The sequence below is a fragment of the Nocardioides ureilyticus genome (assembly GCF_051280745.1).
Taxonomy (GTDB): Bacteria; Actinomycetota; Actinomycetes; order Propionibacteriales; family Nocardioidaceae; genus Nocardioides.
Map to the genome: position 1 here is coordinate 112,770 of NZ_JBNCOG010000003.1, position 54,274 is coordinate 167,043.

The 54,274-nt window shown below is 73.3% G+C and carries 56 protein-coding genes and 3 tRNA genes (2 of these 59 only partly in view); 37 read left to right on the forward strand and 22 right to left on the reverse strand.

The features are described 5' to 3' along the window. The 3 genes in view from ACSMHG_RS02840 to ACSMHG_RS02850 are tightly spaced (at most 31 nt apart) and all read right to left on the reverse strand, a layout consistent with a single transcriptional unit that may run on beyond the window. Window positions 1–1,104 carry the 5' portion of an arginine deiminase gene (locus ACSMHG_RS02840; RefSeq protein WP_435741863.1) on the reverse strand. 144 nt of this gene lie to the left of the window's left edge, so 1,104 of the gene's 1,248 nt are visible here — the first part of the coding sequence; its start codon is at window positions 1,102–1,104; its stop codon lies beyond the left edge, outside the window. Window positions 1,105–1,123: 19 nt separating this feature from the next. Then, a complete protein-coding gene (locus ACSMHG_RS02845; protein ID WP_435741864.1) occupies window positions 1,124–1,729 on the reverse strand; it encodes a TMEM165/GDT1 family protein in 606 nt (201 codons plus the stop codon). A gap of 31 nt (window positions 1,730–1,760) precedes the next feature. Further along, window positions 1,761–2,600: a prephenate dehydratase gene (locus tag ACSMHG_RS02850; protein WP_435741865.1), complete on the reverse strand. Its 840-nt coding sequence runs from the start codon at window positions 2,598–2,600 to the stop codon at window positions 1,761–1,763. A 22-nt stretch (window positions 2,601–2,622) separates the two neighbouring features. On the opposite strand from ACSMHG_RS02850, the gene ACSMHG_RS02855 reads away from it, so the two are divergent. Further along, entirely contained in the window at window positions 2,623–3,030 is a 408-nt protein-coding gene (locus tag ACSMHG_RS02855) for a DUF4446 family protein (protein ID WP_435741866.1), read from the forward strand. Window positions 3,031–3,097: 67 nt separating this feature from the next. Here ACSMHG_RS02855 and ACSMHG_RS02860 read toward each other — a convergent pair whose 3' ends face one another. Beyond that, window positions 3,098–4,675 (reverse strand): bifunctional phosphatase PAP2/diacylglycerol kinase family protein, encoded by a 1,578-nt coding sequence (locus ACSMHG_RS02860; RefSeq protein ID WP_435741867.1) that lies wholly within the window; start codon window positions 4,673–4,675, stop codon window positions 3,098–3,100. Window positions 4,676–4,747: 72 nt separating this feature from the next. Here ACSMHG_RS02860 and serS point away from each other — a divergent pair, with 72 nt between their 5' ends. Genes serS through ACSMHG_RS02885 form a run of 5 tightly spaced genes read left to right on the forward strand, consistent with a single transcriptional unit; the run spans window position 4,748 to window position 8,818 of the window. Beyond that, window positions 4,748–6,028, forward strand: coding sequence for a serine--tRNA ligase (serS, locus tag ACSMHG_RS02865; RefSeq protein ID WP_435741868.1), 1,281 nt, complete (start codon window positions 4,748–4,750; stop codon window positions 6,026–6,028). Beyond that, complete coding sequence (locus tag ACSMHG_RS02870; RefSeq protein WP_435741869.1) at window positions 6,025–6,921, forward strand: HAD family hydrolase; 897 nt, start codon at window positions 6,025–6,027, stop codon at window positions 6,919–6,921. The genes serS and ACSMHG_RS02870 overlap by 4 nt, the downstream gene beginning before the upstream one ends. 2 nt (window positions 6,922–6,923) lie before the next feature. Further along, a complete protein-coding gene (locus ACSMHG_RS02875) occupies window positions 6,924–7,415 on the forward strand; it encodes a GNAT family N-acetyltransferase (protein ID WP_435741870.1) in 492 nt (163 codons plus the stop codon). Further along, window positions 7,412–8,206, forward strand: coding sequence for a Cof-type HAD-IIB family hydrolase (locus tag ACSMHG_RS02880; RefSeq protein WP_435741871.1), 795 nt, complete (start codon window positions 7,412–7,414; stop codon window positions 8,204–8,206). The genes ACSMHG_RS02875 and ACSMHG_RS02880 overlap by 4 nt, the downstream gene beginning before the upstream one ends. An 18-nt stretch (window positions 8,207–8,224) precedes the next feature. Next, complete coding sequence (locus tag ACSMHG_RS02885) at window positions 8,225–8,818, forward strand: hypothetical protein (RefSeq protein WP_435741872.1); 594 nt, start codon at window positions 8,225–8,227, stop codon at window positions 8,816–8,818. A gap of 106 nt (window positions 8,819–8,924) precedes the next feature. On the opposite strand, the gene ACSMHG_RS02890 is transcribed toward ACSMHG_RS02885, so the two are convergent. The 4 genes from ACSMHG_RS02890 to mobA form a co-directional block, all read right to left on the reverse strand. Then, window positions 8,925–9,551 carry a bacterial proteasome activator family protein gene (locus ACSMHG_RS02890; protein WP_435741873.1) on the reverse strand — a complete coding sequence of 209 codons (627 nt, stop codon included), beginning with the start codon at window positions 9,549–9,551 and terminating at the stop codon, window positions 8,925–8,927. Between the two features lie 16 nt (window positions 9,552–9,567). Next, on the reverse strand, window positions 9,568–10,545 hold the full coding sequence (locus tag ACSMHG_RS02895) for an NAD(P)H-quinone oxidoreductase (protein WP_435741874.1): 978 nt from the start codon (window positions 10,543–10,545) through the stop codon (window positions 9,568–9,570). A 70-nt stretch (window positions 10,546–10,615) separates the two neighbouring features. Next, entirely contained in the window at window positions 10,616–10,936 is a 321-nt protein-coding gene (locus ACSMHG_RS02900) for a DUF6457 domain-containing protein (protein ID WP_435741875.1), read from the reverse strand. A 51-nt stretch (window positions 10,937–10,987) separates the two neighbouring features. Next, the gene (gene mobA, locus ACSMHG_RS02905; protein ID WP_435741876.1) at window positions 10,988–11,554 is read right to left on the reverse strand and encodes a molybdenum cofactor guanylyltransferase; all 567 of its coding nucleotides are present in this window, start codon (window positions 11,552–11,554) and stop codon (window positions 10,988–10,990) included. 45 nt (window positions 11,555–11,599) lie between these two features. Here mobA and ACSMHG_RS02910 point away from each other — a divergent pair, with 45 nt between their 5' ends. Both ACSMHG_RS02910 and ACSMHG_RS02915 read left to right on the forward strand, forming a co-directional pair. Further along, on the forward strand, window positions 11,600–12,367 hold the full coding sequence (locus tag ACSMHG_RS02910) for a carbon-nitrogen hydrolase family protein (protein WP_435741877.1): 768 nt from the start codon (window positions 11,600–11,602) through the stop codon (window positions 12,365–12,367). 11 nt (window positions 12,368–12,378) lie between these two features. Beyond that, the gene (locus ACSMHG_RS02915) at window positions 12,379–13,494 is read left to right on the forward strand and encodes a hypothetical protein (RefSeq protein WP_435741878.1); all 1,116 of its coding nucleotides are present in this window, start codon (window positions 12,379–12,381) and stop codon (window positions 13,492–13,494) included. 42 nt (window positions 13,495–13,536) lie between these two features. On the opposite strand, the gene ACSMHG_RS02920 is transcribed toward ACSMHG_RS02915, so the two are convergent. After that, a complete protein-coding gene (locus tag ACSMHG_RS02920) occupies window positions 13,537–13,767 on the reverse strand; it encodes a biotin/lipoyl-binding carrier protein (protein WP_435741879.1) in 231 nt (76 codons plus the stop codon). Between the two features lie 81 nt (window positions 13,768–13,848). Further along, window positions 13,849–13,936 (reverse strand) — tRNA-Ser (locus ACSMHG_RS02925). A 99-nt stretch (window positions 13,937–14,035) separates the two neighbouring features. Between ACSMHG_RS02925 and ACSMHG_RS02930 the strand changes: the two genes are divergently transcribed. The 3 genes from ACSMHG_RS02930 to ACSMHG_RS02940 all read left to right on the forward strand — a co-directional run bounded on the left by ACSMHG_RS02930 (window position 14,036) and on the right by ACSMHG_RS02940 (window position 15,012). Beyond that, window positions 14,036–14,497, forward strand: coding sequence for a hypothetical protein (locus tag ACSMHG_RS02930; RefSeq protein ID WP_435741881.1), 462 nt, complete (start codon window positions 14,036–14,038; stop codon window positions 14,495–14,497). An 83-nt stretch (window positions 14,498–14,580) separates the two neighbouring features. Continuing rightward, a tRNA-Ser gene (locus tag ACSMHG_RS02935) sits at window positions 14,581–14,674 on the forward strand. A 206-nt stretch (window positions 14,675–14,880) separates the two neighbouring features. Continuing rightward, window positions 14,881–15,012 carry a hypothetical protein gene (locus ACSMHG_RS02940; protein ID WP_435741882.1) on the forward strand — a complete coding sequence of 44 codons (132 nt, stop codon included), beginning with the start codon at window positions 14,881–14,883 and terminating at the stop codon, window positions 15,010–15,012. Between the two features lie 135 nt (window positions 15,013–15,147). Here the strand turns inward: ACSMHG_RS02940 and ACSMHG_RS02945 are convergent, their stop codons facing one another. Beyond that, window positions 15,148–16,152 carry a LuxR family transcriptional regulator gene (locus ACSMHG_RS02945; protein ID WP_435741883.1) on the reverse strand — a complete coding sequence of 335 codons (1,005 nt, stop codon included), beginning with the start codon at window positions 16,150–16,152 and terminating at the stop codon, window positions 15,148–15,150. Window positions 16,153–16,283: 131 nt separating this feature from the next. Continuing rightward, on the reverse strand, window positions 16,284–18,119 hold the full coding sequence (locus tag ACSMHG_RS02950; protein ID WP_435741884.1) for a phosphoenolpyruvate carboxykinase (GTP): 1,836 nt from the start codon (window positions 18,117–18,119) through the stop codon (window positions 16,284–16,286). A gap of 320 nt (window positions 18,120–18,439) precedes the next feature. Between ACSMHG_RS02950 and ACSMHG_RS02955 the strand changes: the two genes are divergently transcribed. The 4 genes from ACSMHG_RS02955 to arr all read left to right on the forward strand — a co-directional run bounded on the left by ACSMHG_RS02955 (window position 18,440) and on the right by arr (window position 21,549). Continuing rightward, the gene (locus ACSMHG_RS02955; protein ID WP_435741885.1) at window positions 18,440–19,699 is read left to right on the forward strand and encodes a cation:proton antiporter domain-containing protein; all 1,260 of its coding nucleotides are present in this window, start codon (window positions 18,440–18,442) and stop codon (window positions 19,697–19,699) included. Window positions 19,700–19,762: 63 nt separating this feature from the next. After that, window positions 19,763–19,835, forward strand: a tRNA-Arg gene (locus ACSMHG_RS02960). Between the two features lie 314 nt (window positions 19,836–20,149). After that, window positions 20,150–20,689, forward strand: coding sequence for a hypothetical protein (locus ACSMHG_RS02965; RefSeq protein ID WP_435741886.1), 540 nt, complete (start codon window positions 20,150–20,152; stop codon window positions 20,687–20,689). Between the two features lie 425 nt (window positions 20,690–21,114). Continuing rightward, window positions 21,115–21,549 (forward strand): NAD(+)--rifampin ADP-ribosyltransferase, encoded by a 435-nt coding sequence (gene arr / locus ACSMHG_RS02970; RefSeq protein ID WP_435741888.1) that lies wholly within the window; start codon window positions 21,115–21,117, stop codon window positions 21,547–21,549. Window positions 21,550–21,580: 31 nt separating this feature from the next. Here the strand turns inward: arr and ACSMHG_RS02975 are convergent, their stop codons facing one another. Next, window positions 21,581–21,847, reverse strand: a complete 267-nt coding sequence (locus ACSMHG_RS02975) for a hypothetical protein (protein ID WP_435741889.1) — start codon at window positions 21,845–21,847, stop codon at window positions 21,581–21,583. Window positions 21,848–21,907: 60 nt separating this feature from the next. Between ACSMHG_RS02975 and ACSMHG_RS02980 the strand changes: the two genes are divergently transcribed. Further along, on the forward strand, window positions 21,908–22,090 hold the full coding sequence (locus ACSMHG_RS02980; RefSeq protein WP_435741890.1) for a PspC domain-containing protein: 183 nt from the start codon (window positions 21,908–21,910) through the stop codon (window positions 22,088–22,090). Window positions 22,091–22,169: 79 nt separating this feature from the next. Here ACSMHG_RS02980 and ACSMHG_RS02985 read toward each other — a convergent pair whose 3' ends face one another. After that, a complete protein-coding gene (locus ACSMHG_RS02985; protein ID WP_435741892.1) occupies window positions 22,170–23,330 on the reverse strand; it encodes a hypothetical protein in 1,161 nt (386 codons plus the stop codon). Window positions 23,331–23,555: 225 nt separating this feature from the next. On the opposite strand from ACSMHG_RS02985, the gene ACSMHG_RS02990 reads away from it, so the two are divergent. Next, window positions 23,556–24,725, forward strand: a complete 1,170-nt coding sequence (locus ACSMHG_RS02990; protein WP_435741893.1) for an MFS transporter — start codon at window positions 23,556–23,558, stop codon at window positions 24,723–24,725. Between the two features lie 34 nt (window positions 24,726–24,759). Here the strand turns inward: ACSMHG_RS02990 and ACSMHG_RS02995 are convergent, their stop codons facing one another. After that, complete coding sequence (locus ACSMHG_RS02995) at window positions 24,760–26,124, reverse strand: MmgE/PrpD family protein (RefSeq protein WP_435741894.1); 1,365 nt, start codon at window positions 26,122–26,124, stop codon at window positions 24,760–24,762. A gap of 160 nt (window positions 26,125–26,284) precedes the next feature. Between ACSMHG_RS02995 and ACSMHG_RS03000 the strand changes: the two genes are divergently transcribed. Genes ACSMHG_RS03000 through ACSMHG_RS03015 form a run of 4 tightly spaced genes read left to right on the forward strand, consistent with a single transcriptional unit; the run spans window position 26,285 to window position 31,201 of the window. Further along, window positions 26,285–27,469: a CaiB/BaiF CoA transferase family protein gene (locus ACSMHG_RS03000; RefSeq protein WP_435741895.1), complete on the forward strand. Its 1,185-nt coding sequence runs from the start codon at window positions 26,285–26,287 to the stop codon at window positions 27,467–27,469. Then, a complete protein-coding gene (locus ACSMHG_RS03005) occupies window positions 27,466–28,278 on the forward strand; it encodes a cyclase family protein (RefSeq protein ID WP_435741896.1) in 813 nt (270 codons plus the stop codon). Before ACSMHG_RS03000 ends, ACSMHG_RS03005 begins: the two co-directional genes overlap by 4 nt. Next, window positions 28,275–29,690, forward strand: a complete 1,416-nt coding sequence (locus ACSMHG_RS03010) for an MmgE/PrpD family protein (protein ID WP_435741897.1) — start codon at window positions 28,275–28,277, stop codon at window positions 29,688–29,690. The genes ACSMHG_RS03005 and ACSMHG_RS03010 overlap by 4 nt, the downstream gene beginning before the upstream one ends. Window positions 29,691–29,734: 44 nt before the next feature. Then, a complete protein-coding gene (locus ACSMHG_RS03015; protein WP_435741898.1) occupies window positions 29,735–31,201 on the forward strand; it encodes a dihydroorotase in 1,467 nt (488 codons plus the stop codon). A 28-nt stretch (window positions 31,202–31,229) separates the two neighbouring features. On the opposite strand, the gene ACSMHG_RS03020 is transcribed toward ACSMHG_RS03015, so the two are convergent. Both ACSMHG_RS03020 and ACSMHG_RS03025 read right to left on the reverse strand, forming a co-directional pair. After that, window positions 31,230–32,123: an HpcH/HpaI aldolase/citrate lyase family protein gene (locus ACSMHG_RS03020; RefSeq protein WP_435741899.1), complete on the reverse strand. Its 894-nt coding sequence runs from the start codon at window positions 32,121–32,123 to the stop codon at window positions 31,230–31,232. Next, on the reverse strand, window positions 32,120–32,920 hold the full coding sequence (locus tag ACSMHG_RS03025) for an IclR family transcriptional regulator (RefSeq protein ID WP_435741900.1): 801 nt from the start codon (window positions 32,918–32,920) through the stop codon (window positions 32,120–32,122). The genes ACSMHG_RS03020 and ACSMHG_RS03025 overlap by 4 nt, the downstream gene beginning before the upstream one ends. Before the next feature lie 216 nt (window positions 32,921–33,136). On the opposite strand from ACSMHG_RS03025, the gene ACSMHG_RS03030 reads away from it, so the two are divergent. The 8 genes from ACSMHG_RS03030 to ACSMHG_RS03065 are packed head-to-tail and all read left to right on the forward strand — an operon-like array spanning window position 33,137 to window position 40,230. Next, a complete protein-coding gene (locus ACSMHG_RS03030; protein WP_435741901.1) occupies window positions 33,137–34,366 on the forward strand; it encodes an ABC transporter substrate-binding protein in 1,230 nt (409 codons plus the stop codon). A 17-nt stretch (window positions 34,367–34,383) separates the two neighbouring features. Then, on the forward strand, window positions 34,384–35,391 hold the full coding sequence (locus tag ACSMHG_RS03035; protein WP_435741902.1) for a branched-chain amino acid ABC transporter permease: 1,008 nt from the start codon (window positions 34,384–34,386) through the stop codon (window positions 35,389–35,391). After that, window positions 35,388–36,434, forward strand: coding sequence for a branched-chain amino acid ABC transporter permease (locus ACSMHG_RS03040; protein WP_435741904.1), 1,047 nt, complete (start codon window positions 35,388–35,390; stop codon window positions 36,432–36,434). Before ACSMHG_RS03035 ends, ACSMHG_RS03040 begins: the two co-directional genes overlap by 4 nt. After that, a complete protein-coding gene (locus tag ACSMHG_RS03045; RefSeq protein WP_435741905.1) occupies window positions 36,431–37,150 on the forward strand; it encodes an ABC transporter ATP-binding protein in 720 nt (239 codons plus the stop codon). Before ACSMHG_RS03040 ends, ACSMHG_RS03045 begins: the two co-directional genes overlap by 4 nt. Then, complete coding sequence (locus ACSMHG_RS03050; RefSeq protein ID WP_435741906.1) at window positions 37,147–37,851, forward strand: ABC transporter ATP-binding protein; 705 nt, start codon at window positions 37,147–37,149, stop codon at window positions 37,849–37,851. The genes ACSMHG_RS03045 and ACSMHG_RS03050 overlap by 4 nt, the downstream gene beginning before the upstream one ends. 10 nt (window positions 37,852–37,861) lie before the next feature. Further along, window positions 37,862–38,164 carry a muconolactone Delta-isomerase gene (locus ACSMHG_RS03055; protein WP_435741907.1) on the forward strand — a complete coding sequence of 101 codons (303 nt, stop codon included), beginning with the start codon at window positions 37,862–37,864 and terminating at the stop codon, window positions 38,162–38,164. A gap of 30 nt (window positions 38,165–38,194) precedes the next feature. Then, window positions 38,195–38,857 (forward strand): aspartate/glutamate racemase family protein, encoded by a 663-nt coding sequence (locus ACSMHG_RS03060; protein ID WP_435741908.1) that lies wholly within the window; start codon window positions 38,195–38,197, stop codon window positions 38,855–38,857. Next, window positions 38,854–40,230: an FAD-dependent oxidoreductase gene (locus ACSMHG_RS03065; RefSeq protein ID WP_435741909.1), complete on the forward strand. Its 1,377-nt coding sequence runs from the start codon at window positions 38,854–38,856 to the stop codon at window positions 40,228–40,230. Before ACSMHG_RS03060 ends, ACSMHG_RS03065 begins: the two co-directional genes overlap by 4 nt. A 23-nt stretch (window positions 40,231–40,253) precedes the next feature. Here the strand turns inward: ACSMHG_RS03065 and ACSMHG_RS03070 are convergent, their stop codons facing one another. Further along, window positions 40,254–40,811, reverse strand: a complete 558-nt coding sequence (locus tag ACSMHG_RS03070; protein WP_435741930.1) for a vitamin K epoxide reductase family protein — start codon at window positions 40,809–40,811, stop codon at window positions 40,254–40,256. 101 nt (window positions 40,812–40,912) lie between these two features. Beyond that, window positions 40,913–41,725, reverse strand: a complete 813-nt coding sequence (locus tag ACSMHG_RS03075; RefSeq protein WP_435741910.1) for a DsbA family protein — start codon at window positions 41,723–41,725, stop codon at window positions 40,913–40,915. Window positions 41,726–41,932: 207 nt separating this feature from the next. Here ACSMHG_RS03075 and ACSMHG_RS03080 point away from each other — a divergent pair, with 207 nt between their 5' ends. Beyond that, window positions 41,933–43,069, forward strand: coding sequence for an acyltransferase family protein (locus ACSMHG_RS03080; protein WP_435741911.1), 1,137 nt, complete (start codon window positions 41,933–41,935; stop codon window positions 43,067–43,069). Here the strand turns inward: ACSMHG_RS03080 and ACSMHG_RS03085 are convergent. Further along, window positions 43,066–44,349, reverse strand: coding sequence for a cation:proton antiporter (locus ACSMHG_RS03085; RefSeq protein ID WP_435741912.1), 1,284 nt, complete (start codon window positions 44,347–44,349; stop codon window positions 43,066–43,068). The genes ACSMHG_RS03080 and ACSMHG_RS03085 overlap by 4 nt on opposite strands. Before the next feature lie 124 nt (window positions 44,350–44,473). On the opposite strand from ACSMHG_RS03085, the gene ilvA reads away from it, so the two are divergent. After that, the gene (ilvA, locus tag ACSMHG_RS03090) at window positions 44,474–45,721 is read left to right on the forward strand and encodes a threonine ammonia-lyase IlvA (protein WP_435741913.1); all 1,248 of its coding nucleotides are present in this window, start codon (window positions 44,474–44,476) and stop codon (window positions 45,719–45,721) included. Between the two features lie 11 nt (window positions 45,722–45,732). On the opposite strand, the gene ACSMHG_RS03095 is transcribed toward ilvA, so the two are convergent. Beyond that, window positions 45,733–46,620: a mechanosensitive ion channel family protein gene (locus ACSMHG_RS03095; RefSeq protein WP_435741914.1), complete on the reverse strand. Its 888-nt coding sequence runs from the start codon at window positions 46,618–46,620 to the stop codon at window positions 45,733–45,735. Between the two features lie 67 nt (window positions 46,621–46,687). Between ACSMHG_RS03095 and ACSMHG_RS03100 the strand changes: the two genes are divergently transcribed. From ACSMHG_RS03100 to ACSMHG_RS03120, 5 genes are all read left to right on the forward strand, one after another. After that, window positions 46,688–48,199: an alpha/beta hydrolase family protein gene (locus tag ACSMHG_RS03100; protein WP_435741915.1), complete on the forward strand. Its 1,512-nt coding sequence runs from the start codon at window positions 46,688–46,690 to the stop codon at window positions 48,197–48,199. Window positions 48,200–48,432: 233 nt separating this feature from the next. Beyond that, window positions 48,433–49,692 (forward strand): quaternary amine ABC transporter ATP-binding protein, encoded by a 1,260-nt coding sequence (locus ACSMHG_RS03105; protein ID WP_435741916.1) that lies wholly within the window; start codon window positions 48,433–48,435, stop codon window positions 49,690–49,692. Between the two features lie 20 nt (window positions 49,693–49,712). Beyond that, window positions 49,713–50,708: an ABC transporter permease gene (locus ACSMHG_RS03110; RefSeq protein WP_435741917.1), complete on the forward strand. Its 996-nt coding sequence runs from the start codon at window positions 49,713–49,715 to the stop codon at window positions 50,706–50,708. Between the two features lie 98 nt (window positions 50,709–50,806). Further along, the gene (locus ACSMHG_RS03115) at window positions 50,807–51,736 is read left to right on the forward strand and encodes a glycine betaine ABC transporter substrate-binding protein (protein WP_435741918.1); all 930 of its coding nucleotides are present in this window, start codon (window positions 50,807–50,809) and stop codon (window positions 51,734–51,736) included. A 119-nt stretch (window positions 51,737–51,855) separates the two neighbouring features. Next, a complete protein-coding gene (locus ACSMHG_RS03120) occupies window positions 51,856–52,470 on the forward strand; it encodes a TetR family transcriptional regulator (protein WP_435741919.1) in 615 nt (204 codons plus the stop codon). Between the two features lie 21 nt (window positions 52,471–52,491). On the opposite strand, the gene ACSMHG_RS03125 is transcribed toward ACSMHG_RS03120, so the two are convergent. Beyond that, the gene (locus tag ACSMHG_RS03125; RefSeq protein ID WP_435741920.1) at window positions 52,492–53,844 is read right to left on the reverse strand and encodes a cytochrome P450; all 1,353 of its coding nucleotides are present in this window, start codon (window positions 53,842–53,844) and stop codon (window positions 52,492–52,494) included. Between the two features lie 60 nt (window positions 53,845–53,904). On the opposite strand from ACSMHG_RS03125, the gene ACSMHG_RS03130 reads away from it, so the two are divergent. Further along, a protein-coding gene (locus ACSMHG_RS03130; protein ID WP_435741921.1) for a TetR/AcrR family transcriptional regulator crosses the window boundary here: on the forward strand, window positions 53,905–54,274 show its 5' portion. Its footprint extends 296 nt past the window's final position; only the first 370 of its 666 coding nucleotides appear in the window; its start codon is at window positions 53,905–53,907; its stop codon lies beyond the right edge, outside the window.

Genomic DNA, 54,274 nt, shown 5'->3' on the forward strand with positions numbered 1-54,274 from the left:
GGCGACCGCCACGCGGGGGGCGAGGGCGAGGGTGTTGTTCCCGTCGTCCCACTGCTCCCGCTCGGCGGTGACCGGGTCGAGGCCGGTGTCGATCTGGTGCAGCGCGTCGATCCCCATCGCCTTGGCCGCCGCGACCAGGAAGGGCTCCGCCTCGGCCACCTGCAGCCGCATCTCGCCGGGGTCGGCGTGCGCCTCGGCCGGGTCGGCCAGCGTGACGGCATGTGCCCGCAGGGAGTCCGCGACGTTCGGGTACATGATGATCTTGTCGACGTCGACCATCGTGCAGACCGTGTCGAGGTGCATGGTCGCCCGCTCCTGGGTGATCGGCACCGCCAGGACCGTGTGGGCGAGTCCGGCGTGGAAGACCTGGCGGGCCAGCCGCTCGACGCCCGCCGGCGTGGTCCGCTCGCCGACCCCGACGGCCAGCACGCCCGGCGCCAGGAGCAGGACGTCGCCGCCCTCGACGTACTCGTGGTGCCACCCGTGGATCTTCATGGTGCCGCGGAAGCGCGGGTGCTCGCTGTAGACGAGATCGGTCAGCTGGGTCTCCCGCTTGCGGGCGGGCATCGCGAGGGCGGTGACGGCGACCCGGTCGCGCACCCAGACGCTGGAGTCGCGGGTGAAGAGCAGGTTGGGCAGCGGGTCGACGAGGAAGTCGTCACTGGCCAGCAGCGAGGTGACCAGACCGAAGCCGCCGCGGACCTCGTCGTTGCGGATGCCGGCCGTGAGGTAGCCGGTCAGCTCCTCGGGCGAGGCGTCGGCCAGGAAGCGGCCGAGGTAGGAGCGCATGGTGTCGCCGAGGTGCAGCCCGGAGAGCGCCGAGGTGATCGCGTGGTTGCGCGCCACCTCGCTCTCCAGCGCCTCGGTGAGCAGCTCGGTCAGGTAGAGGACCTCGACGTCGCGCTCGCGCAGCGCCTCGGCGAAGGCATCGTGCTCCTCCTGCGCCCGGGCCACCCACGGGATGCCGTCGAAGAGCAGCTTGTCGTTGTTGCGGGGGGTGAGCCGCTTCAGCTCGGGCCCGGGGCGGTGGAGCACCACGGTCCGCAGCCGGCCGACCTCGCTGTCCGCACCGTGCGGTCTCCCGGCGGTCGTGGTGGACGTCATGGGGCCGACTCTAGGCGGGTCAGCGCAGCAGCTCCCAGAGCACCAGCGCCTCCAGGACCAGGCAGACCGCGGCGCCGGCGTAGAAGAGGACGTGCAGGGGGACGTAGCGCATCAGCGTCCGGCCCACGATCACCGCGAGCCCGCTCACCGCGAGCAGCGCGGCCAGCGCACCCGCGAAGACCGCGAGCGGCTCCTCGTACCGCGCGACCAGCGAGATCGTCAGCAGCTGGCTGAGGTCGCCCCACTCCGCGGCGAGGAGGACCAGGAACGACGCGAGCACCGCGCGCCAGCCGGTGGCCGGCTTGGCGCGGGCGGCGAGGTCCTCGGTCTCCACCTCGGCGTCGCGGTCCTTCTGGTGCGCCCGGGCCTCGCGCAGCAGCAGGACCGCGCCGACCATGAAGAGCGCCGCGGCCGCGACCTTGACGACCTCCTGCGGCAGGAACGACGCGGCGTGGCCGAGGAGCACCGCGATCGTCGTCTGCACCGCGAAGGCCAGGCCGACGCCCAGCCACACCAGCACCGGGCGGTAGCGGGTGGAGAGCACGAGCGTGGCCAGGAAGGTCTTGTCCGGCAGCTCGACGACGAAGATGGTGCCGAAGGCGATCGCCGCGACGGCGAGGTCCATGGGGTTCGCTTCCGTGGTGGGGGCGGGCGAGTCAGGCGCGGAACGGGTCGGCGGGGTAGACGCCGAGCACCTTGACGTCGGTCGTGAAGAAGGCCAGCTCCTCGAGCGCACGGGCGAGCCCCGGGTCGTCGGGGTGGCCGTCGACCTCCGCGAGGAACTGGGTGGCCGTGAACTCGCCGCCGACCATGTAGCTCTCCAGCTTGGTCATGTTCACGCCGTTCGTCGCGAAGCCGCCGAGCGCCTTGTAGAGCGCGGCCGGGAGGTTGCGGACGTTGAAGATGAAGCTGGTCATCACCGGGCCGCTGCCGCGCTCGGCCTCGACGAAGTCGCGGGAGAGCACCACGAACCGGGTGGTGTTGTGGTCCTCGTCCTCGACGTCCTCGGCGAGCACCTCGAGGCCGTAGATCTCCGCGGCCAGCGGCGGTGAGATCGCGGCCTGGGTGGGGTCGGCCGCCTCCGCCACCTCGCGGGCCGCGCCGGCGGTGTCACCGGAGATGACCGCGGTCAGCCCGTGCTCGCGGATCACCTTGCGGCACTGGCCGAGCGCGTGCACGTGGCTGTGCACCGTGCGGATGGTGGCCAGCGAGGAGCCCGGCACGCCCATCAGGTGGAACCGGATCCGCAGGAAGTGCTCGCCGATGATGTGCAGGCCCGAGCCGGGCAGGAAGTGGTGGATGTCGGCGACCCGGCCGGCGATGGAGTTGTCGATGGGGATCATCGCCAGGTCGGCCTCGCCCGACTCGACCGCGGCGAAGACGTCCTCGAAGGACGCGCACGGGACGGCCTCCCAGTCCGGGTAGTGCTGCACGCAGACGATGTGGGAGTTGGCACCGGGTTCGCCCTGGTAGGCGATGCGTCGGGCTTCGGGCACCCGCGCAGTCTAGGGTCGGCGGGTGGTCGCGCTGACGGTGCTCTCCCTGCTGGTCGCGGTCGTCGCCGTCGCGGCGGCGGTCCTGGCGGTCGTCGCCCTGCGACGCACCGCCCCCGCCCGCCGTACGCCGCCGGCCGACGCGCTCCCCGAGGACGTCCAGGGCCTGCGGCAGGAGGTGGCGGCGCTCCGGGCCGAGACCCAGGACAGCCTGCGCCACCTGGCGCTGGTGCGCTACGACGCCTTCGGCGACATGGGCGGGCACCTCTCGTGGTCGCTCGCGCTGCTCGACGACGCCGGCCACGGCATCGTGCTGACCTCCATCCACGGCCGCAGCGACTCCCGCACCTACGCCAAGAGCGTCAGCGCCTGGACGAGCGAGCAGCAGCTCTCCCCCGAAGAGGAGGAGGCGATCGCCTCCGCCCGGCCCTGACGCCGCGTGCTGCTGAGCGTGCGCCAGGGCGCACGGTGGACAGCACGAGGCGGGTACGGCGGCGGGCTCAGCGGGGCACGCGGACGAGCAGCCGCCCGTGGATGCACTCCATGCGCAGCTCGCAGCCCGGCCCGATCGAGTCGCCGTCCAGCTGCCGGGGCGTCTCCCGCTCGGCACGCACGACCACGGTGGAGCCCGTCTTGCGGTCGACGAGCTCGTCGGTGTGCGGCCGCTTGAGCATCACCCGCCAGGCCAGCGGCACCCAGGCGAGCACGTTGCGCGGGTGCAGGATCACCACGTCGAGCGTGCCGTCGTCGATCGCGGCGTCGGGCAGCAGCGGCATGCCGGCCTGCAGGAAGCCGACGTTGCCGACGACCACCGTGCGGGCCCGGTGCCGGGTGAACTCGCCGCCGTCGACGGAGATCTCGACCTTGACCGCCGGGAACATCAGCGACTTCAGGCCCGATGCGACGTAGGCGAGCCAGCCGACCCGCTTCTTCAGGTCCTCGTTGACGCCCTCCATGATCGCGGCGTCGAAGCCCATCCCGGCCATCACCATGAAGTGGGTGTCCGGCTCGATCCCGTCTCCCTCGACCTTGACGAGGTCGATGGCGCGGTCCTGCCCGTTCAGGCCGATGTCGATGGCCGAGCGGAGGTAGAGCGGGATGCCGAGGTTGCGGGCGAGCAGGTTGCCGGTGCCCGCGGGGATGATCCCGACCGGGATGCCGGTGCCGGCGAGCTCGGCACAGACCTCGCGCACGGTCCCGTCGCCGCCGCAGACGAGCACCAGGTCCGCGCCGTCCACGGAGGCCTGCTCGGCCATGCCCGCGCCGGGGTCCTCGACGGTCGTGTAGTGCCAGGCCGGCTCGGACCAGCCGCCCTCCACCGCCATCGTCCTGACGGTGGCGCGGAAGTCGTCGAGGTCCTCGACCTTGATCGGGTTGACCACGACGGCCAGGCGCTTGGCGGAGGTGTAGACCTCCGGCAGGGGCTCGCTGTGCACCGCGATGCTGCGGGGGAGCGGGTTGATGACGGCCAGTCCGAGCAGGACCAGCCCCGCACCGAGGAGCACCCCACCCACGACGTCCGAGGGGTAGTGCCGTCCCAGGAGCACCCGGTCGAGGAGGACCACGACCACGAAGAGCGCGATGCCGGCGTACAGCACGCGCCGCACGCTCGCGCGGCGGACCAGCATCGTGACCAGCACCACCGCCACGCCCCCCAGCGCGGTCGCCGAGGACGAGTGGCCGGAGGGGAACGACTTGGTGCTCAGCAGCGCCTCGGTGAGCTGCCACTCGGGCCGCTCGCGACCGATCCCGAGCTTCATGGCGGTCGTGGCCAGCGAGGCGGCGAGCATGACCGCGACCGTGAAGTACGCCGCTCGCCGGTGCTTCTTGAGGAACATCACCGCCGCGAGGAGGAGCGTCAGGACCGTCATGCCGAGCGTGGCGGTGAGCGTCTCGATCCACTGGAGCGCGTCGGTCAGCCACGGGCTCTCCACCGCCCAGGCCTGCGCGCGCCCGCCGCGGTCGTCGAAGGCCGTCAGGGGCCCCCAGCCCTGGACGACGCCGACCGCCAGGGCCGCGAGGGCAACGAAGCAGACGGCGGCCAGGCTCAGCTGGACGATGCGGGGACGGTCGAGCACGCGGGCCAGTATGACCGGCGCTCGGGTGGCGCCCGGAGCCCGTGCGGGGCGGACCCCGATAGCCTGCACGTCATGATCGACCCCCGGATCCTCCGCGACGACCCCGACCGCGTGCGTGCCGCCCAGGCCAAGCGGGGGCTCTCCGGCGACGTGGTCGACCGGGCCCTCGCCGCCGACGGCGCGCGCCGCTCGGCGATCAGCGCCTTCGAGTCCCGGCGCGCCGAGCAGAAGCAGCTGGGCAAGCAGGTCGCCCGCGCCCAGGGCGACGAGAGGGCCGAGCTGCTCGCGCGCACCAAGGCGCTGGCCGCGGAGGTCAAGGAGGCGGAGGCCGCCCAGGCCGCCGCCGAGGAGGAGTGGCAGGCGCTGCTCATGTCGCTGCCGAACCTCGCGGCCGAGGAGGCCCCCGAGGGCGGCGAGGACGACTTCATCGTGCTCGAGGAGATCGGTACGCCGCGCGACTTCGCCGCCGAGGGCTTCGAGCCCCGCGACCACGTCGAGCTCGGCCGGCTGCTCGGCGCGATCGACCTCGAGCGCGGCGCCAAGGTGTCCGGGTCGAGGTTCTACTTCCTCACCGGTGTCGGGGCGCAGCTGGAGCGCGCCCTCGTGGCGATGGCGATGGACCAGGCGGCCGAGGCGGGCTTCACCGAGGTGATCCCGCCGTCGCTGGTGCGGCCGCGGGCGATGGAGGGCACCGGCTTCCTCGGCCAGGCCGCCGACGACGTCTACCGGATCGAGGGCGAGGAGCTCTACCTGGTGGGCACCTCCGAGGTCCCGATGGCGGCGTACCACTCCGACGAGGTCCTCGACGCCGAGACGCTGCCGCTGCGCTACGCCGCGTTCAGCCCGTGCTTCCGCAAGGAGGCGGGCTCGCACGGCAAGGACACCAAGGGGATCATCCGGGTCCACTGGTTCGACAAGGTCGAGATGTTCGTCTACTCCACGCTCGAGGACGCCGACGCGGAGCACCAGCGCCTGCTGGGCTGGGAGAAGCAGTTCCTCGACAAGCTCGAGCTCGCCTACCGGGTCATCGACGTCGCGGCCGGCGACCTGGGACTGTCGGCGATCCGCAAGTTCGACTGCGAGGCGTGGATCCCGACGCAGGGCAAGTACCGCGAGCTCACCTCGACCTCCAACTGCACCGAGTTCCAGTCCCGCCGCCTCGACATCCGGGTCCGCCGCGACGGCCAGGTCCGGCCTGCGGCCACCCTCAACGGGACCCTCACCGCCATCCCGCGCGCGATCGTGGCGCTCCTCGAGACCCACCAGCAGGCCGACGGCTCGGTCCGGGTGCCGGCCGCGCTGCAGCCGTACCTCGGCGGGCGTGAGGTCCTGGAGCCGGTGACGCGCCCGTGAGCGCCGTCCCGCCCGGCACCGACGGGTGGCGCCCGGAGGTCGTCGCCCTCGACATCGACGGCACCCTGCTGAAGTGGGTGGAGGGCGCCGGCACCACCCACGAGGAGATCGCCCCGGCGGTCTACGACGCCGTGCAGCGCGCCCGTGCCGCCGGCGCCCACATCGTCCTCGCCTCCGGACGCTCGCCGCACGGCATGACCAGGGTCGCCGACCTGCTCGACCTGCACGACGGCCCGGAGGCCAGCGGCGGCGCCGAGCCGCTGTGGGTGGTGGCCTCCAACGGTGCGGTCGTCTTCCGCTACCCGCCGATGGAGGTGGTGCACGAGGAGACCTTCGACGCCGCGCCGGCGGTCCGGGCGGTCCTCGAGCGGCACCCGAACGCGCTGGTCGCCGTCGAGGAGCGCGGCGTCGGCTACCGGGTCAGCGCGCCGTTCCCCGACGGGGAGCTCAGCGGCGACCTCATCGTCACCGCCGTGGACGAGATCGTCTCCGGCCCGGTCAGCCGGGTCATCGTCCGAGACCCCGAGGCCACCGCGGACGACTTCGTCGCGCTGGCCGAGGAGCTGGGCCTGCACGGGACCAACTACATCGTCGGCTGGACGGCGTGGCTCGACATCGCCCCGGTGGGCGTCTCGAAGGCGTCCGGGCTGCAGCACGTGGTCGACCGGCTGGGCGTCGCGGCGCAGGACGTGCTCGCCATCGGCGACGGCCGCAACGACATCGAGATGCTGGCGTGGGCCGGCCGGGGCGTCGCGATGGGGCAGGCCGTCGAGGCGGTCCGCGCGGTGGCCGACGACGTCACGGCAGACGTCTACGAGGACGGAGCCGCCCAGGAGATCGCCCGCTGGTTCCGAGACGGGCGCAGCACGCCCTCCTCAACCCAAGGGTTCTAGGCGTGAGCGAGCAGGCGGCCCCGGCGCTGCCGGCGCTGCTCACCTCCGAGCGGCTGCGGCTGCCGCTGTGGACGGCCGCGGAGGTCGCCGACATCCGCGCCGGCCGCCGCCGGGCCGAGTGGCACCGCGACTTCCCCCGCCGCGAGGACGCCGACGCGGCGACCCTCTGGGTGGAGGGCGACCCGTGGGGGCCGCGCTCCATCGTCCGGGGGAGCACCGTGCTCGGCTCGATCGGCTTCTTCGGCCCGCCCAGCGGCGAACCGCTGGAGGTGGAGGTCGGCTACGGGCTGGTCGGCGAGGCGCACGGCTACGGCTTCGCGACCGAGGCCCTGCGCACCCTGCTCGCCGCGACCGACGCCGCTGGGGTCAAGGTCCGGGCGGCGGTCGCGCCCGACGACCGGGCCGGCATCCGGGTGCTCGCCGGAGCCGGCTTCACCGAGCTGCGCGGCTCCGACGAGGACGGCAACCTGGTCATGGCCCGCCCGGTCCCGTGACCCTCCCGCGGCTGGTCGCCACCGACCTCGACGGCACCCTGGTGCGCTCCGACGGCACGGTGTCGGACTACACCGCCGACGTCCTGGCCCGGGTCGAGGCCCTGGGCGTGCCCGTCGTCTTCGTCACCGGCCGCCCGCTGCGCTGGGCCGAGGACGTCTTCGAGCACGTCGGCGAGCACGGCCTGGCGATCATCTCCAACGGCGCCCTCGTGTGGGACGTCGCTCGGGAGCGGGTCCACCTCGAGCGGCCGATCCCCACCGACCTCGCGCTCGAGGTCTGCCGCGAGGTGCGCGCCGCGGTGCCGGGCACGGCGTACGCGGTGGAGCACCTCGACGGCATCGCGCTGGAGCCGGAGTTCGTCGAGCGGTACGCCGTGCCCGGCGGGGCCCGCCGGGCGCCGGTGGAGCAGCTGCTCGCCACCCCGCCGCTCAAGCTGCTGGTCCGCCACGAGGAGCTCGCGCCGCAGGAGTTCTGGGACGTCGTGGAACGCGTCAACGCGGGCCGGCTGGTGACGACCTGGTCCTCCGCCGGCACCCTGCTCGAGGTCAGCGGGCCGGGGGTGACCAAGGCCTCGACGCTGGAGCTGCTCTGCGACGACCTGGGAGTGGCGGCCGCGGACGTCATCGCGTTCGGCGACATGCCGAACGACCTGCCGATGCTGCGCTGGGCCGGTACGGCGTACGCCATGGCCGACGCGCACCCCACCGTGACCGCCGCCGCCACCCACGTCGCGCCCGGCCACGACGAGGACGGTGTGGCACGGGTGCTGGCTGGTGTCTTCGGGCTCTGATCTGTTTCGATGCTCCCCGTGCTGGCCCTCCGACGCTCCCTCGCCGCCGCGTTCCTCGCGGCCGCCGCGGGCGTCGCCGTGCCCGCGACACCGGCCGTGGCAGCGCCCGGCGACTGCGCCGTCGGCACCACGCAGAGCCACACGCGCGCCGCGCAGGCGGTCTTCAGCGGCACGGTGACCGACGTCGAGCGCGGGCCGTCCGTCGGCAGCGACGTGACCTACCGGCACACGGTCGAGGTCGAGCGGGTCTGGAAGGGCGGCATCAGCGTGGAGACCGCGCAGGTCACCACGGCCGGCGCCCGGGCGGAGTGCGGACTGGGGCGCCTGCCGGAGGGCAGCGAGGTGCTGTTCTTCGTCTCACGCGCCAACGGGACGTGGGCGGCCTCCGGCGACGGCGGCACCGCGCCGGCCTCGGACCGCCTCGTCGGTCAGGTGACCCGGCTGCTCGGCTCCGGCCGCTCACCCGTCCCGCCCGCGCCGCAGACCGCGCAGTTCACCCGCGTGGCCGACGGTGCGCCGGCCGCGTTCACCCGCACCGCGGCCCCGGGGGTCGCGATGGTGATCGTCGGGCTGCTCGGCCTGCTCCTCGTGCAGCGACTCGGCCGCCGCTGAGCCCAGGCGTGGCCGGCCGGCCGCTCGCGGCTCCGGGGTCACCCGAATCGCGCGGCTCTGGGGTCACCCGACTCGCGCAATCGAACGGTTCTGGTGGGCGCCCGCCTCAGAGGTACATGCCGCCGGAGTCGCCCGGCGTGGGCCCGGGCGCACCGGGCATGCCGGGCCCCTGGCCGGGACCGGCACCGGGCGCCTGACCGGGCGCCTGACCCTGGGGGAGCGCCCGCCGGATCTGCTCGAACTGGGCACGCGCCGCCATCTGCTGGGCGTAGATCGCGGTCTGGATGCCGTGGAAGAGCCCCTCCAGCCACCCGACCAGCTGCGCCTGCGCGATCCGCAGCTCTCCCTCCGACGGCGTCGACTCCTCGGTGAAGGGCAGTGCGAGCCGCCCGAGCTCCTCGACGAGCTCGGGCGCCAACCCGGCCTCGAGCTCCTTGATCGAGGAGGCGTGGATCTCCTTGAGCCGGTTCCGACTGGCCTCGTCGAGCGGCGCCGCCTTCACCTCCTCGAGCAGCTGGCGGATCATGCTGCCGATGCGCATCACCTTCGCCGGCTGCTCGACCAGCTCGGTGACCGAGCGCGGGTCGTCGCCGTCGCCGTCCCCGTCGCCCTCCCCGGCGCCCTGCTCCTGGCCCTGCGGCTGCAGCGCAGACGCGGGCACCGAGCCCATGGGCTGGCCATCGGGGCCGATGATGACGACGTGCTGCTCCTGCTCATCTGGCTGACCGGTCATGCCCAGAACCTAGCCGTCAGACGGTGAGCACGATCTTGCCGGTGTGCTCCCCGGACTCCATCAGCTCGTGGGCGCGGGCCACGTCCTCGAGCGGCATCGAGCCGTGGACCACCGGCTTCACCGACCCGTCGGCGAGCAGGGGCCACACGTGCTCGACGACCGAGGCGCAGATCGCCGCCTTGCCCTCGACCGGCCGTCCGCGCAGCGAGGTGGCGATGACCGCGCCCCGCTTGGCCAGCAGCGCGCCGAGGTCGAGCTCGGCCTTGGTCCCGCCCTGCATGCCGATGACGACCAGCCGGCCCTCCACCGCGAGCGCGTCGACGTTGCGCGCGAGGTACTTCGCGCCCATGTTGTCGAGGATGACGTCGGCGCCGGCCCCCTCGGTGTGCTCCTCGACCGCCGCCACGAAGTCCTCGTCGCGGTAGTTGATGGCGACGTCCGCGCCGAGCTCACGGCAGTACGCCAGCTTCTCGGCCGTGCCGCTGGTCGTCAGCACCCGCGCGCCCCTGGCGGCGGCGAGCTGGATGGCGAAGGTCCCGATGCCACCGGCGCCCCCGTGGACGAGCAGCGTCTCGCCCGGCTGCAGCCCGGCGACCATGTAGACGTTCGACCACACGGTGCACGCGACCTCCGGCACGGCGGCCGCCGTGACCAGGTCCAGCCCCTCCGGCACCGGCATCACCTGCCCGGCCGGTACGACCACCCGTGAGGCGTAGCCGCCCCCGGCGAGCAGCGCACACACCTCGTCGCCCACCGACCAGGCCTCGACGCCCTCGCCGACCGCGGCCACCGTGCCGCTGCACTCGAGGCCGATCACGTCCGACGCCCCGGGCGGCGGGGGGTAGAACCCGCGCCGCTGCAGCAGGTCGGCCCGGTTGACCGCGGTCGCGGCCACGGCGATGGCCACCTCGCCCGGGCCGGGCTCGACGTCGGGCAGGTCCTGGACGCTGAGGACGTCGGGGCCGCCGGCCCCGTCCGCGATCACGGCTCGCATGCCGCCCACCCTAGGGAGTGGCCGAGGGCCCCGCCTGCCGCGGTGCGGTCCAGGGTTCGGCCCCGGGCCTTCAGTCCAGGGCGTCGCCGGCGTGGTCGACGCCGCTGTCGTCGGGCACCGGGTCGTCGATGTCGTCGGGGTCCGGCGCGCCGGCGGGCCGGTCCCAGGCCTCCGCGAGCTGCTGCGCACGGGCGGCGAGCCTCTCCACCTGCTCCGGGTCGGCCCCGGACGCGCCCGCGGCGTAGCCCAGCAGGTACGCCGTCACGGGTGCCGCGGGGCGCTCGACCCGGTGGGCGGCGATCCGGGCGAGGTCGAGGACGAGCCCCTCGTCCATCTCCTGGTCCACGTCGAGCACGTCGCTGAGCTCGTCGATCCAGTCGTGGAGGTTCACGGATCCCACCCTGGCGAGGCCCGCCGGTGGCCGCAAGACCGGAAGGGATGGTCAGAGGTCGCGCAGGTCGGCCCAGGTGTCGAGGTCGCGGTGCTCGTGGCCGGTGGGGGCCACCTCGACGAGGTCCAGCGGCGCGAGCAGCCGGTGCAGGGGTGCGCCGTGCTGCTCCTCGTGCCCGGGTCGTACGGCGTCGAGCCGCGCCGTGTCGAGGACCAGCGCCAGCTGCCGCCGGCCGTCGGGGTCGACCAGCGCGGCCCCGTCCCGGCCCGCTGCAGCCTCGTGGAGCCGCCGCACGGTCGCAGCCGTCACGCGTGGCATGTCGACGGCGAGCACGGCCAGCCGCGGGGTGGGGTGCAGGAGGGCGTCGCGACCGGTCAGCAGGCCGGCGACCGGGCCGCCGTACCGGGGGCTCTCCCGGGTGAAGGTCACGGGCCGCTCGGTGGGCACCGGGTCGCCGACGACCACCACCTCGGCCGCGTCGACCAGCGCGTCGAGGGCGTGGGCGAGCAGGGTGCGGCCGTCGAGCTCGACCGACGCCTTGTCCACGCCGTCGAGCCGCGCCGCCCGCCCGCCGGCGAGCACGACGGCGGAGAAGCTCTCCAGCAGACCGGCACCCACGTCGCGATCCTCCCGCACCCTGCCGTGAGGTGGCACCCTGGGGACGTGCGCTCCCCGGTCCGTGTCGCCCTCGTCCAGGAGGCCTCCGGCCTCGACCCCGACGTCAACCGCGCCGCCCTCGACCGCCTCGTGCCGGCCGGGGCGGACCTCGTGGTCCTGCCCGAGGCGTTCGCCCGCGACTTCGGCGAGGCGGGCTCCGACGTCAGCCCGTACGCCGAGCCGCTGGACGGTCCGTTCGCCACCGAGGTGGGACGGGTGGCCGGTGAACGGGGGGCGACCGTGGTCGCCGGGATGTTCGAGACCGGCCCCGACCCGGACCGGCCCTACAACACGCTCGTCGCGCGCGGGGCGGAGGAGGCGGCCTACCGCAAGGTGCACCTCTACGACTCCTTCGGCTACCGGGAGTCCGACCGGCTCACGGCCGGTCCGCCCGAGCCGGTGCTGGTCGACGTCGCGGGGACGACGGTGGGCCTGATGACCTGCTACGACCTGCGCTTCCCCGAGCTGGCGCGGCTCCTGGTCGACCGGGGCGCGGAGGTGCTGGTGGTGCCCGCGGCCTGGGTCGCCGGCGAGCGGAAGGTCGACCACTGGCGGACGCTGGTGCGCGCCCGGGCGATCGAGAACACCGTCTTCGTGGTCGCGTGCGCCCAGCCGGCTCCCCGCTACTGCGGCCACTCCATGGTGGTCGACCCGCTCGGGGACGTCGTCGCCGAGGCGGGGGACGGTGCCGAGCTGCTCACCGCCGAGCTCCACCCCGACGCGCTCGTCGCCGCCCGGCGTACCAACCCCTCGCTGGCCAACCGTCGTCTGTAACGTTGCCCGCCATGCCCAGGACCGCTCCCCGCCGCCGCGCCGAACGGCCGGAGCGCCCGACGCGGGCCGGCGGGCGCGATGCCCGCGGCTCGGGCAGCTCGGGCGGCTCGGGCAGCTCGGCCGGGGCCGGACGCCGCTGGGCCGTGGCCGTGCCGCACCCCAGCGGGCGGCGGAAGGCACTGATCGCGTTCGTCGTGGTCCTCCTCGCCCTCGGCGGCCTGGTGGCCGGCATGGTCCCCGCCGGGCCCGGTTGGCTTCCGGACGTCTCGGCCGTGGCCGTCGCGACGACGTACACGTGGGCCCTCGCGGCGCGGACCGGCGGCCGGCCGCTGCTCTTCGGCGGGCTGACCCTCGCCATCGGCGTGGCGGTGCTCGTCCTGGACCAGGCCGCCCTGCGCACCGGCGCCGCCGTGCTCACCTGCGCGGTGGCCTCCGTGCTGGCGGTGATGGCCACCGTGCCCGCGCGGACGTTCCTGGCGGCGGCGCGGGAGTGCGGCTTCGCGCTGCTGGTCGCCGCGGTGGGTGCGCTGGCGGTCGTGGGGCTGGAGCCGCGGATCACGGTGCTGCGCTTCGAGTACGTCACGCTGGGCCTGGCGCTGCTCGGGGCGTTCCTGGTGGTCCACCGGCTCGGGGCCGGCCTGCACGGCCTGGGCCGCCGAGGCCTGGTGACCGTGGTCATCGGGTCGGCGGTGCTCGCCCTCGCGCTCGCCTACGCCGAGGTGCTGCGCCGCTACGGGACGCCCGGGCTGGTGACCTCGCTGCTCGACGGCGTGCGGTGGAGCCGGGAGAACCTCGGGGCGTTCCCGCGGCCGCTCGAGGCGCTCCTGGGCGTGCCGGCGCTGGTCTGGGGCTGCCACATGCGGGCCCGCCGTCGTCAGGGCTGGTGGGTCTGCGCCTTCGGTGTCTGCGCGACGGTGCCGGTCGCCAACGCGCTGGCCAACCCGGCGGTCACGCTGCTGGAGTGGGCGCTGTCGATCGCGTACGGCGCGCTGGTCGGCCTAGTCCTCGGGTACGCCGTGATCCGCACCGACCTCGCGCTCACCGGCCCCCGTGGCCGGCGCTCGCGCCGGGCCGAGGAGGCCGCGGCCGGCCGGCCCGAGCCCCGCCGTACCGACGCGCTGCTCTGACGTTCCTCCGGGACGGGTGGGGCGCCAGGGGCGTCAGGGGCGTCAGTGGCGCAGCTGCACCAGCACGTCGCCCTCCTGGACGACGTCGCCCGGGGCGACCTTGACCGCCTCGACGGTGCCGGCGTGCTCGACGACGACGGGGATCTCCATCTTCATCGACTCCAGCAGCACCACGGTGTCGCCCGGCGCGACCACGGTCCCGGGCTCGACGACGACCGTCATCACGTTCGCCACCATCTCCGCGACGATCTCGGTCACCTGCACGCGCGCCATGGTGGCGACGGTAGCCGTTACCGACGGGTACTCCGCGCCCGTGACCGCGGTGCTGCCCACGGCCCCCCATCGACGGGCGCCTGGCAGAGGGGGCGGGATTCGAACCCGCGGTAGGTCTCCCTACGACCGCTTTCAAGGCGGTTCCGATCGGCCACTCCGGCACCCCTCCATGCCACCCCGGCGGGCCGCGGCGGCGCCTCGGAGTCTAGACGCGGGCGCCCGCACCCCGCGCGGCGGCGGTGCGGCGCCGCGGAGGACAATCGATCCCATGACCAGTGCGCCGTCCACCGACTACCGCCTCGCCCCGTCGATGGTGGCGCGCCTCGTGGGAGCGGCGCTGGTGCTGCTCGCCGTCGTGGTCCTCGCCGGCACGGGCGTCGTCGCGGCGACCGGGGCCGGGCTCGACGCGCTCGTGGTCCTCGCCGCGCTCGGCGTGCTCGCCGTCCTCGGCCTCGCCTGGTGGCTGCGGACGGGCCTGGCGGTGGTCCGCTTCGACGCCGACGGCTACCGGGTCCGGCTGGTCCGCGGCGCGGGCGTGCGCAGCGCCGGGTGGAAGCAGGTCAAGGAGGCCGCCACGGCCTCGCCGCGCGGCATCCCCTGCGTCGTCCTGAAGCTCGCCGACGGCGGCACCACCACCATCCCCGTCGAGGTCCTCGCCGTCGATCGCGAGGAGTTCGTGCGCCAGCTCCAGCAGCGGCTGCGCGACGCCGAGGGCCTGCGTCCGCTCTGACCCTCGCCCCGTGACCACCATGCGGTGTGGTGCCCTGATTGGCCGCGCCGGGCCGACGCCTTGTAGCCTGACGGGGCTGTCGGGGAGGCGTCGCCTAGTCCGGTCTATGGCGCCCGCCTGCTAAGCGGGTTTGGGGCTACAACCCCATCGAGGGTTCAAATCCCTCCGCCTCCGCCAGCCCGGCCCCCGCGTGGCTCAGACCGCGCGGGGGCCGCCGGCATTTGTGGGCGGTCAGGCCGGCGCGGGCGGCGTGACCAGCGCGACTGCAAGTTCTTGCAATGCACGTTCTTGAGGCAGCGGTCCTTGTTTCCCGACCCCAGACGATGCCCACACTGGAGGGCAGGCCTGTTCGGGCCCGTAGGACACGCAACAGTGGAGGGACCATGACGTTCGCACGGAAGGTCGCGATCGCAGTACTGGCCGGGACGATGGGTCTCGGCATCATCGGGGTCTCGGCCCCGGCGCAGGCCGACACGACCTGGGGATACGTGATCGCGCCGATCACCGGCAGGTAGACCACCACCCCGCCCGGACCCCGGCGGCGTCCACCCCCAAGACACGCCGCCGCAGCCTTCCCCACGGCGCGCGGTCCCGGGCCCACGAGGCCAGCGACACAGGCGAGTACGCCGAGGTCGCTGGCCTCGTCGCGTCTACCGCTCGGCCGGCGCCTCGCCGGCTCGGCCTTCGCCCTCGAGCCGGCCGATGTAGTACCCGAGTTGGAACCGGGTCGCCGCCTCGAACTCCTCCTTGAGGTCGGCGACGTAGCCCGCGTAGGTGCGCGGGCTGACCCCGAGCCGCTTCGCCGAGACGGGGTCGGGATGGCCCTCGACGAGCATCCGCAGCGTCGACGCGCGCTGCTCGTCGGCGATGTCCTTGAGCAGCGTGGCGTCGCGGCTGGTGAAGGGCCGGGCCCGTGCCCACGAGCGCTCGAAGACGTCGACCAGGTAGGCCACCACCGAGGGCTCCCGCACGGCCAGCGCCACGCTCAGGTCGTCTCCGCTGGGGATGACCGCGACCCGCCGGTCGATCACGATCATCCGGTTGAAGAACTCGTCGAGCGTCCGGACCTCCGCGCCGCGGGCGGTGACCTCCGCGACGTACGCCCGGGTGGGCGAGCTGCGGCGGGCGCTGTGCTGGTAGAGCGTGCGGATCCGGGCGCCCCGCTCCAGCAGCGCCGTGTCGCGCTCCAGGCCGACCCCGAGGAGCTCGAGGTTGCGCCCGGTCTGCGGCTGCGCCGTGAGCGCCTCCTCCTGGCACTCGGCGACCAGCGCGGCGAGGAAGGGCTCGATCGCCTCGGCGCGCAGGTAGGTGAACGGTCCGACCTCGGCAGCCCGGGGAGCCTGCCTCCAGGCCTGCCCGAGCGCGTGCAGGTCCGCCGACCAGGCGGCTGACTCCCCGAGCAGCCGGACGCCCTCGCGCGCCAGCGGGGAGGCGACCCGCGGCAGCGTGTTCGCAGGGTCCTCGGCGACCCACGTGTCGCCGTCGCGGCCCACGAGCCCCAGTCGCAGGAGCTGCTCGAACGCCGCTCGGCGCGGCCCGCCCTCGGCGATCCGCTCGTCGTCGGCGGGCAGCCCCCCGGCAGCCAGCAGCTCCTCGTACAGCGGAGCCGACTCCCTCTCGAAGAGCCGGCGCTCCTGCACGTCGTCCTCGGGCACCGGCCCTCCCTCTCCTCCGCGCCCCGGCACGCTCGTCCGCCCCCGGGGCGGTCATCGTGGCACAGGGGCGGAGGGACGGTGGACGCAGACAGGGCCCCGTCCGTGCGGACGGGGCCCTGTCGTGCGGCTGGTCACAGCCCGAGGCGCGCCTTGAGGCCGTCGAGCTCGGTCCACAGCACGGCGGGGAGCTGGTCGCCGAACTTCTCGAACCACTCCTGGATCTGCGGGATCTCGGCCTTCCACTCCTCGGCGTCGACGGCCAGCGCACGGCGCAGCACGTCCTCGGACACGTCGAGGCCGTCGATGTCGAGGGCGCCCGGAGCGGGGACGTGGCCGATCGGGGTCTCCTCGGCGGCGGCCTGGCCGTCGATCCGCTCGACGATCCACTTCAGCACCCGGCTGTTCTCACCGAAGCCCGGCCACAGGAAGTCGCCCTCGTCGTCGCGGCGGAACCAGTTGACGTAGAAGATGCGGGGCAGCTTCGCGGCGTCGTTCTCCTTGCCGACGTTGATCCAGTGGCTGAAGTAGTCACCGGCGTTGTAGCCGATGAACGGCAGCATCGCCATCGGGTCGCGGCGGACCACGCCGACCGCACCGACCGCGGCGGCGGTGGTCTCGGAGGAGAGCGTGGCGCCGAGGAACGTGCCGTGGGTCCAGTCACGGGCCTCGAAGACGAGCGGGATGGTCGTCTTGCGGCGGCCGCCGAAGAGGATGGCGTCGATCGGGACACCGCGCGGGTCGTCGTACTCCGGCGCGAGGATGTCGCACTGCTTGATCGGCGTGCAGTAGCGGCTGTTCGGGTGGCTGGAGAGCTCTCCCGTCTCTGCAGCGGACTCCGGCGTCCACGGCTCGCCCTTCCAGGACGTCGCCTGGGCCGGCGGGTTCTCCAGGCCCTCCCACCACACGTCGCCGTCCTCGGTGAGGGCGACGTTGGTGAAGACCGAGTTGCCCTTCTCGATGGTCCGCATCGCGTTCGGGTTGGTGTGGTAGTTCGTGCCCGGCGCGACGCCGAAGAAGCCGTACTCGGGGTTGACCGCCCACAGGCGGCCGTCCTCGCCGATGCGCATCCAGGCGATGTCGTCGCCGAGGGTCTCGACCTTCCACCCGGGGATGGTGGGCTCGAGCATGGCGAGGTTGGTCTTGCCGCAGGCGCTCGGGAACGCCGCGGCGACGTACTTCACGACGCCCTCGGGGCTGGTGAGCTTGAGGATGAGCATGTGCTCGGCGAGCCAGCCCTCGTCGCGGGCCATCACGCTGGCGATGCGCAGCGCGTAGCACTTCTTGCCGAGCAGCGCGTTGCCGCCGTAGCCGGAGCCGAAGGACCAGATGCCTCGCTCCTCGGGGAAGTGCACGATGTACTTGGTGTCGTTGCACGGCCAGGCGACGTCCTGCTCGCCCTCGGCGAGGGGGTGGCCGACGGAGTGGACGGCCTCGACGAACGGCGCGTCGAGCTCCTCCATCCTCCGCAGGACGTGCGTGCCCATGCGGGCCATGACGCGCATCGAGGCGGTGACGTACGCCGAGTCGGTGATCTCGACGCCGAACATCGGCTTCTCGGCCTCGAGGTGGCCCATCACGAACGGGATGACGTACATGGTCCGGCCCCGCATGCACCCGCGGTAGAGGTCGCGCATGAGCGACTTCATCTCGTCGGGGTCCATCCAGTTGTTGGTCGGACCGGCGTCCTTCTCGTCCACCGAGCAGATGTAGGTCCGGTCCTCGACGCGGGCGACGTCGATCGGGTCGGAGGCGGCGTAGAAGGAGTTGGGCTTCTTGTCCGGGTTGAGCCGGGTGAAGGTGCCCGTGGCCTCGAGGGCGCGAGTGAGCTCGTCCCACTCCTCGTCGCTGCCGGTGCACCAGTGGATGCGGTCCGGCTCCATGATCTCGGCCCACGTCGCGACGAAGTCGGCGATGCCTCGGTGGGTGGTGGGTGCCTGATCGGTCGGTGCCTGCGTCTCGGCGGTCATAGCCTGGGTTCCCTCTCGCGCATTCGCGGTGGCTCCCTCGCCGGGCGCCGCCGGCCGTCGAGCGTATCGACGGTGTGTCGTGGAGTTGCTTGTGTTCGTCGGCCTCGGTGGCGGCGACTGCTTGTGGTGCCCCGCCGCCGGAGGACCCGGCGCCGAGGTGGGGCGAGGCTACCCCCGCCCTCGACCAGTCACCATTGGATCGTTCAACGACCCGTGGTCCGGGTCACACCGAGCGGTCGAGGCCTGTCAATGGCACGTCCGGGTGGTCAGGCCGGGGGCCCGGTGGGTACGTCGGCCAGCCGGACGGGTACTCGCCCCGTATGTCCAGTCATGCCGTCCACCTCGCCGAGGTGCTGGCCGTGGTCGTGGCCGTCGTCGGCCTCGTCGTCGCCGTGCTGTCCGCCCGGATCCGGCGGCTGCCGCTCTCCGAGCCGTTGCTGGCCGTCGGGGCCGGGGTGCTCGTGGGGCCGCAGGTCCTCGGGTGGCTCGACGTCCACCCGATCACGGAGGACGGCCGGGTGCTCCACCACGCGGCCGCCGTCCTCCTCGCGCTGTCGGTCATGGCGATCTCCCTGCGCTACCCGTTCCGGGACGGCCTGCGGCACTGGCGGCCGCTCGCGCTGCTGCTCCTGGTGGTGATGCCGCTGATGGCGCTGGCCACCGGCGCGCTGGCCTGGACCGTGCTCGGCGTGCCGGTCGCGGCGGCGGCGGTCCTGGGCGCGGCGCTGTGCCCGACCGACCCGGTGCTCGCCTCGAGCGTCGTGACAGGTGATCCCGCGAAGAAGACACTGCCCGGCCGCACCCGGCTGCTCCTGTCCTGGGAGTCAGGCGCGAACGACGGCCTGGCGCTGCCCCTCGTCGTCGCTGCGCTCGCGCTGATGCCCCACCTCGGCGGCGGCGCGGCGACCACCGAGATCCTCCGGGCCGTCCTCGGTGGCCTGCTGCTCGGCGTGGTGGTTGGCGAGATCGCCTCCCGGGCGATCAACGCCGGCGAGGAGCACGGTGCGGCGAACGGCACCCCGATCGTCGTCTTCACCCTGGTGCTCGCCATCGGCGTGCTCGCGGCCGCGCGGCTGCTCCACGTGGGCAGCGTCCTGGCCGTCTTCGTGACCGGCATGGTCATCAACCTGCGCACGCGCGGGGACGACCGCATCCGGGCGCTGACGTTCGACGAGGCGCTCAACCGGTTCGCGGGACTCCCCTTCTTCGCCCTCCTCGGGGCCGCGCTGCCCTGGGCGGAGTGGCAGCGGATCGGGTGGGGCCCGATCCTGCTCCTCGCCGTCGCGGTGCTGCTCCTCCGGCGACCGCCGTGGCTGCTGGCCCTCGCGCGGCCGCTGCGGCTGCCGCGGGCGGACGCGGTCTTCCTCGGCTGGTTCGGGCCGATCGGCGTCTCGGCGATCTTCTACCTCACCGAGGTCGGCCACCGCGGAGCGAGCGCCACGGTCGTCGCGGCCGGCACCGCCGTCGTCTTCGTCAGCGTGCTCGCGCACGGCTTCAGCTCCGACCCGGGCCGCCGCCTGTACGCCGCCCGTGTCGGTCACCGGGGCGAGGCGGAGGAGCAGCACGGCGGAGGAGACTGATTTCGGCTTCCCCGCCGCGGTCGGCTACTCTCTTCCGAGTCGTGCGCGCGAGCGTGGCGACGGGCGCCCGTAGCTCAACGGATAGAGCATCTGACTACGGATCAGAAGGTTTGGGGTTCGAATCCCTACGGGCGCGCAGGACGAAACGGCCCTTCACCAGCGGAGACGCGGGTGGGGGGCCGTTTCCTTTGTTCGCACGCGGTCCCGTTGCGCTCATCACCTGCCACCCGTTCGGACGCAGCCTTCCGCATGTGCGCCTGGCGGGTCGGCAGCGGCGGCACCTCGATAGGGCGCAGCGGCGAGGCCGGCGTGCTGGCTCGGCTTGCGCCCGCCGTGGACGTGGTCGTGAAGGTGAGTGCTTCCTCATGTGGGACTCACCGGTGCCTCACGTGGGGCCGGAACGTTGCAGAGGTAGGTCCCGATCGATCCGACGATCCACCAGGAGGATCCATGAACCGCACCGCCACGCTCGCGCTCGGCCTCGTCGTCCCTGCCGCCCTGACCGGCACGGTGCTGACCGCGCCAGCGGCGCACGCCGACGACCGTGTCTGCCGAGGCACCATGGGCGCGAAGCAGCTCGACGACGACGTCGTCGTGCCGAAGGGCGCAACCTGCACGTTGGTCGGGACGCGCATCGGCGGCAACGTCCTCGTCCGTGGCAACGGCACCCTCCACGCCAAGGGTGTCAAGGTCGAGGGCAACATCCAGGCAGAGAACCACAAGCGGGTCGTGGTGCGGCACCGGAAGGTCGACGGCAAGGTGAGGAGGTCGCGCATCGGCGGCAACGTCCAGCTCGAGCAGGGCGGCGGAGGCAAGGTGCTCCGCACCGTGCTCGACGGCGACATCCAGCTCTTCTCGAACCGCGGCAAGCTGGTGGTCCGTCGCAACGTCGTCGATGGCAACCTCCAGTGCAAGAGCAACGCCCCCAAGCCCGTGGGAGGCCGCAACAAGGTCGAGGGCAACAAGGAGGACCAGTGCAAGGCTCTGTGAGCCGACGCCCGTTCAGCCGGAGGATCGCGGACGTCAGCGCGGGAGTCCTACGCTGACGTCCGCGGAGCGCTACGAGTAGCGGTGGCTCTTCGCGGCGTGCCCGTGCTCGCGGGTGCAGGTGCGCCCGTTCATCGAGCGATGGCCGCACAGTGCGTCGGCGGCCGGGGTCGGAGGAGCCGGATCGGCCACCGGGGCCGGTGCGGGTCGAACCGCTGGCCTGGCGGGTCTGCGGGTCCCTGTCGACCTGGCCGACATCTCGTCGTACCGCGCCTCCCGCATCGCGCGCAGCGCTGCTTCCTTGCTCATCTCGTGATCACGTCATGAACCTAGGCGGTCCCACCGACAGCGGGGCGCACGACGCGGCGCGGAGATCGCAGGACCTCGCGTCCTGGCCGTGCGGCGAGCCCGGAACCTAGGATCGGGGCATGAGCGGCGCGAGGGTGCCGGTGCCCTTCGAGGTGTACGAGCCCGGTGTCTACCTGCACGGGACGAAGGCTGACCTGACGGTCGGCGACCTGCTGGTGCCCGGCCGGGGGTCGAACTTCGAGGACGGCCGGGTAGCGAACTACGTGTACTTCACCGAGACCCTCGACGCCGCCACCTGGGGTGCCGAGCTGGCCGCGGGCGACGGCCGTGGTCGGGTCTACCTCGTCGAGCCGACGGGGGAGTTCGAGGACGATCCCAACGTCACGGACAAGAAGCTCCCCGGCAACCCCACGAGGTCCTACCGCTCACGGGAGCCGCTGCGCGTCACAGGCGAGCTCCTCGACTGGATCAGCCACCCGCCCGAGCGGCTGCAGGCGATGCGCGACGGCCTCGAGGAGCTGAGGCGGCGGGGCGCTGCGGTGATCGAGGACTGAGGATGCACAGTGACCACGGGGTCCGGCAGCGCTAGCGGGCCGGGCCGAGCGGGATCGGTCGGTCCTCCGGCACGACCATCACCGGCAGGCCGAGCGCCTCGGTCAGCTCCGCGCGGAGCTCGGGCCGGTCCGTCAGGGGCGGGACGATGCCGACGACCAGGCCCGAGCCGTCACCGCAGGCGGAGGCCGAGGACCAACGGTCGCGCAGCCCGAAGCGCAGTGGGGGCGGCGTGGCGGACGTGCGCCGAGCTGAGCGTGAACAGCTGCTCCACGACCTCGCGTTGGCGCTCGAGGCCACTGATGGGTGGTGCCTCGCTGGAACCGGATCGCCGGGGCGTCCCCGGGTACCGGCTCCTGCATGACGTCCTCAGCACTGGTCCGGCCGCGCAACGACAAGTGGATCGCCGGGGTCTGCTCGGGGGTGGCCCAGCGGTTCGGCCTGTCGACCACGCTGGTGCGGTTGATGTTCGCGATCTTCGGCCTCGTGGGGGCTGGAGAGATCGTCTACATCGCCTTGTGGATCCTGATGCCCAAGGAGTGACCGGTACGCCGTCGAGGAGGCGGGTGCCTCCTCGACGGCGTGCGGTTCAGCCGGGCGTCAACCTGGCCTCAGCCGCTGGTCACTGGCCGCTGAGGTCCAGCGGCGGCACGGGAGCGGCCATGCGGAAGACGCCAGCGCCACCGACGCTCGTGGCGGTGTTGTCGTCGACGACCGCCAGGGAGCGGTAGATGGTCTCCATGTCGGTGAGGAAGACCTTGTGGGCCCCGGTCGCGGTGGCCGCGTGGCCCTGGATCGGGAAGCCCCACTGCTGCTCGAACTGGGTCGCGACCCGGCCCCGGTTGGACCACTCGACGGGGAAGGTGACGGTGTCGCGGTGGGTGTCGTCCACGACGTAGGCGCCGTACGCCTTGAGGGTCCGGGCCAGGATCCGGGCCGGCTCGCTGGCCAGGTTCCAGACGGGGAAGGACCGCGGGAGTCCGAGGAGGGAGCCCTGGCGGACCGCAGGCACCTTCCCGCCGTACTCGGTGGCGTAGTAGGCGTCCGCGCGGTGGGCGGGCCACCGGTAGCCGTTGGCGGTCGAGGACAGGTACTTCTTCGCCCAGAGTTCGATCTTGAGGACGTGGGGGATCTGCGTCTTGCCGGGGGACCACTCACCGAGCCGGATGGTGCCGCCCAGGGCGCTCATGTACGAGCCGCCGTGGCTGCCGCCGCCGGGGTTCTCAGGAGTGGCGCCGGTGTAGATGGACGTGCCCTGCCACTTGGGTGAGGCGTACTGCGAGACGACGGTCCCGTCAGGGCACACGTGGAGCGGCTGGGTCTCGTAGACGGTGCCGTCCGGGAGGACGATCGCGGTCGAGTGGTTCGGGGTCGAGCCGTGGTAGCCGGGGTCGGTGCGGAACGTGGTGGGGATCGGGACACCTGCCTTGAGGACGGTGTCGGTGCGGGAACCGCACCGGGTCTTGGTCGAGTCCCACCCTGCGGTGGTGGCGTAGACGTTGGTGAGGCGCGCCTTGGGCGCCAGGACCAGCAGGTCCTCCTCGAGGGCGAGCGTCTTGGTCGTCGGGTTCTCCACGTTCGCGGGCACCCACCGGGGGGTCCGCGAGAGGGAGGTGTTCCAGATCGAGTGGCTCGGGAACGGCTGGATCAGCGGGTCGCGCAGGACCGTGGAGGTCTTGGTGCGGGCGGGCTTCGCGGCGGTCGGCTGGGCGACCAGGGCGGTCGAGGTGGTGACCGCGAGCGCAGCGAGGACGGTGGAGAGCGTCTTGGTGAAGGGGGACACCGGTACTCCGAGGTGTGAGGTGGGGGGGGGGTCGCCCCTTCATCGGCCCCGCACGGGCCGGCCGTAGGAAGACCCGGAGGTCTGCCGGGCCGGGCACAGGTGAGCGCGTGCCCGGGTGGTGACGGCTAGTCCACGAGGGCTATGGCGCCGGTGTGCTGGACCTCCGACCCGGAGCGCATCGCCCCGGGACCGCCCGCCGAGCACCGCTCCTGCAAAACTGCCGGAATGCGTCCCGACGAGCCGGCGGCCTCCGGGGCCGGTCACGAGCGAGGCGCTGTCGTGGGCGCGGTCGCCTGCTACTCGCTGGCGCTGTCGGTCGCGTCGGTCGCGGTGCCGATCCTGCTCGTCCGGGCCGGCTACAGCACCGCCCAGGTGGGCTTCCTCATCGCGCTCTCGGCGCTGGCGCAGATCGCGACGCGGTTCCGGGTCGGCGCCCTCCTGCGCCGGGTGGCGGACAAGCACCTCGTGGGCGCGGCGTCGGTGCTGATGGCCCTCGGGTCGGGCGTCCTGGTCGTGTCCGACGCGGTCTGGGTCATCGTGGGGTCCCAGCTCGTCCAGGGAGCCTCCCGCGGGCTGTTCTGGACCGGGATCCAGACCCACGCGGTCCGTGGTCCGGCCAGCGCCGCCCGGGGGCTCGCCTCGGTCAACCTCGCCTCGGGCACGGGACTCGTGCTCGGCCCGGTGCTCGCCGGCGTGCTGCTCGAGCGCTCGGCAGGGCTGGCCCTCGCGGCTGGCGCCCTGGCCGCGGCGGTCGCGGTGCTGCCGGTGGCCGTGATGGCGACGCTCCCGGTCTTCCCGCCCTCGGCAGCGCCGGCGGGCGACCGGGTCGCGCGTCGGCCCGCTGTCCGGGCCGGTGCCTGGGCGGCGGCCTCGGCCGGTGGGTGGCGAGGTCTGATGGGCGCCTACGTCCCTGTCGCGCTGGACGCGGCGGCGTACACCGGCAGCACCATCGGCGCGGTCGTGGCCATCACCAACGGCGCCACGGTGGCTGCCGGGTGGAGCGCGCGGTGGCTGCCGGCCGCCCGTTTCCCGGCGGGCCTCGCTGCGGGCGTCCTCGCCACCGGCCTGGGCCTGGCGGCGTTCGGGGCCACGGCGGGCAGCCTGCTGGTGGCGGCGGCGGCCTCGCTGGTCGTCTCCGGCCTCGCCATGGGTCTCCTGCAGACGATCGGGCCCGCCTTCGCCGCGGAGAGCGTGGACGAGGCCGACCGCGGCGACGCCATGGCGGCGGTCGGTCTCTACCGCTCCGGCGCGACCTTCCTCGCCCCCCTCGCCGTGGGCGCCCTGGTGCTGGCGGTGCCCCTCTCGTGGGCCCTCGTGGCCGCCGGCCTGGCGCTCGCCGTGCCGGCCGCCTCCGCCCGGGGTGCCCGAGCCGTCCCGGCCGCCCGACCACGCTGACGCGGCCGAGGACCGGCGCTGGCGGGCGCCCGGCTCAGGGGAGCTCGGCCAGCAGCGGCACGACCGAGGGGCACCCCTCCAGGGCGGCGACGACCCGGGCCACGCGGTCCGCGTCGTCGGCGCCCACCAGGCGGTCGAGCTTGGCGCGGACGTCCGCCTCGCCCAGGGGGTGGTGCGCGGTGTCGCCGATCGGGTTGGGCTGCGCCAGCGCGACCCTCGAGCCGTCGCGCAGCTCGACCTCGACCTCGGTGACCCGCCGGTCGGGCAGGTGGCGGTCGAGGTCTTCCTCGACCCGCACCGAGACCCGCTCGCTGAAGTCCTCCGCCGCCGCGAAGGCCGCCGTGCCCGGGGTCATGGTCTCCGGGTCGACCCGGCCGCTCACCGCCGCGGTGCTCACCACGAACGGCAGGGAGAACATCGCGGCCAACCGGCTGGCCGGGTGCCGGCGCAGGAGCGGCTCGGCCAGGGAGTGGATGGCCACCCGCACGGCCGCCACCTCGGCCGGGTCCTGCCAGGCGCCGCCGGCGCGCAGGCTCTGCACCAGGTCGACGGCCGCGTGGGTGTAGGAGCACGAGGCGTGCTGCTTGAGGTACCCCGCAGTGAGCAGCCACCGGTCCCCGAGGTCGCGGACCAGGACCTCGGGGTCGAGCGAGCCGACGAGGCCGAGCGCGTGCGCCGCGGACCCCCGGTTGCGAACCAGGCCCGCGCGGGCGAGCCGGGCGGCGTCGAGCCCGGCCCGGTTCGCACCGGCGATCCACAGGTTGCGGGTGAAGTCGCCCGCGAGCACCGTCTCCCACGGGGTCACGTGCATCAGGCCGGTGGCGGCGTCGATCGCGGCGGCGACCTGGTCGACGTCCCCGCCCTGGACGAGGGCGGCCGCGCAGGCCGCTCCGGTCGCACCCCAGTGCCCGTGGGTGTGCCAGCGCGGGTCGCGCGAGGTGGCGCGTCCGAACCGGGCCGCGACCTCGTAGCCCGCGGCCACGGCCGTCAGCAGCCGTTCGCCGGAGACCGGCTGCTCCGCGGTCCGGGCGGCGGCGACGGCCGCGAAGACGACGTGCGCCGCGGGGTGCCCGGCGGCGTACTTGTTGCCCTCGTCGAGCTCCAGCAGGCACGCCGCCACGGCGGAGAGGTACGACGCGGTCTCCGCGGTGGTCCGGACGTCGTGGCCGGGGACGGCCGACTCGCCTGCGGGGCAGTCCCAGGCGGCGACCAGCGCCCGGCCCTCCGGCGTGCGCGCGCCGGCCAGCGTGACCCCCCACAGGTCGGTGAGCACGATCCGCAGCCGGTCGACCACCGGCGCCGGGAGGTCGGGGTACCGGAGGGCGGCCGCGAAGGAGGCCAGCCGGTCCGTCGCGGCGGTCGCCTGTTCCGCTTGAAGGAACGCTATGGGGTCAGCCATGGCTGGCACGGTAGGCAGCGATCCGCGGTCGGTCAATGGATGCGGGCAAGGATCGCGAGAAGTTGGCCGGAAGATCTTCCGCTCGGGCGAGGTCGGCGCTAGAGTCGAAGGCGTGACGACTGTTTCTTCTAGCGGAACGAATGCCGCCAGCGAGTCGCCCATGCCGCTGGAGGGCCTCCGGGTGGTCGACGCGGCGACGATCCTCGCCGGTCCGCTGTGCGCCCAGATCCTCGGCGACTACGGGGCCGACGTGATCAAGGTCGAGCACCCCTCGCGCGGCGACAGCATGCGCGGGCACGGTCACAGCAAGGACGACGTGCCGCTGTGGTGGAAGGAGATCGCGCGCAACAAGCGCACGGTCGCGCTCGACCTCAAGGCACCCGAGGGCGCCGAGGTCTTCCGGCGGCTCGCCGCGACCGCCGACGTCGTCATCGAGAACTTCCGGCCCGGCACCCTGGAGCGGTGGGGGCTCGGCCCGGACGTGCTGCACGAGCTGAACCCCGGCCTGGTCCTGGTGCGGCTGACCGGCTTCGGCCAGACCGGCCCCTACGCCAGCAGGCCGGGCTTCGGCACGCTGGCCGAGGCGATGAGCGGGTTCGCCGAGCTCACCGGCGCCGCGGACGGCCCGCCCACCCTGCCGGCCTTCGGCCTCGCCGACAGCATCTGCGGGATCGGAGCGTCGTCCGCGGTGATGATGGCGCTGTGGCACCGCGAGCGCACCGGCCGCGGCCAGGTCGTCGACATGAACATCCTGCAGCCGATCATGACGGCGGTCGGCCCCGCGCCGACGGTCTACCAGCAGCTCGGGATCATCGAGGAGCGGCACGGCAACCGCTCCACCAACAACGCCCCGCGCAACACCTACCGCACCGCGGACGGCAAGTGGGTCGCGGTCTCCACCAGCGCCCAGCGCATCGCCGAGCGGGTGATGGAGCTCGTCGGGCACCCCGAGGTGATCGACGAGCCGTGGTTCCAGACCGGCTACGGCCGGGTCCAGCACGTCGAGCAGCTCGACGCCTACGTCGGGGACTGGATCGCTGAGCGCACCCGCGAGGAGGTGCTGTCCGCCTTCACCGCGGCCGGCGCGGCCATCGGACCGGTGTACAACGCCCAGGACCTCGTCGAGGACGAGCACGTCCGCGAGACCGGGATGCTGCTCGAGGTGCCCGACGAGGACCTCGGTCCCGTGCTCCAGCACGACGTCATGTGGCGGCTCACCGAGAGCCCCGGGCGGATCCGGTTCACCGGCCGCCGGCTCGGCCAGGACACCGACGAGGTGCTCTCCGAGCTCGGCTACGACGACCAGCAGCTCGACCAGATGAGGAAGAACGAGGTGATCCGGTGAGCGACGCCCTGCTCTCCGTCGTCCGGTCCGGAGTCGACACGATCGACCTGGGCCGCCAGCTGCGGGTGGGCATGCCCCAGTCGCCGAACCACCCGGCGTTCTGGCACACCCTGCCGCGCCGGCACGGCGACATGGTGCGTGCCGACGGCGGCAGCGCCGCCAACGACATGCTCAGCATGGGCACGCACGTCGGCACCCACATCGACGCGCTGTCCCACGTCTCCCACGACGGCAAGATGTACGGCGGCGTGGACGCGGCCGAGGCCGGCATCGGCGGCAAGTACGACGAGCTCGGGGTCCACACCATCGCGCCGATGATCCGGCGCGGGGTCCTGCTCGACGTGCCCGCCGCCCTGGGGACCGACCTCTGCGAGGGCGGCTACGAGATCACCGTCGCCGACCTCGAGCGGACGGTCGAGCGGCAGGGCGTGTCCGTCGAGGAGGGCGACGTCGTCCTGGTCCGCAGCGGCTGGGGCCGGCTCTTCGACGAGGGCGCGCCGTACCTGGGCAAGGAGACCGGCGTGCCGGGCGTCGGCGAGGCGGGGGCCCGCTGGCTGGCCGAGCACCGCGCGCACGCGGTCGGCGCCGACACCATCGCCTTCGAGCGGCTCGCGCCGCACGGCGGGCACGCGCTGCTGCCCGCCCACCGGGTGCTCCTGGTCGAGCACGGCATCTACATCGTCGAGGCGATGGACCTCGAGGGCCTGGCCGCCCGCGGGGTCCACGAGTTCACCTTCGTGCTCGTTCCCCTGAACATCTACGGCGCCACCGGCTCGCCGGTCCGCCCGCTGGCGCTGGTGCCGGCATGAGCGGCGCGACCCTCGCCGAGGAGCTCGCGGCCTTCGCCGCCGGGACGACGTACGACGACCTGCCGCCCGAGGTGGTCGAGAGCGTGAAGATGCGGGTGCTCGACACCCTCGGCATCGCGGTCGCGGCCGCTCCGCTGGAGACCAGCCGCGCCGCACGCGCCTGGGCCCGCGAGCAGGGGGGTGCCGCCACGGCGTCCGCGGTCGGCGTCGCCGAGCGCCTCCCGGCCCCGATGGCCGCCTTCGTCAACGGCGTGCTGGCGCACTCCCTCGACTACGACGACACCCACCTGCCCTCGGTTCTCCACCCGAGCGCCACGGTGGTCCCCGCGGCCCTCGCGGCCGCCGAGCGCGTCGGAGCCCACGGCCGGGACGTGGTGCGGGCGATCGCGGTCGGGCTGGAGGCCTGCGTCCGGATCGGCATGGCGGGCTACGACGAGGAGGCCAAGAACTCGACGTTCTTCGAGCACGGCCAGCACGCGACCTCGATCTGCGGCGCGATGGGCGGGGCGGTCGCGGCGGCGGTGCTGGACGGCGGCGAGGACGCCGTCCGCAACAGCCTCGGCGTGGCAGCCTCCATGGCCGCCGGCATCATCGAGGCCAACCGCACCGGCGGCACGGTCAAGCGCATCCACTGCGGCTGGGCCGCGCACTCCGCCATCTGCGCCGCCGACCTCGTCCGCCACGGGCTGACCGGCCCGCCCACCGTGCTCGAGGGCCGGTTCGGCTTCTTCCAGGCCTGGCTGCACGGCCGCTTCGACGCCAGCGCCGTCACCGACGGGCTCGGCACGGAGTGGGCGGTGCCCGGCATCTTCTTCAAGCCCTACCCGGCCAACCACTTCACGCACGCGGCCGTGGACGCGGCCGCCGCGCTCCGGGCCCGCGGCCTCCGGCCCGACGACATCGCCTCCCTCACCCTCGGGGTCCCGGCGCCCAACCTGCGCACGATCGGCGAGCCGATCGAGGTGAAGCGGGCCCCCGAGACCGGCTACATGGCCCAGTTCAGCGGTCCGTACGCCGTCGCCGTCGGTCTGCTGGGCGGCGGAGGCCTGGGCGCCGGTCTCGAGGACTACACCGACGAGCTGGCCCACGACCCCGCCCGCCGCGCCGTCATGGCGAAGGTCGACGTCGTCGCGGACGAGCGCTGCACGGCGATCTTCCCGCGCCAGTTCCCCGCCGTCCTGACGGCTCGGCTGCACGACGGGAGCGAGGTGGTCGAGGAGGTGCTCACCACCCGTGGTGGCCCGGAGCGACCGCTCTCCTTCGACGAGCTGGCCACCAAGTTCCGCGAGAACGCCAGTCGGACCCTCGGGCCCGACGAGGTCCAGGGGCTGGCCACGGCCTGCCACGAGCTCGACCAGCACACCGACCTGAGCGCCGTGCTCGGACCGCTGACCGCGGTCGACGCGCGCTGACCGACCACCGCCGACCCCGGCGGACGACCCGAGAGGGAGAGACGATGACCGACTTCGACCTGGTGATCCGTGGCGCGAACGTGGTGCGACCCGGCGCCGACGCGCCCGAGCGACTGGACGTGGGCATCAAGGACGGCACCTTCGCGGCGTTCGAGCCGTCGATCGAGGCCGACCGCGCGGCCTCCGTCGTCGACGCCGCCGGCAAGCACCTCTTCCCCGGTGTCGTCGACGCCCACCAGCACTGGGGCATCTACAACGAGCTGAGCGAGGACGCCGACACTGAGAGCCGGGCCTCCGCCCAGGGCGGCGTGACCTCGGGGATCACCTACATCCGCACCGGCGCCTACTACCTCAACCGGACCGGGCCGTACCGGGAGGTCTACCCCGACATCCTGCAGCGGGTGCAGGACCGGGCGTTCGTGGACTACGCCTTCCACGTGGCGCCGATCCTGACCGAGCACATCGACGAGATCCCGCACCTGGTGCAGGAGCACGGCGTGGCGTCGTACAAGATCTTCATGTTCTACGGCAGCCACGGGCTGCACGGCCGGTCCTCGAACCAGCGCGACTTCCTGATGATCCCCGAGGACCAGGACTACAACCTGGCGCACTTCGAGTTCGTCATGCGCGGCCTGCAGCGGGCCCGGGAGCAGTTCCCGGAGGACAAGGACCGGCTCTCCCTGTCCCTGCACTGCGAGACGCCGGAGATCATGGCCGCCTACACGAGCATGGTGGAGCGCGAGGGGAAGCTGTCGGGCCTCGAGGCCTACAGCGCCGCGCGCCCGCCGCACTCGGAGGGCCTGGCGATCACGATCGCCTCCTACCTCGCCCACGAGACCGCGCTCCCCAACATCAACCTGCTGCACCTCACCTCGCGCAAGGCGATCGAGGCGGCCATGCTGATGCAGCAGACCTTCCCGCACATCGACTTCCGCCGCGAGGTAACGATCGGGCACCTGCTGGCCGACTTCACCACCGCCGGCCCGGGCGGCAAGGTGAACCCGCCGCTGCGCTCCCGCGAGGACGTGGAGGCGCTGTGGGAGCACCTGCTCGCCGGCAACTTCTCGTGGGTCTGCTCCGACCACGCCTGCTGCCGCGACGAGGTGAAGTTCGGCGACCCGCGCGAGGACGTCTTCCTGGCCAAGTCCGGCTTCGGCGGCACGGAGTACCTGCTGACCGGGCTCATCTCGGAGGGTCGCAAGCGCGGCCTGTCGTACAACCGGGTGGCGGAGCTGGTCTCGAAGAACCCGGCCGAGCGGTACGGGCTGCGGGGCAAGGGTGACCTGGTCGTCGGCCACGACGCCGACTTCGCGCTGGTCGACGACAACGTCGAGTACGTCGTGCGCGCCGAGGACTCGCTGTCCACCCAGGAGTACACGCCGTTCGAGGGCTTCGAGCTGACCGCGAAGGTCACCGACACCTACCTGCGCGGCGAGGCGGTCTTCCGCGACGACGAGATCGTCGGGGACCCGCGCGGTCGCTACCTGCGCCGTGCCGGCGGGGGCTCCTGACCGCAGGCTGACCCAGGCCCGGGTCGACCTACCCCTCGCGGGAGCGGTCGGCCCGGGCCAGCGTCTCCTGGGCCCCACGCACCACGGCTGCGTCGATGAGGCGCCCCCGCTCGTCGGTGGTCACGCCGCCGCCCGTGGCCTCGAACCGCTCGACCACGTCGCGGGCGGCTGCGACCGCCTCCTCGGCGGGGGTCAGCACGTCGTTGATCACCGCGACCTGCGCCGGGTGGATGGCGGTGCGCGACCGGAAGCCGAGGTCCTGCAGCAGCCGGGTGGTCTCGGCGAAGCCGGCCAGGTCCCGGAAGTCGGTCGAGGTGGGTGCCACCGGCGCCGCCAGACCGGCCGCGGCGCAGTGCGCGACCACCTGGCTCCGCAGCGCCGTGACGGCCTCGGTGGTCCGCTCCGACCGGGCCATCCGCAGGTCGGCGAGGAGGTCCACCTCGCCGATGCCGAACGTCGTGAGGCGGGGCGAGCGGGCCAGCGCCGCCAGGTCCAGGAGCGCCCGTGCGTCCTCGACGAGCCCCACGACGGCCACGGCGCCGGCCGCCACGCCACGCTCCGGCTCGAGCCGGTCGAGCTCGGCCCCGAGCGCCTCGAGAGCCGGGACGGACGTCTTGGCGAGGAACACGCCGCTCAGGCCGGGGTGGACCGCGGCGTCGAGGTCGGCGCCGATCGCCGCGGCGTCGATGCGCACCCACTGCTCGGCGGCGGACGGGTGGCCGGCGGCGAGCCAGTCCCGGACGGCCGCTCGGGCGGTCTCCTTGTCGGGGAGCGGCACCGCGTCCTCGAGGTCGAGCACCACCGCGTCCGCCGGCCCCGCCGCCGCCTTGGCGAACAGGTCCGCCCGCGTCGCAGGGGTGTAGAGGAACGAGCGGGGCAGGATCGCCGGGGTCCTCGCCGGGGTCCTCGTCGGGGCGCTCATCGGGTGGCCCCGGCACGGCTGCCGAGCTGGGCGGTGATCGCCCGGGCGGCCGAGATCACGAGCCGGACGTGGTCCTCGTGCCCCTCCTCGCCGTACCGGAAGACCGGGCCGGAGGAGCTGATCGAGCCGAGGACGTTGCCCGCGGCGTCGAAGAACGGGGCGGCGATCGACGCGGCACCGGTGCCGCGCTCGTTGAGCGAGACGGCGTAGCCGGAGCGCCGGATCTCGGCGAGCCGGCGCAGGTAGTCCTCGGCGTCGACGTCGGGGTCCACCTCGAGCAGCTGCTCCACCGCATGGTCGATCACCGCCTGCGGGAGGTGGGCCAGGATCACCCGGCTCGACGCCCCGGAGTGGAGCGGCAGGCGCGGGCCGAGGTCAACCACCATCTTGACCTCCTGCGGGCTCTCGAACTGGTCGAGGTAGATCCGCTGGTGGCCGACGAGCACCGAGAGCGTGGTCGTCTCCCGGGTGTCGTCGCGGAGCTTGCGGAGGATCGGTGCGGCGAGCGAGCGCAGGTCGAGCTGGCTCCACGCCTTCATGCTCAGCGTCGCCGCGGCCGGGCCGAGGGCGTACGTCGAGTTCTCGGCGAGCGCGAGCACGAGCGAGCGCGAGGTGAGGGACTGCAGGATCCGGTGCACGACCGCCTTGCTCAGCGAGAGCGTCCGGGCGATCTCGGTGACCCCGAGGGGCCGGTCGGCCTGCGCGAAGAGCAGCAGGACGTCGGCGACCCGGTCCGCCGACTCCGTGCCGCCGTAGCCGCTCAGTCGCGTTCGCTCCGCCTTGCTGGTCATGCTCATCGCCGTTCCTCCCCGTAGTTCCGCTGAGCGAAACAGTAACACTCATGGAAAGTTGCTGTTAACCCCTAGATCCGTCCGGTGTTGCGTGCCATACTCCAACACCTGACCGCACAATTAGTGATGGGGACCACTGCTCAGCGGAACGGCCACGGACACGGCTGTTCCCCTTGGAGGAACCCATGTCGTGCCGGATGGCATGGAAGGTAGGCGATCGACATGCACAAGATCATTCGCTCGGCCGCGGTGGTCGTGGCCTCCTCGTCGCTCTTGGCGGCGTGCGGGGGCGACGGTGGAGGCGGCGGGACCGGCGGAGGTGACGTCGACGAGGTCGTCATCGGCGCGGTCCACCCGCTCACGGGCCCCCTGGCCGGCGCCGGCACGGCGATGAGCCAGGCCGCGGAGATGGCCGTCCAGGACCTCAACGAGGCGGGCGGGATCGAGTGCCTCGACGGCGCCGACCTGCGGCTCGAGGCCGGTGACAGCGAGGGCGCCGCCGCGACGGGGCAGAGCGAGGCGCAGCGCCTGATCAACGAGGGTGCCGTCGCGCTCGTCGGCACCTACCAGAGCGACGTGACGCAGAACGTGGCGGCGGTCGCCGAGCGCGCCGGCGTGCCGCTCGTCATCGACGTCGCCGTCGACGACGCGATCCTCGAGCAGGGCTACACGAACACGTTCCGGATCCAGCCCGACGCCACGAGCATGGGCACCGACGGCGGTGCCGCGCTGCTGGCGATGGCCGAGGAGAACGGCGAGGAGATCGACCAGGTCTCCTACATCCACGTCGAGGGCGCCTTCGGCGAGAGCGTCTACGACGCGTTCGCCACGCTCGCCGAGGAGAACGGCATCGAGGTCAAGGCGGTCAGCTACTCGCCGACCAACTTCAGCGACGCGACCACGGTCGTCCGCGAGGCCGCGACCGGCAACCCCGACGTCATCCTCTCCACGGGCTACTACCCCGACAGCCTCCTCATCGCCCAGGCCGTCGAGCAGCTCGACCCCGACATCCAGGCGCTGTACGGCATCGCGAACGGCGCCTTCGACAACAGCCCGTTCCCGAACGACGCCGGTCAGGCCGGCGAGAGCGTGCTGAGCGCCAACTACCACTTCGACGCCACCAAGGAGCGGGTGCAGGAGCTGCGCGACCGCTTCGAGCAGGAGTACGACCAGCCCATGGAGACGGCCGCGGTGCTGTCCTACCAGGCGGTCGAGGTCATCGAGGCCGCGCTCGAGGAGGCCTGCAGCGACGACCCGGCCGAGGTCCGGGACGCGATCGCCGACATCGAGGTCGACGACCCGCTGCTCGCCTTCGACGGTCCCATCACCTTCGACGAGTCCGGCCAGAACGAGAACGCGACGGTCATCGTGATGCAGGTCCTCGATGGCCAGATCGAGCAGGTCTTCCCCGAGGAGTTCACGACCTCGGACCTGGTCTACCCCACCCGCTGACGGGAGCCTGATCCAGCATGCCGGAGCACACCGAGGCGGTCTCCGAGGCACCGGAGGCGGAAGCCGCCGTGCCGGGGACCGCCGCCTACCGCCTGCCGCTCGCCGTCGCGGGAGCGGTGGTGGTCGGACTCGTCCTGATCTACACCGTCGGAGGCCGTGACCCCGGGCTGGTCACCCAGTCCGTGGTCACGGGCCTCCTGCTCGGCGGTGTCTACGCCCTCGTCTCGATCGGGCTCACCCTGATCTTCGGGGTGCTCGGGGTCGTCAACTTCGCCCACGGGGCGATGCTGAGCCTCTCGATGTTCCTCGTCTACTGGCTCGTGACCTCGATCGGCCTGCCGGTCTACGTGGCCACGCTGGTGGCGGTCCCGCTCATGCTGGTCTTCGGGTACGTCGTGCAGCTGCTGCTGCTCAACAAGCTCACGTTGTCCGGCAGCCACGACGGGCCGCTGCTGGTGACCCTCGGCCTCTCGCTGCTGATCGTCAACGTGCTGTTGATGATCTTCGGTGGTCGGCCGTTGTCGGTGCCCAGCTCGGTGCAGGGCTCCTTCGAGGTCTTCGGCGCGATCGTGTCCTACGAGCGGCTCATCGCGTTCGGCGGAGCGGTCCTGGTGGCGATCGTGCTGACGTTCGCCCTCAAGAAGACCTCCTTCGGGATGTCGATCCGGGCGGTCTCGGCCAACAGCCAGGGCGCGGCGCTGGTGGGTGTCAACGTCGGTCGTGTCTACGCGCTGACCTTCGGCATCGGCGCGGCCTGCGTGGCGGTCGCCGGTGGGCTCGTGGCGCCGTTCCTCAGCCTCACGCCCGCCGTCGGCGAGGAGTTCACCATCCTGGCGTTCGTCATCGTGGTCCTCGGTGGCCTGGGCAGCGTCGTCGGGGCGATGGTCGGAGGGCTGGTGATCGGGCTGGTGCAGACCGTCGGCGCGCTCTACCTGCCCGGCACCGGCTCGCTGATCCTCGTCTTCGCCGTCTTCGTGATGGTCCTCCTCTTCCGGCCCCAGGGCCTGTTCGGAGCGACCCGATGACCGCGGCGAGCGGCCTCCGGTCGGAGGTGGCCCAGGACGACGCCCGCCTCAGCGACACCGGCGTCCGGAACTCCTTCATCGTGCTGGCAGCGCTCGGCCTGGTCCTCGTGGCCCTGCCGTTCCTCCTCGACGAACGGCTGGAGACGGTCGCGGTCCTCACCCTCGTCTTCGCGCTCATCGCGGTCGCCTGGAACATCATGAGCGGCTACGGCGGGCTCTTCAGCTTCGGGCACGCGGCGTTCTTCGGCATCGGCGCCTACACCGACGCCTACCTCGTCGTGGAGATGGGGATCTCGCCGTGGGTGGCGATGGTCGTCGGCGCCGCGCTCGCCGCGGCGGCCGGCCTGGTGATCGCCTTCCTGTGCCTGCGGTACGCGCTCGCGGGCCCCTACTTCGCGCTGGCCACCTTCGCGTTCGCCCAGATGTTCCTCCTCGTGGTGCAGAACCTGGAGTTCCTGCGCAAGACCGAGGGGTTCAACCTCCCGATCCTCGCCGAGGACTCGTTCTGGATGCTCCAGTTCGAGCAGGGGAGCGACCTCTACATCTGGATCCCGTCCGCGATCCTCCTGGTCGCGCTCGCCGGCACGATCCTCTACGCCCACTCCCGGTCCGGGCAGTACGTCCAGGCAGTGCGCGACGACGAGGTGGCGGCCGCGTCCCTGGGGATCAACGTCATGCGCAGCCGGCTGCTCGCGGTGGCCATCAGCTGCGCGCTGACCGCGATCGCCGGCGCCTTCTACACCCAGTACTACTTCTTCGTCGGACCGCAGCAGGCGTTCGGTTCCCAGGTCTCGATCGAGGCCATCGTCCCCGCCGTCATCGGCGGCGTCGGCACCATCTGGGGGCCGCTGCTGGGGGCGCTCATCGTGGGGCCGCTCGCCGAGACCATCAAGACCATCCTGCGGGACCCGCCGGAGTTCCTGGCGTTCCTCGAGGGAGTCGCGGGGCTCGACGTGGCCGTGTACGCCGTGCTCCTCATCGTGATCGTCCTGTTCATGCCCAAGGGCATCTACGGCACGCTGAAGGAGAGGTGGCGGCGATGAGCCTGCTCCAGGTCGAGGGCCTCACCAAGCGGTTCGCAGGCCTCACCGCTGTCGACGACATCAACATCGAGCTCGGGGAGCGCGAGTTCCTCGGGGTCGTCGGGCCCAACGGCGCGGGGAAGACGACGCTGTTCTCCATCATCTCGGGGCAGCTCGCGCCGAGCGAGGGGCGCATCGTCTTCGACGGCGTCGACATCACCGGCTGGCCCGCCGACAAGGTCGCCCGTGCGGGCCTCGTCCGGACCTTCCAGCTGATGCGCCCGTTCGAGAGCATGAGCGTGCTCGACAACGTGGCGATCGCCTCGCACCGCCTGCACCGCTCGCGCCGGGACGCCCGCCGTCACGCCCTCGAGGTGATCGAGCGGGTGCAGCTCGAGCGCTACGTGCACGCGATGTCGGGCAGCCTCCCGACCGCGGGTCTCAAGCGGCTCGAGCTGGCCCGGGCGCTCGCCCTCGAGCCCAAGCTGCTGCTGCTCGACGAGGTCCTGGCCGGGCTGGTCCCGGCCGAGCGGGCGCCGATGATCGAGCTGCTGCGAGGGCTGCACGCCGACGGGCTGCCGGTGATGTTCATCGAGCACATCATGGCGGCGGTGCTCGCGCTGTCCGAGCGGCTGCTCGTCATGCACGAAGGTGCGCAGCTGGCCTTCGGCGACCCGCACGAGGTGACCCGGGACAAGGTCGTCGTCGAGGCTTACCTGGGGGAGGACTACGCATGATGCTGGAGACCGTCGACCTGCACGCGGGCTACCGGAAGCTGGAGATCCTGCACGGTGTCGAGCTCCGGATCGGCGAGGGCGAGATCGTGTCGCTCATCGGCGCGAACGGGGCCGGGAAGACCACGACGCTGCGCACGATCGCGGGGCTGATCACCCCGACGAGCGGCAAGGTCGTCTTCGACGGCCAGGAGGTGCAGGGCCGCCGGGCCGACGAGATCGTCCGGGCCGGGCTCGTCCACGTGGCGCAGGACCGCGCTCTCTTCGGTGAGCTGCAGGTGTGGGAGAACCTCGAGATGGGCGCCTACACCCAGCCCCGGTCGACCATGCGCGAGTCGATGGACCGGGTCTTCGAGCTCTTCCCGATCCTCGCCGAGCGGCGCCAGCAGCGGGCGGACACGATGTCCGGCGGGCAGCAGCAGATGCTGGCCATCGGGCGGGCGATGATGGCGCGCCCGAAGTGCCTCACCCTCGACGAGCCGTCGGTCGGGCTGGCGCCCAACCTGGTCGCCCAGGTGCTCGAGGCGATCACGGCGATCCGCGACACGGGGGTCACCGTGCTCATCGTCGAGCAGAACGCGAAGCAGGCGCTGCGGATCTCCGACCGCGCCTACGTGATCGAGAACGGGTCCCTGGTGCTCGAGGGCACCGGGTCCGAGCTGATCGACGACCCGAGGGTGCGCGAGGCGTACCTCGGCGCGTGAGGTGACGACGATGGAGTTCCTGGTCCGGATCGAGATCAACTGGCCGCCCGACAAGCCCGCCGCCGAGCGGGAGCGGATCTTCGCCGAGGAGCTCGAGGCCGGGCAGCGGCTGGCCCAGGCAGGCCAGCTGCGCCGGCTCTGGCGGATCCCCGGGCGCTGGGCGAACTGGAGCCTCTACGAGGTCGCCGACGCCACGCAGCTGCACGCGGCGCTCACCACGCTGCCGCTCTACCCCTGGATGGACATCGAGGTGCACGCGCTCGCGGAGCACCCCAACGATCCCCGCGTGCTCGGGATCGACCCGCCGCGCTGACCGCGGCCCGAAGCGAACGAAGGAGCCCAGGTGCGCATCCTTGCCATCACCCCGATCGTGGTCGACGCCGAGGAGCTCGGCCGTCGTCAGGCCCGCTACGACCAGCTGTCCCCGGCCGGCATCCGGGTCGAGCTGGAGAACCTCGGCACGGGTGGGTCGCTCCCTCGGGCGCTGGAGAGCGCCGAGGACATCGCCGCCTCGGAGGCGGCGCTGCTCGAGCGGTTCGGGGCGGCCGACAGCACGGCGTACGACGCCTACCTGCCCGACTGCGTGCTCGACCCCGTCGTCGACCACGCGGACCAGCTCGCCCGGCCCGTCCACGGCATCGGCCGCCTCGCGGCGCACTACCTCGCCGGGCTGGGCGCCACCACGGGCGCCGTGGCCCGCAACCGGGCCATCGCCGACGAGCTCGACCGGCGGCTGACCGGGTACGGGCTGGACCCGCGGCCGACCGCGGTCCTCGACCTGTCGGTGACCGACATCGCCGACGACGCGGCCTGGACCGCCGCGGTCGAGCGGACCATCGAGACGCTCGACTGCGACGTGGTGCTCAACGCCTGCTCCGCGGTGGCGCTGACCCGCCCCGCGGGCGGGTCACCGGTGCCGGACCGGGGCGCCGAGCGGCCGGCGGTGCTGGACCCGACCGCGGCCGCCCTGCGCGCGCTGGCGATGTTCGCCGAGGTGTCGCGATGAGCCCGGAGATGAACGCGGAGGAGGGGCCCGACCTCGTCGTGGCCGGCGCCGGCGGCGGTCTGGTGGCGGCGCTCCGTGCGGCCGAGCAGGGCCTCTCGGTGCTCGTGGCCGAGCGCAACGAGCACTTCGCGGCCGGCAACAACACCGCGATGTCCACGGCGATGATCCCCGGCGCGGGGTCTCGCTGGCAGCGGGAGGCCGGGATCGACGACTCCCCGGAGACCTTCCTCGCCGACGTGCTGGCCAAGACCCACGGCGAGGCGGACGAGCGGCTGGCGCGCGCGCTGACCGAGGTCAGTGCACCGCTCGTGGAGTGGATGGCCGACGCCCTCGAGCTGCCGATGTCCTTGGTGACCGACTTCCCCTACCCCGGCCACACGAGGCTGCGCTGCCACACGGTGCCCGGCCGGGCCGGCCGCAGCCTGCTGCAGCACCTCGTCCGGGCGGTGCACGACCACGACCTGGTCGACCTGCTGGTGCCGGCGCGGCTGACCGACGTCGTCGTCGGCCCCGACGGCGTGGAGGCCGCGGTGGTGACCGGGCCGAACGGCGAGGAGCGGATCCCGTGCTCCGCCGTGCTCCTGGCCACCAACGGCTTCGGTGCCGACGCCGACCTGGTGCGCCGCCACGTCCCCGAGATCGCCGAGGCGGTCTACTACGGCAGCGAGGGGTCGACCGGGGACGCGCTGCGGATCGGTGAGCGGCTCGGCGCCGCGACCGCCTACCTCGACGCCTACCAGGGCCACGCAGCGCTGGCCATGCCCTCGGCGACGCTGGCCGGCTGGGCCACGGTGATGCACGGCGGCTTCCTCGTCGGCCGCGACGGACGGCGGTTCGGCGACGAGACGACCGGCTACTCCGAGTACGCCGCCCAGTCGCTCGAGCACGCCGGCGGCGAGGCGTGGATCATCCTCGACCAGCGCATCCACGAGGCGTGCTCCCAGTTCCAGGACTACCGCGACACCGACGACTCCGGCGCGGTCAGGTGGGCCGACACGGCCGAGCACCTGGGCGAGGCGATCGGCGTCGACCCGGCCGGGCTCCGCGACACCCTGGAGCAGGTCGCGGCGAGTGCCTCCGGCGAGCCCGACCCCTTCGGCCGGTCCTACTGGGAGCAGCCGCTCCGCCCGCCGTACGCCGGCATCGCGGTGCGTCCGGCGCTCTTCCACACGCAGGGCGGGCTGGTCGTCGACGGCCGGGCCCGGGTGCTGCGCGAGGACGGCGAGCCGATCGGCGGCCTGTACGCCTCCGGTGGCGCGGCGCACGGCATCTCCGGCCACGGGGCGGGCGGCTACCTCGCCGGCAACGGCCTCCTGCCGGCCTTCGGCCTGGCCTACCTGGCGGCCGACGACGTGGCGCGCGGCGCCGGCTAGCCCGGCGAGCCCGGCGTCCGGCGTCAGGCGAGGAGCGCCTCGCCGTACTGGAGCACGATGGCGAGCACGAGGACCAGCAGCCACACCACCAGGAGCAGCAGGTCCAGGTGGGCGCGGACGGCGGCCGCAGCCGCAGCCTGCACACGCCGCGGCAACGGCAGGTTGCCGTCGCGGAGGTTGACATGGGTCAGCTCGAAGAAGACCAGCGTGGTGGCGACGGTGACGAGCAGGCACCACGGGCAGAGGGCCCCGATCTCGAACATCGCCTGGTGGAAGAGCCAGTACGCGAAGCCCAGCCCGATCGTGTAGACGACCTGCGCCCCCGTCATGAACCAGGCCGGGAACCGGACCCCGCCGAGGCTGGCGACGGCAATGGTGATGACGACCGGCTCGGCGACCAGCCCGAGGAAGGCGTTGGGGAAGCCGAGCACCGACGACTGCCAGGCGGAGCCGACCGTGCCACAGCTGAGGACGGCGTTGAGGTTGCAGCCGAGGTCCGCGCCGGGGTCCTCGGCGAGCAGGATCGCGTCGACGGAGAGGACGAACGAGGCCACCAGGCTCGCGACCGAGGCGACCAGCATGGTCACCCAGATGAGCCGGTCGCTGTGCCGTACCCGGGTGAACCGCCCAGGACCGGGACCAGGACCGGGCCCAGGGCTGGGCCCAGGGCTGGGAGTGGCCGTCACTGCTCGCCGGCGGCGGCTTCGATGGTGGCGGCGAGCTCGCCCGGGGTGGACCAGTCGCCGGTGAACTGCTCGCCGCCGATGAGGATCGTGGGCGTCGACTGGACACCCGCCTCGAAGGCCTGCTCGTTGCTCTCGGCGACCCAGGCGCGGTGGGTGCCGTCGGTGAAGTCCTCGACGACGTCCTCGGGCACGCCGGCTCCGAGGGCGAGGTCGGCGATCTCCTCGTCGTCGAGGCCCGAGGTCCCCTCCTCCGGCTGGTTCGCGTAGAGCGCCTGGTGCAGGTCCCACACGTGCTCGGGTGCCTGGTCGGCGACGGTCGCCAGGGCGTTGCCCGCGCGGGTGGAGTACTGCGTCCCGCCGGACTGGGGGTCGAGGAAGTTCAGGACGTGGAGGTCGATCCGGGCGGTGCCGTCCTCGAGCAGGCGGTCCAGGTCCTCGCCGTTGACCGCCTCGAAGGCGCCGCAGGCCGGGCACATGTAGTCGAAGTACAGGTCCACCGCGACCGGGGCGTCCTCCTCTCCCACGGGGATCGCCCCGTCGACCGCGGTGGCCGGCGCGACCACCTCGCCCGACACCGTGGGCTCGTCGGCGGCCTGCAGGGCGTTGACGACCGCCACCACGATGGCGACGACGAGCGCCACGATCACCACCGCGCCCACGCCGACCACGATCCGGCGGGTCCGGCGGGTCCGCTCGGCCTGAGCGGCTCGCTCCGCCTGCATCTGCGCGGTCCTCCCCCGGGAGCCGGCCTTGGCGTCGGTCGCGCCCAGTGGGCTCAGGTTGGTCTGGTTGCGGCGCTTGCCGGTCATGACGGGGAGGGCTCCTGGCGGGTCGAGTGGGAGGCTTGCCGGTCCCCATCATGGCGCCCGCCCCCACGGCGTACCACCTGGTCACCTGGCCGCCTGCGCCGTGTCGCAGGCGTGTGACGACCACGAGGCGTCGGGGGTGGAGGGGTGCCAGCGGGTACCGGGACCTCCGGTGTCCGGGTCGAGCGACGACGAGGAGGGGTGGGCTGCATGGACGGTCGTCGACGCCCTCCCTCCTCAGAGAGGCCCAACGCGCCCGCCGCCTCCGCGGCGTCCTCGGCGGACGACCGGGACCGGTCGGGAGGTGCAGGGGAGGGGGACCGGCTGGGGTGGGCCGACGTCGGCAAGGGCGTCTTCATCGTCCTCGTCGTGCTCCACCACACGGTCAGCAAGCACTACGAGGTCGTCACCCCGGACGCGTGGGACCGTCTCGTCGCGGCCTGGGCGGGCGTCACGCTCGCGCTCAAGCCCCTGCGGATGCCACTGTTCTTCCTGCTTTCCGGGCTCTTCGCCACGCGCGCCGTCCATCGTTCGTGGGGTGAGGTGCTGCGGCCCCGCGTCGTCCGGCCCGGATACCTGTACGCGCTCTGGCTGGCCATCCTCGCCGTCGTCTTCACCCATGCCCGCGAGCTCCCGATGAACCGCACGCGGGACGCGGGTGAGTACCTCGCCGACCTGCTGTTCGCCACGACCGGCCTCTGGTACCTCTACGCGACCGTCGTCTACTTCGTGCTCGTCCGGGCCACCCGCAGCCTCGACGCGCGCCTCGTCGTCGCCCTCGGCGCCCTGCTCGCCACGACGTCGTGGGTGTGGCCGATCGAGGCCTACAACCGCGGGTCGGTGCTCATCCACTTCGTCTACTTCGCCGCCGGAGCCCGCCTGCCGGGCCTCGTGCGCCGGCTGGGGGAGTGGCGCGGCACCTGGCAGGTCGCGCTCCTGGTGGCCGCGTACGTCGGTCTCGGGGCGGTCCTGCTCGCATCGGAGGCGCCCCGGGGTGCCGCGACGCTGCTGCTCAGCCTGATCGCCGTGCCGGTCGGTGTCCGGGCCATCGTGGCGGCGGTGGCCGCCTGGCCCCGGGCGGAGCAGGTGACCGCCTCGCTGGGCCGCCGCACCCTGCCGATCTACGTCCTGCACATCCCGGTGCTGGCGCTCCTCCACCACCTCGTCGGTGAGCTGCCTCCCGTGCCGACCGTGCCGGTCCTGGCCCCGCTCGCCCTGGCGGCGTACCCGGTGCTCGCGGCCCTCGTCGTCACTGCGGCCTGCCTGCTGGTCCATGCGGCAGCGGTCCGCACGCCGCTGCGGTGGCTCTTCGAGCTGCCGGACGACGGGCCGCGCCGGGGGAACTAGGCCTGCTCCTCGGCGCGGCGCCCCCGGTGCGGGGGCAGCCGCACGGGCAGGGTGCTGACCGGCCGGCGTTCCATGCTGCTCGCCGGCAGCCGGGCGTCGACGAACCGCCCGTAGGCGCGGCTCAGCGGCGCCGCGCTGGCGCCGTGCAGCAGCACGCTCAGCAGGATGGTCCAGGCGGCGACGGTGAAGAGCTGCTCGGCCCCCTCGACGCCGCCTGTCTCGACGATGAGCACGGCGTAGACGATCGAAGCCAGCCCACGAGGTCCGGCCCAGCCCAGGAAGCCGACACTGGGCCACGAGAGCCCGGCACCGAGGAGTGCCACCGTGGTGGCGAGGGGCCGCACGACCAGGAGGCTGACGAGGGCGTAGCCGAGGGTCGCCCACCCGGCATCGTCGACCAGGCCTCCCGCGACGACCGCTCCGAAGAACAGGAACGTCAGGAGGGTCAGCAGCTGGCCCTCGGACTCCGCGAACACGCTCGTCGTCTCCAGGAGCGAGCGCGCCGTCGTGCCGACGGTGAGCCCGGCCACGAACGCCGCGACGAAGCCGTTGCCTCCGACGGCCTCGCTGCCGGCGTACGCGACGGCGGCGAGGGAGAGCGTCCCGATCCGCTGGGTCGTCCGGGTGGTCCAGCCCTGTCGCGAGCTCCGCTCCAGGATCCGGCCGCCCAGCCACCCGGTCGCCGCACCGACGAGCGTGCCCAGCCCCACCATCGCCGCGAACAGGCCCACGTACCCCATCGGCCCACCGGAGTCGTGCCGTGCCAGGTCCACGACGACCAGCAGGAACGGGAGGGCCAAGCCGTCGTTGAGGCCGCTCTCCACGTTGAGCCCCTGGCGGATCCTGAGGGGGACCGCCTCGTTGGTCACGAACGACTGGCCCAGTGCGGCGTCCGTCGGCGCGAGGACGACGGCGACCAGGGCCACGGTCAGCCACGGCACGTCGGGCAGCAGGACCAGGCCCGCCAGCCAGCCGAGCACCATGGCCAGCGGCATCCCGACCAGCAGCAGCCGCAGCGCGATCGAGTGGTCGCGGACGACGGTCGACAGGTGCATCCGGCTGGCGTCGGTGAAGAGCACCACCACGAGGGTGACCTCTGCCAGCACGCTCACCGCCGCGCTGTCGACGCCGACATCGACCACACCGAGACCATGGGCTCCCAGGAGCGCGCCCGCCGCCGTGAAGATCATCGGCATGGTGACCGGGGTGCCGCCCAGCCTCCCCGCCAGGAGGGCGAAGGCGAGGACGGTCAGGGCGATGGCCAGGACGTCGACGTGCACGCCCCGCCTCCTTCACCGCGGAGCGCCCTTCTAAACCGGGATCGCCCGCGCTCCTGCGCGGGCGTGCGACCCACGGGCCGCCCCCGTGCGCGACCGGGTGGGGCCGCGGTCGTAGGTTCGGCGGGTGCACCTGCCGAGCCCCGAGGACGTCGACCGCGCGGCGAGCCGGCTCGCGACCCTGTTCCCCGAGACGCCGCTGCAGCGCAGCCCGCGGCTCTCCGCGCTGACCGGACTCGACGTCTGGTTGAAGCGGGAGGACCTCCACGAGGTGCGCTCCTACAAGGGGCGCGGTGCGTCGACCCTCATCGCCGGGCTCTCCGAGCAGGAGCGGTCGCAGGGCGTCACCTGCGCGAGCGCCGGGAACCACGCCCAGGGCGTCGCCTTCGCCTGCGCGCGGACCGGCACCCGGGCCCGGATCTTCCTGCCGCGCACCACCCCTCGGCAGAAGCGCCAGCGGATCGCGGCGCTCGGCGGGCCGTGGGTGGAGGCGGTCATCGAGGGCGACACCTACGACGAGGCGGCCCTGGCCTGCGCCGCCTGGGCCGACGCATCGGGCGCGACCGTCGTGCCGGCCTTCGACGACCCGCGGACCATCGCCGGCCAGGGCACCGTCGCGGCCGAGGTGCTGCGGCAGCTGGGCCGCGCGCCGGAGGCCGTGGTGGTGCCGGTCGGTGGCGGTGGCCTGCTGGCCGGCACCCTCGTCGTGCTGGCCGAGCACGCACCGGCGACCCGGGTGCTCGGGGCGGAGCCGGCCGGTGCCGCCTCGATGATGGCCGCCGTCGCGGCGGGGGAGCCGGTGGCGCTGCCGGCGGTCGACTCGTTCGTCGACGGCGCGGCGGTACGTCGGGTCGGCGCGCACACCTTCGAGGCGGTGCGCCGCCACCGGCCGGCGCTGACCGCCGTGCCCGAGGGACTGGTCTGCGTCGAGATGCTCGACCTCTACCAGTCCGACGGCATCATCGCCGAGCCCGCCGGTGCCCTGGCGCCAGCCGCGCTCCGCCAGGGGCTCGACGTACCTCCCGGCTCGACGGTGGTCTGCGTGCTCTCCGGCGGCAACAACGACGTCAGCCGGTACGCCGAGGTGCTCGAGCGGGCGCTGGTGCACGAGGGGCTCAAGCACTACTTCCTGGTGGAGTTCCCCCAGGAGCCGGGGGCGCTGCGCCGGTTCCTGGACGAGGTGCTCGGCGCCGACGACGACATCGTGCTCTTCGAGTACGTCAAGCGCTCGAACAGGGAGACCGGGCCGGCGCTGGTGGGCGTGGAGCTCCAGCGGCGTGAGGACTACGCCCCGCTGGTGGCCCGGATGGAGGACTCACCGCTGCGGGTCGAGGTGATCGACCCGACCAGCCCGCTCTTCCGCTTCCTGCGCTGAGGAAGCGCCGGTCAGGACCGCGTGCCTGCGCCGTCGTCCCGGATCGCCGCGCGGAGGCCCGGCGCGGCGTCCAGGACGAGCACGTCGGACCCCGTGCGGACCTCGGCGTCGGCGAGGTCGCGGAGCACCGCGCGGATCACCCGGTGCTGGGCCACCCGCGTGTCCATCTGGCGGGCCCCGGACCAGAAGCGCAGGTCGAGCTTGACGGTGGCCGAGCCGACCTCGCGGAGCAGCGCCTGCGGTGGCGGGTCGGCCATCACGTCGGGCAGGGCGGCCATCGACCGCTCGGCGACGGCGACCGCGAGGTCGAGGTCCGCGCCGTCGTCGATGTCGAGGGAGACGGTGGAGCGGACGTGGTCGTAGCCGGTCTGGACGGTGACGATCTCCGAGTGCAGGACGGAGTTGGGGATGAGCAGCAGCCGGCCGTCGAAGGACCTGATCCGGGTGGCGGTCAGCGCGATGTGCGTGACGGTCCCCGCGACCTCCTGGACGGCGATCTGGTCGCCCACCCGGAACTTGTCGCGGGCGAGGATGACGATGCCGGCGAACATGTTGCCGAGCACCGTCTGGAAGGCGATGCCGGCCGCGATCGAGAGGACGCCCAGGCCGCCGAGCGCGTTGACCGGCCGGACGCTGGGGAAGACGATCGTGACCGCGGCGGCGAAGGAGAGGACGCCGACGGCCCAGCCGGTGAGCGAGGCGAAGAGGGCGCTGGCGCTGGGTGAGCGTCCGCGCCACAGCAGCACCCGTCCGACCGCTGCCTTGAGCACCCGGCCGACGAGGACGCCCACGACGAGCACGGCGATGCCGAGCGCGACGCCCTCCCAGGTGACGTCGGGCAGCTGCAGCGCCGACTCGGCGTCGCTGAGCGGGTCGTCGTCGACGGAGGGCAGGCGCATGGTGGCGGCCCGGTACCCACCACGGCCCCCGGTGGTAACGACGGGCGGCCGCCGTCGTTGCACCACCATGCCGCTGACCGTCACCGCGTCCCTGGCCGGCCGGGCGGCCGCCGCCCTCGCCGTGGCCGCCGTCGCGCTCGTCCCGACGCTGGCCGGACCGGCCGGTGCCGCGCAGGACGGGCCGGCGACCGGCTCCCCCGAGTACGTCGCGCGCGACGCCCAGAACGTGCTGGACGCCTACGGCCGGATCACCGGCCCCGGGGGGCAGCTGGGGGACCCGGCGTACCTGCCGGCGCTGGTCGGCGCCTCGAGCGCGACGACCGCCGCGCAGCTCCTGGCCCAGGCCGCCGCCCCCACCAGGCCCGCACTGACGCCCGGGCTGCTGGTGCCGGGCTGGAACGTGGGCAACCCGCTGCGGGCCGGCTGGGAGGGCACCCGGGGGCTGGCCCGCGACGTGGCCTTCACCAACCGCTACGGGGCGCTCCTCCGCGGGACCGTGTACCGGCCGCTGCCCCGGGCGCGCGACCCGTACACCGGTGCCCGGCTGCGCGGCCCGTTCCCCGGCGTCGTCATCACCCCCGGGTCGGTGCAGGGCTCGGAGGGCATGTACCGCTGGCTGGCCCAGGACCTCGCCGAGCGTGGCTACGTGGTGCTCACCTTCGACGTCCAGGGCCAGGGACGCAGCGAGACGTTCCCGCACCTCGGTGGCCCCGCCGGCCTGCCGTTCTGCGACCCGCTCGCCACCCCGGCGGCCGGTGAGATGACCGGATGTCCGGGAGTGCCGTCGCAGCAGGCGGCGAACTTCGTCCTCGGGACGGAGGACGCGATCGACTTCTTCCTCTCGACGCCGGCTCGCCCCTACCCCAACCCGGCGGCCGACGGTGCGAGCCCGGACGCGGTCAACCCGTACTGGCGATCCTTCGACCGCAGCCGGGACCGTCGGCCGGCGACCCCCGGACGCACGACCCGGTTGGCGGTCATCGGCCACTCCCTCGGCGCCCGGGCGGTCTCCCAGGTCCAGGGCACCGACCGGCGGGTCGCGACGGTGGTCGCGCTCGACAAGCTCGCCGGAGGGGACGGCGTCGAGCCGGCGGTCCCGGCCCTGGCCGTGCAGTCGGAGTACGGCTTCACCGTCACGCCGTGGTTCCTCTCCGCCGGCAGCTCCATCGCGCCGGCGCCGTCGCCCGACGGCCCCGACCCGCGGCGCGAGCGGCAGGCCGGGTACGACGCGTGGCGCGCCGCCGGGCTCGACGCGATGCTGGTGGTGCCGCGCGCCTCGACGCACCTGGAGTACACCGACATCCCGCTCGTGCTGCCCGCCAGCCGCCACGGGCAGGCGCTCACCAGCGTCTACGTCCAGCGGTGGCTCGACCGCTACCTCAAGCACCGGGGCGGACCCCGCGCGCTCGTGCGGGAGCGGTTCCGCTACCTGGAGCCGACCGCCGACGGTGGCCGCCGTGCCGTGCTCCTGAGCCGGGACCCGATGCTCAGCTTCTACTATTGCTCGGCGTACTCCCTGGCACGTGCCGGGGGTGGTTCCCGGCTCGCGGACGGCGACGTCACGGACGCCGGCTGCTGACCGCTCGACGGAGGGATCGGCCGAGGCGCCGTGTCCGATTCGTGACCGTGCCGTGACCCGGCTTTGGGATCTGGTCCCCAACGCAGGTAATTTGCTGGAGCGGTTCGGACCAGGGTGACGTCTCGGGAGTCCCCTGGAGGGCCCGCGATCTGCCCCGACGGCATGTCAGCCGTCCGCGTGGTGTCGCGGTGTGCGTCGTCCGGCCGCAGGCGAGCGGCGCCGGCGGAAGGCCGGTGCCCACAGTGGAGGAGCAGCACCAGGTGCCAGTCATCGAGGCGCACGACGTCTACAAGGTCTTCGGCAAGCGGCCGGAGCGGGCCGTCGACCGCTTGCGCGCCGGCGCCACCCGCGACGAGCTCCGCGAGGAGGGCTGGACGGCAGCGGTCATCGACGCGTCGTTCGAGGTCTCCGAGGGAGAGATCTTCGTCGTCATGGGCCTCTCCGGCTCGGGCAAGTCGACGCTGATCCGGACCGTCAACGGCCTGCTGCCGCCGACGTCCGGGTCCATCCGGGTCGGCGGGGACGACCTCACCTCGCTCGACGCGCGGGGCGTCCGCCGGGTCCGCCGCGAGCGGGTGAGCATGGTCTTCCAGCACTTCGCGCTCCTGCCCCACCGCACGGTCGGCCAGAACGCGGCGTACGGCCTGAAGGTCCGCGGCGTCAACCGGGCCGACCGTGAGCGCCGTGCCGAGCGCGCGCTGGAGCTGGCCGGTCTCGGAGGGTGGGGCGGCTACCTCCCCAGCGAGCTCTCCGGGGGCATGCGCCAGCGGGTCGGGATCGCCCGGGCGCTGGCCGCCGAGACCGACGTGATGCTGATGGACGAGGCGTTTAGCGCGCTCGACCCGCTCATCCGGCGGGAGATGCAGGACCAGCTGGTCGAGCTCCAGCACGAGCTCGGCAAGACCATCCTCTTCATCACCCACGACCTCAACGAGGCGATGCGGCTCGGCGACCGGATCGCGATGATGCGCGACGGCCGGATCGTCCAGCAGGGCACCGCCGAGCAGATCCTCAACGACCCCGCGAACGACTACGTCGCGCAGTTCGTGCAGGACGTCGACCGGACCCGCGTGCTCACCGCTGCGTCGGTCATGGAGCCGCCGGTCGCGGTCATCGGGGCGAGCCAGGGGCCGCGTGCGGCGCACAAGCTGATCCGCGAGCACCAGCTCTCCGGCCTCATGGTCGTCGACCGCGACCGACGCCTCCGCGGCGTCGTCACCGAGCGGGCCGCGGCCGACGCGGTGCGCGCCGGCCGCGACGACCTCACCGACGTCATGGAGGCCGCCATCACGGTCGCGCCGGAGACCCCGCTCGCCGACCTCTTCGGCGCCTCGGCGGACAGCGCGACCGCGCTCGCCGTCATCAACGAACGCGGCCGGTTGCTCGGCGTGATCCCCCGGGTCACGCTGCTCAGCGCCCTCGGCAGCGCCGCCGGACCGGAGGCCACGGACGCGGCCCAGCCGGTCCTCATCGCGGAAGGGACCCAGGTATGAGCCCAGGTATGAGCCCAGGCATGAGCACAGGCACGAGCGCCATCGCGGCGGCGGAGCAGTGGGAGAACGTGGACGGCGTCCCCCGGATCCCGGTGGGTGACTGGATCCTCTCGGTGTTCGACTGGGTCCGCGACCAGTTCGGCGAGGTCATCGACCGGATCGCCGACTGGACCGAGACCATGGTCGACGGGCTCGCCGGGCTGCTCAACGGCCCGGCGCCGCTCGTCACCGCAGCGGTCCTCGCCCTCCTCGCCTGGCTGGTCAAGGACTGGAAGCTGGCCCTGGGCTCCTTCCTCGGCCTGGCGGCGGTCATCGGGATGGAGCAGTGGTCCAACGCGATGGAGACCCTCGCGCTGATCCTCGTGGCGACGCTCGTGGCGCTCCTGATCGGCATCCCGATCGGGATCCTCGCCGCCCGCTCGGACCGGGTGAGCCGGGTGGTCCGCCCGGTGATGGACCTGATGCAGACCATGCCGGCCTTCGTGTGGCTGGTGCCGGTCGTGATGCTGTTCAGCATCGGCGCGGCCTCGGCCCTGGTCGCCACCGTCATCTTCGCGCTCCCACCGGGGGTGCGTCTCACCGAGCTCGGCATCCGGCAGGTCGACGCCGAGGTGGTCGAGGCCGGCCACGCCTTCGGCGCCACGCCCCGGCAGATCCTGCGCGAGGTGCAGCTGCCGCTCGCCCTGCCGACCGTCATGGCCGGCATCAACCAGGTCATCATGCTCGCGCTCTCGATGGCGGTCATCTCCGGCCTCGTGGGTGCCGGCGGCCTGGGCGGCGCCGTCACCAGCTCCATCGCGCGGCTCGACATCGGCCTCGGCTTCGAGGCCGGCCTGTCGGTGGTGGTCCTCGCGGTCTACCTCGACCGGATCACCGCCGCGGCGGGCGGCCGGGTGCCGGGTCAGCGCGGCCGCGTCCGGGCGCTGCTCGCGCGGCGCCGGGCCACCGCCGACGTCGCCGGCCGCACGCCCGCGCCGGCTGCCGACGTACCCGAGGAGGAGGGCGCCGCCGCCTGACCTCCCGACCAGGAACCACCCGGCGCGTGCGCACGAGCGCGCCGCGGTCCCGGGCCCGGCTCCGCCGGGCCACCACGTGCACGATGAGAGGAACGACAATGAACACCACGCGCACCCTGCGGCGAGCCATCGCCACCACTGCCCTGCTGACCCTCGGCACCGTCACCGCCGCCTGCGGCTCCGACGAGGGCTCGGAGGCCACCGACGCCACCGCTTCGGGCGGCTCCGGCGCCTCCGGCGAGACGGTCACCTTGGGGATCATCCCCTCGTGGACCGATGGCCTGTCGACCGCGCACCTGTGGAAGAACGTCCTCGAGGACGAGGGCTACCAGGTGGAGATCGAGGAGCTGGCCGAGGCCGCCCCGCTCTACACCGGCCTCGCCCGCGGCGACGTCGACGTCTACCCCTCCGCCTGGCCCGAGGTGACCCACGCCTCCTACATGGAGGAGTTCGGCGACTCGATCGAGGACCTGGGCACCTACTACGACAACGCGAAGCTCACGCTCGCGGTGCCGGAGTACACCGACATCGACTCCATCGAGGACCTCCAGGGCAACGCCGAGCAGTTCGACGGCCGGATCGTCGGCATCGAGCCGGGCGCCGGCCTCACGCAGGTCACGCAGGAGTCGGTCCTGCCGACCTACGGCCTCGAGGGCGACTACGAGCTGGTGACGTCGTCGACCACCGCGATGCTGGCCGAGCTGAAGAGCGCGACCGAGGCCGAGGAGGACATCGTCGTCACGCTGTGGCGGCCGTTCTGGGCCAACAGCGCGTTCCCGGTGAAGGACCTCGAGGACCCCGAGGGCGCACTGGGCGAGTCCGAGGGCCTGCACGCGCTCGGCCGCGAGGGCTTCGGCGAGGACTTCCCGGAGGTGGCGGAGATGATGGGCAACGCCACCCTCACCGACGAGCAGTACGGCGCGCTCGAGGACATGGTCGTCAACGAGTACGGCCAGGGCCGCGAGGACGAGGCCGTCGAGGCCTGGCTCGAGGAGAACCCCGAGTGGCTGGAGTCGCTCCAGGGCTGATCCACCCCGCACGGACGGAGGTCCCGCTCACCGGTCGCCGGTGGCGGGACCTCCGCGCGTCGGGCCACGATGCGCGGGGGCGGATACTGGGGTGGCCGACGCGGGAAGAAGGACGAGCAATGCCGAGGATCGCCGAGCACCGTCTCCCGGCGGAGCCCAGCTCGCCGGAGCAGCAGGACCGCCACCAGCGGATGCTCCGGGCGGCCGCCCGGATCGGTGAGCAGCACGACCTCGAGGGCGTCCAGATGCACGACGTCGCGCGCGAGGCGGGCGTCGCCATCGCCACGCTCTACCGCTACTTCCCGTCCAAGACCCACCTGTTCGCCGCGCTGATGCGCTCCCACGTCGAGCGCCTCGAGCGCTCCTACGTCGGACCGCCCCCGGGCGCGGACCCGGCCGATGCGGTCGCGGACCTGCTCGTCCACGGCAGCCGCTGGCTCCAGCAGCGCCCCCGACTCGCCCTGGCCATGCTCCAGTCGAACAACACCGCCCACGCAAACCCGAGGCTGCGCTCGGTGGCCACGTCGTTCCACGACCCGATCCGGCGCGCCGCCGGCATCGAGCCCGCCGACGAGCTCGGCGTCCGGCTGGTCCGGCTGCTGGAGCAGAGCTGGTACGGCGTGCTGGTCGCGACCCTCAACGGCCTGATCACGATGGCCGAGGCGGAGGCCGACCTGCGGCTGGCCTGCCGGCTGCTGCTGGCGCCGCTCGCGGGGGACTCCTCGGCACGCTGAGGGGTCCCGCCCGCGGGCGGGTCAGCCCAGCCGGGCCGGGAGCCTGGCGAACCCGCGGAGGATGCGGGTGTCGCGCCGCTCGGCACCGGCCTCGAGGCGCAGGTCGGGGAACCGGTCGAAGATCCGGCGGAGGCCGACCTCGCCCTCCATCCGTGCGAGGGCGGCGCCGAGGCAGAAGTGGCGGCCGGCCGAGAAGGACACGTGGTCGGCGGCGTTCTCCCGGGTCACGTCGAAGCGGTGCGGCTCGGCGAAGACGTCGGGGTCGCGGTTGGCGCCGGCGAGGAGTGTGGTCACCACGGCTCCCCGGGGGACGCGGACGCCGGCGATCTCGGTGTCGCGGACGACGGTGCGGCCGGTCAGCAGCACCGGGGGGTCGAGACGCAGCACCTCCTCCACGGCGTTCGGCCACCGGTCCGGGTCGGCCCGCAGCGTGGCCAGCTGCTCCGGGTGGTCGTGGAGCAACCGGATCCCGTTGCCCAGGAGGTTGACCGTGGTCTCGAACCCGGCGGCGAGGACCAGGCCGGCGGTCGCCTTGAGCTCGCGGTCGGTGAGGGCGACGCCGTCGTCGTCGCGGGCGGCGACCATCTGGCTGAGCAGGTCCTCGCCGGGCTCGCGGCGCTTGAGCTCGATGTGGTCGGTCAGCCAGGCCTCGAACGACGCCAGCGCGCCCTCCACCGTGCGGAACCGGCGCCACGACAGGCCCAGGTCGAGGCTCGGCGCCGCGGCGGTGCCGAAGTCGAGCACGGTGTGCCGCTCGGCGTCGGGGACGCCGAGGATCTCGGCGATGACCGTGACCGGGAGGAGCGCGCAGTAGGCCTCGACGAGGTCGACCGAGCTGCCGTCCTGGCCGGCGGACGCGGCGAGGGAGTCGAGGAGGTCGTCGGCGATCTGCTCGGTGCGCTCGCGGAGCCGCTGCACCGCGCGGACCGAGAACACGCGGGTCACGAGCTTGCGCATGCGGGTGTGGTCGGGCGGCTCGGTGACCAGCAGCGACGGAGGCGTCAGGGGGCCCATCGGCGTGGTCTCGTGGGCCCAGCGTCCGATCCGGCCGAGCGGACCGGCGCCGGTGCCGAGGTCCACCCCGGCCCGGACGTCGGGGTTGGCCAGCACCTCGCGGACGACCGGCAGGTGCGCGGTGACGAAGGCGTACTTGGCCCGGTGCAGCGGACCGCTGGCCCGGATCTCCTCGAACAGGTCGACCGGGACGTCGCTGCTGGTGCTGGTGGCCACGATGAGCCGGCCGTGCAGGTCCCCGCCGCGTGCGGAGGACCCGATCACCGCCCGTGGGATGGCGTGGCCGAGCCCCCAGCGGACCGCCGGACGCAGCGCGTCCGACGCCCGGGTCGCGCGGGTGGTGGCGGTGCGGAGCAGCACGGTTTCCTCCTGAAATCGATACCGGCCGGTATCCGGTACCTTCCGGTATGGTCCCGGACCATGTCAACGGCTCGCCCGGCGACCCCCCCGCCGCAGGCAGGCGCCCGCGCCGACGTACGCCGTCGCCCCGCCCGGGAAGAGGTGCGCCGCGCGGTCCTCGACGCCGCCGCGCAGGTCTTCGCGCGCCAGGGCATCGACGGCGCCAGCCTCGACGACGTGGCCGCGGCTGCGGGCTTCACCAAGGGCGCGGTCTACTCGAACTTCGGCAGCAAGGAGGGGCTGGTCGCGGCGCTGGTCGAGGACCGCACCTCGGCGTACCTCGACCTGGGGCTGGAGGCGGTCGACCAGGCCGACGCCACCCTCGTCGAGCGGGCGCGGCTGCTCGGTGACCGGCTGACCGCCGCGAGCGAGGAGCAGCGCGACTGGCACC

Bases quoted from the DNA above. Each gene is read 5' to 3' on its own strand.
- ACSMHG_RS02845 (WP_435741864.1), bottom strand. From the start codon at position 1,729: ATGGACCTCGCCGTCGCGGCGATCGCCTTCGGCACCATCTTCGTCGTC.
- serS (WP_435741868.1), top strand. From the start codon at position 4,748: ATGATCGACCCCCGGATCCTCCGCGACGACCCCGACCGCGTGCGTGCC.
- ACSMHG_RS02890 (WP_435741873.1), bottom strand. From the start codon at position 9,551: ATGACCGGTCAGCCAGATGAGCAGGAGCAGCACGTCGTCATCATCGGC.
- ACSMHG_RS02895 (WP_435741874.1), bottom strand. From the start codon at position 10,545: ATGCGAGCCGTGATCGCGGACGGGGCCGGCGGCCCCGACGTCCTCAGC.
- ACSMHG_RS02915 (WP_435741878.1), top strand. From the start codon at position 12,379: ATGCCCAGGACCGCTCCCCGCCGCCGCGCCGAACGGCCGGAGCGCCCG.
- ACSMHG_RS02920 (WP_435741879.1), bottom strand. From the start codon at position 13,767: ATGGCGCGCGTGCAGGTGACCGAGATCGTCGCGGAGATGGTGGCGAAC.
- ACSMHG_RS02930 (WP_435741881.1), top strand. From the start codon at position 14,036: ATGACCAGTGCGCCGTCCACCGACTACCGCCTCGCCCCGTCGATGGTG.
- ACSMHG_RS02940 (WP_435741882.1), top strand. From the start codon at position 14,881: ATGACGTTCGCACGGAAGGTCGCGATCGCAGTACTGGCCGGGACGATG.
- ACSMHG_RS02950 (WP_435741884.1), bottom strand. From the start codon at position 18,119: ATGACCGCCGAGACGCAGGCACCGACCGATCAGGCACCCACCACCCAC.
- ACSMHG_RS02955 (WP_435741885.1), top strand. From the start codon at position 18,440: ATGTCCAGTCATGCCGTCCACCTCGCCGAGGTGCTGGCCGTGGTCGTG.
- ACSMHG_RS02965 (WP_435741886.1), top strand. From the start codon at position 20,150: ATGAACCGCACCGCCACGCTCGCGCTCGGCCTCGTCGTCCCTGCCGCC.
- arr (WP_435741888.1), top strand. From the start codon at position 21,115: ATGAGCGGCGCGAGGGTGCCGGTGCCCTTCGAGGTGTACGAGCCCGGT.
- ACSMHG_RS02980 (WP_435741890.1), top strand. From the start codon at position 21,908: ATGACGTCCTCAGCACTGGTCCGGCCGCGCAACGACAAGTGGATCGCC.
- ACSMHG_RS02990 (WP_435741893.1), top strand. From the start codon at position 23,556: ATGCGTCCCGACGAGCCGGCGGCCTCCGGGGCCGGTCACGAGCGAGGC.
- ACSMHG_RS02995 (WP_435741894.1), bottom strand. From the start codon at position 26,124: ATGGCTGACCCCATAGCGTTCCTTCAAGCGGAACAGGCGACCGCCGCG.
- ACSMHG_RS03000 (WP_435741895.1), top strand. From the start codon at position 26,285: ATGCCGCTGGAGGGCCTCCGGGTGGTCGACGCGGCGACGATCCTCGCC.
- ACSMHG_RS03010 (WP_435741897.1), top strand. From the start codon at position 28,275: ATGAGCGGCGCGACCCTCGCCGAGGAGCTCGCGGCCTTCGCCGCCGGG.
- ACSMHG_RS03015 (WP_435741898.1), top strand. From the start codon at position 29,735: ATGACCGACTTCGACCTGGTGATCCGTGGCGCGAACGTGGTGCGACCC.
- ACSMHG_RS03020 (WP_435741899.1), bottom strand. From the start codon at position 32,123: ATGAGCGCCCCGACGAGGACCCCGGCGAGGACCCCGGCGATCCTGCCC.
- ACSMHG_RS03025 (WP_435741900.1), bottom strand. From the start codon at position 32,920: ATGAGCATGACCAGCAAGGCGGAGCGAACGCGACTGAGCGGCTACGGC.
- ACSMHG_RS03030 (WP_435741901.1), top strand. From the start codon at position 33,137: ATGCACAAGATCATTCGCTCGGCCGCGGTGGTCGTGGCCTCCTCGTCG.
- ACSMHG_RS03035 (WP_435741902.1), top strand. From the start codon at position 34,384: ATGCCGGAGCACACCGAGGCGGTCTCCGAGGCACCGGAGGCGGAAGCC.
- ACSMHG_RS03040 (WP_435741904.1), top strand. From the start codon at position 35,388: ATGACCGCGGCGAGCGGCCTCCGGTCGGAGGTGGCCCAGGACGACGCC.
- ACSMHG_RS03045 (WP_435741905.1), top strand. From the start codon at position 36,431: ATGAGCCTGCTCCAGGTCGAGGGCCTCACCAAGCGGTTCGCAGGCCTC.
- ACSMHG_RS03050 (WP_435741906.1), top strand. From the start codon at position 37,147: ATGATGCTGGAGACCGTCGACCTGCACGCGGGCTACCGGAAGCTGGAG.
- ACSMHG_RS03055 (WP_435741907.1), top strand. From the start codon at position 37,862: ATGGAGTTCCTGGTCCGGATCGAGATCAACTGGCCGCCCGACAAGCCC.
- ACSMHG_RS03065 (WP_435741909.1), top strand. From the start codon at position 38,854: ATGAGCCCGGAGATGAACGCGGAGGAGGGGCCCGACCTCGTCGTGGCC.
- ACSMHG_RS03070 (WP_435741930.1), bottom strand. From the start codon at position 40,811: ATGCTGGTCGCCTCGGTCGCGAGCCTGGTGGCCTCGTTCGTCCTCTCC.
- ACSMHG_RS03075 (WP_435741910.1), bottom strand. From the start codon at position 41,725: ATGACCGGCAAGCGCCGCAACCAGACCAACCTGAGCCCACTGGGCGCG.
- ACSMHG_RS03080 (WP_435741911.1), top strand. From the start codon at position 41,933: ATGGACGGTCGTCGACGCCCTCCCTCCTCAGAGAGGCCCAACGCGCCC.
- ACSMHG_RS03095 (WP_435741914.1), bottom strand. From the start codon at position 46,620: ATGCGCCTGCCCTCCGTCGACGACGACCCGCTCAGCGACGCCGAGTCG.
- ACSMHG_RS03100 (WP_435741915.1), top strand. From the start codon at position 46,688: ATGCCGCTGACCGTCACCGCGTCCCTGGCCGGCCGGGCGGCCGCCGCC.
- ACSMHG_RS03110 (WP_435741917.1), top strand. From the start codon at position 49,713: ATGAGCACAGGCACGAGCGCCATCGCGGCGGCGGAGCAGTGGGAGAAC.
- ACSMHG_RS03115 (WP_435741918.1), top strand. From the start codon at position 50,807: ATGAACACCACGCGCACCCTGCGGCGAGCCATCGCCACCACTGCCCTG.
- ACSMHG_RS03120 (WP_435741919.1), top strand. From the start codon at position 51,856: ATGCCGAGGATCGCCGAGCACCGTCTCCCGGCGGAGCCCAGCTCGCCG.